This window comes from Rhizobium sp. C1 (genome assembly GCF_021026335.1).
Classification (GTDB): Bacteria; Pseudomonadota; Alphaproteobacteria; order Rhizobiales; family Rhizobiaceae; genus Ensifer_A.
In genome coordinates this window covers 57672-114356 of sequence record NZ_JAJNCY010000008.1, presented here as the reverse complement: position 1 = coordinate 114356, position 56685 = coordinate 57672, and the positions used below count along the sequence as shown (strand labels likewise).

General features: G+C 62.7%; 52 protein-coding genes, 1 pseudogene and 2 riboswitches (2 of these 55 running past the window's edge). Of the genes and pseudogenes, 26 read left to right on the top strand and 27 right to left on the bottom strand.

Features of this window, described 5'->3' with window-relative positions:
• The 4 genes in view from LQK83_RS16800 to benD are tightly spaced (at most 37 nt apart) and all read left to right on the top strand, a layout consistent with a single transcriptional unit that may run on beyond the window.
• A protein-coding gene (locus LQK83_RS16800) for a Rieske 2Fe-2S domain-containing protein (RefSeq protein ID WP_230838551.1) crosses the window boundary here: on the top strand, positions 1-770 show its 3' portion. Its footprint begins 589 nt before the window's first position; only the last 770 of its 1359 coding nucleotides appear in the window; its start codon lies off the left edge, out of view; the stop codon is at positions 768-770.
• On the top strand, positions 767-1255 hold the full coding sequence (gene benB / locus LQK83_RS16795; RefSeq protein ID WP_230838550.1) for a benzoate 1,2-dioxygenase small subunit: 489 nt from the start codon (positions 767-769) through the stop codon (positions 1253-1255). Before LQK83_RS16800 ends, benB begins: the two co-directional genes overlap by 4 nt.
• A gap of 37 nt (positions 1256-1292) precedes the next feature.
• Positions 1293-2324 (top strand): benzoate 1,2-dioxygenase electron transfer component BenC, encoded by a 1032-nt coding sequence (gene benC, locus LQK83_RS16790; protein ID WP_230838549.1) that lies wholly within the window; start codon positions 1293-1295, stop codon positions 2322-2324.
• The gene (gene benD / locus LQK83_RS16785; protein ID WP_230838548.1) at positions 2324-3106 is read left to right on the top strand and encodes a benzoate diol dehydrogenase BenD; all 783 of its coding nucleotides are present in this window, start codon (positions 2324-2326) and stop codon (positions 3104-3106) included. Before benC ends, benD begins: the two co-directional genes overlap by 1 nt.
• Before the next feature lie 332 nt (positions 3107-3438).
• Here benD and LQK83_RS16780 read toward each other — a convergent pair whose 3' ends face one another.
• From LQK83_RS16780 to LQK83_RS16765, 4 genes are all read right to left on the bottom strand, one after another.
• A complete protein-coding gene (locus LQK83_RS16780) occupies positions 3439-4734 on the bottom strand; it encodes an NAD(P)/FAD-dependent oxidoreductase (RefSeq protein WP_230838547.1) in 1296 nt (431 codons plus the stop codon).
• Positions 4735-4777: 43 nt separating this feature from the next.
• Positions 4778-5200, bottom strand: a complete 423-nt coding sequence (locus LQK83_RS16775) for a RidA family protein (RefSeq protein ID WP_230838546.1) — start codon at positions 5198-5200, stop codon at positions 4778-4780.
• An 83-nt stretch (positions 5201-5283) separates the two neighbouring features.
• The gene (locus tag LQK83_RS16770; protein WP_230838545.1) at positions 5284-6423 is read right to left on the bottom strand and encodes a tyramine oxidase subunit B; all 1140 of its coding nucleotides are present in this window, start codon (positions 6421-6423) and stop codon (positions 5284-5286) included.
• Positions 6424-6555: 132 nt separating this feature from the next.
• Positions 6556-8001: an APC family permease gene (locus LQK83_RS16765; RefSeq protein WP_230838544.1), complete on the bottom strand. Its 1446-nt coding sequence runs from the start codon at positions 7999-8001 to the stop codon at positions 6556-6558.
• A gap of 140 nt (positions 8002-8141) precedes the next feature.
• On the opposite strand from LQK83_RS16765, the gene LQK83_RS16760 reads away from it, so the two are divergent.
• On the top strand, positions 8142-9167 hold the full coding sequence (locus tag LQK83_RS16760) for an AraC family transcriptional regulator (protein ID WP_230838543.1): 1026 nt from the start codon (positions 8142-8144) through the stop codon (positions 9165-9167).
• A gap of 3 nt (positions 9168-9170) precedes the next feature.
• Here LQK83_RS16760 and LQK83_RS16755 read toward each other — a convergent pair whose 3' ends face one another.
• Both LQK83_RS16755 and LQK83_RS16750 read right to left on the bottom strand, forming a co-directional pair.
• Entirely contained in the window at positions 9171-9554 is a 384-nt protein-coding gene (locus tag LQK83_RS16755; RefSeq protein WP_230838542.1) for a VOC family protein, read from the bottom strand.
• Between the two features lie 47 nt (positions 9555-9601).
• A complete protein-coding gene (locus LQK83_RS16750; protein ID WP_230838541.1) occupies positions 9602-10546 on the bottom strand; it encodes a LysR family transcriptional regulator in 945 nt (314 codons plus the stop codon).
• Between the two features lie 236 nt (positions 10547-10782).
• Between LQK83_RS16750 and LQK83_RS16745 the strand changes: the two genes are divergently transcribed.
• Positions 10783-12291, top strand: coding sequence for an aldehyde dehydrogenase family protein (locus LQK83_RS16745; RefSeq protein ID WP_230838540.1), 1509 nt, complete (start codon positions 10783-10785; stop codon positions 12289-12291).
• A gap of 197 nt (positions 12292-12488) precedes the next feature.
• On the opposite strand, the gene LQK83_RS16740 is transcribed toward LQK83_RS16745, so the two are convergent.
• Complete coding sequence (locus tag LQK83_RS16740; protein ID WP_230838539.1) at positions 12489-13055, bottom strand: nuclear transport factor 2 family protein; 567 nt, start codon at positions 13053-13055, stop codon at positions 12489-12491.
• Positions 13056-13450: 395 nt separating this feature from the next.
• Between LQK83_RS16740 and LQK83_RS16735 the strand changes: the two genes are divergently transcribed.
• The 8 genes from LQK83_RS16735 to LQK83_RS16700 are packed head-to-tail and all read left to right on the top strand — an operon-like array spanning position 13451 to position 20218.
• The gene (locus LQK83_RS16735; RefSeq protein WP_230838538.1) at positions 13451-14632 is read left to right on the top strand and encodes an amidase; all 1182 of its coding nucleotides are present in this window, start codon (positions 13451-13453) and stop codon (positions 14630-14632) included.
• Positions 14633-14636: 4 nt separating this feature from the next.
• A complete protein-coding gene (locus tag LQK83_RS16730) occupies positions 14637-15776 on the top strand; it encodes an acyl-CoA dehydrogenase family protein (RefSeq protein WP_230838537.1) in 1140 nt (379 codons plus the stop codon).
• A gap of 24 nt (positions 15777-15800) precedes the next feature.
• The gene (locus LQK83_RS16725; RefSeq protein ID WP_230838536.1) at positions 15801-16163 is read left to right on the top strand and encodes a hypothetical protein; all 363 of its coding nucleotides are present in this window, start codon (positions 15801-15803) and stop codon (positions 16161-16163) included.
• 18 nt (positions 16164-16181) lie between these two features.
• Positions 16182-17456: an aromatic ring-hydroxylating oxygenase subunit alpha gene (locus LQK83_RS16720; protein ID WP_230838535.1), complete on the top strand. Its 1275-nt coding sequence runs from the start codon at positions 16182-16184 to the stop codon at positions 17454-17456.
• A 2-nt stretch (positions 17457-17458) separates the two neighbouring features.
• Complete coding sequence (locus tag LQK83_RS16715; protein ID WP_230838534.1) at positions 17459-17947, top strand: aromatic-ring-hydroxylating dioxygenase subunit beta; 489 nt, start codon at positions 17459-17461, stop codon at positions 17945-17947.
• Positions 17947-18708 (top strand): SDR family NAD(P)-dependent oxidoreductase, encoded by a 762-nt coding sequence (locus LQK83_RS16710; RefSeq protein WP_230838533.1) that lies wholly within the window; start codon positions 17947-17949, stop codon positions 18706-18708. The genes LQK83_RS16715 and LQK83_RS16710 overlap by 1 nt, the downstream gene beginning before the upstream one ends.
• Before the next feature lie 11 nt (positions 18709-18719).
• Positions 18720-19688 (top strand): PDR/VanB family oxidoreductase, encoded by a 969-nt coding sequence (locus tag LQK83_RS16705; RefSeq protein ID WP_230838532.1) that lies wholly within the window; start codon positions 18720-18722, stop codon positions 19686-19688.
• Positions 19689-19690: 2 nt separating this feature from the next.
• Positions 19691-20218, top strand: a complete 528-nt coding sequence (locus LQK83_RS16700) for a flavin reductase (protein WP_230838531.1) — start codon at positions 19691-19693, stop codon at positions 20216-20218.
• Positions 20219-20236: 18 nt separating this feature from the next.
• Here LQK83_RS16700 and LQK83_RS16695 read toward each other — a convergent pair whose 3' ends face one another.
• Positions 20237-20731: a MarR family winged helix-turn-helix transcriptional regulator gene (locus LQK83_RS16695; protein ID WP_230838530.1), complete on the bottom strand. Its 495-nt coding sequence runs from the start codon at positions 20729-20731 to the stop codon at positions 20237-20239.
• A 105-nt stretch (positions 20732-20836) separates the two neighbouring features.
• Here LQK83_RS16695 and LQK83_RS16690 point away from each other — a divergent pair.
• The 5 genes and pseudogenes from LQK83_RS16690 to LQK83_RS16670 all read left to right on the top strand — a co-directional run.
• Positions 20837-21187 (top strand): annotated as a pseudogene (locus tag LQK83_RS16690) (IS6 family transposase); the annotation flags it as partial.
• Between the two features lie 306 nt (positions 21188-21493).
• Complete coding sequence (locus LQK83_RS16685; RefSeq protein ID WP_230838529.1) at positions 21494-22474, top strand: ABC transporter substrate-binding protein; 981 nt, start codon at positions 21494-21496, stop codon at positions 22472-22474.
• Complete coding sequence (locus LQK83_RS16680) at positions 22471-23505, top strand: FecCD family ABC transporter permease (protein WP_230838528.1); 1035 nt, start codon at positions 22471-22473, stop codon at positions 23503-23505. The genes LQK83_RS16685 and LQK83_RS16680 overlap by 4 nt, the downstream gene beginning before the upstream one ends.
• A 50-nt stretch (positions 23506-23555) precedes the next feature.
• Positions 23556-24545 (top strand): FecCD family ABC transporter permease, encoded by a 990-nt coding sequence (locus LQK83_RS16675; RefSeq protein ID WP_442966787.1) that lies wholly within the window; start codon positions 23556-23558, stop codon positions 24543-24545.
• Positions 24546-24553: 8 nt separating this feature from the next.
• Positions 24554-25378, top strand: coding sequence for an ABC transporter ATP-binding protein (locus LQK83_RS16670; protein WP_230838526.1), 825 nt, complete (start codon positions 24554-24556; stop codon positions 25376-25378).
• A gap of 34 nt (positions 25379-25412) precedes the next feature.
• Here LQK83_RS16670 and LQK83_RS16665 read toward each other — a convergent pair whose 3' ends face one another.
• From LQK83_RS16665 to LQK83_RS16635, 6 genes are all read right to left on the bottom strand, one after another.
• A complete protein-coding gene (locus tag LQK83_RS16665; RefSeq protein ID WP_230838525.1) occupies positions 25413-26105 on the bottom strand; it encodes a class I SAM-dependent methyltransferase in 693 nt (230 codons plus the stop codon).
• A 604-nt stretch (positions 26106-26709) separates the two neighbouring features.
• Positions 26710-27699 carry a class 1b ribonucleoside-diphosphate reductase subunit beta gene (nrdF, locus tag LQK83_RS16655; protein ID WP_230838524.1) on the bottom strand — a complete coding sequence of 330 codons (990 nt, stop codon included), beginning with the start codon at positions 27697-27699 and terminating at the stop codon, positions 26710-26712.
• A 17-nt stretch (positions 27700-27716) separates the two neighbouring features.
• On the bottom strand, positions 27717-29870 hold the full coding sequence (nrdE, locus tag LQK83_RS16650; RefSeq protein ID WP_269065680.1) for a class 1b ribonucleoside-diphosphate reductase subunit alpha: 2154 nt from the start codon (positions 29868-29870) through the stop codon (positions 27717-27719).
• On the bottom strand, positions 29858-30256 hold the full coding sequence (gene nrdI, locus LQK83_RS16645; protein ID WP_230838523.1) for a class Ib ribonucleoside-diphosphate reductase assembly flavoprotein NrdI: 399 nt from the start codon (positions 30254-30256) through the stop codon (positions 29858-29860). Before nrdI ends, nrdE begins: the two co-directional genes overlap by 13 nt.
• Before the next feature lie 11 nt (positions 30257-30267).
• Complete coding sequence (gene nrdH, locus LQK83_RS16640; RefSeq protein ID WP_230838522.1) at positions 30268-30489, bottom strand: glutaredoxin-like protein NrdH; 222 nt, start codon at positions 30487-30489, stop codon at positions 30268-30270.
• A gap of 241 nt (positions 30490-30730) precedes the next feature.
• A riboswitch (cobalamin riboswitch) is annotated at positions 30731-30946 on the bottom strand.
• Positions 30947-31010: 64 nt separating this feature from the next.
• Positions 31011-31811: an acyl-CoA thioesterase gene (locus tag LQK83_RS16635; protein ID WP_230838521.1), complete on the bottom strand. Its 801-nt coding sequence runs from the start codon at positions 31809-31811 to the stop codon at positions 31011-31013.
• A 108-nt stretch (positions 31812-31919) separates the two neighbouring features.
• Positions 31920-32131, bottom strand: a riboswitch (cobalamin riboswitch).
• 394 nt (positions 32132-32525) lie between these two features.
• Here LQK83_RS16635 and LQK83_RS16630 point away from each other — a divergent pair.
• From LQK83_RS16630 to LQK83_RS16620, 3 genes are all read left to right on the top strand, one after another.
• Positions 32526-33461: an AraC family transcriptional regulator gene (locus LQK83_RS16630; protein ID WP_230838520.1), complete on the top strand. Its 936-nt coding sequence runs from the start codon at positions 32526-32528 to the stop codon at positions 33459-33461.
• Positions 33462-33548: 87 nt separating this feature from the next.
• On the top strand, positions 33549-35042 hold the full coding sequence (locus LQK83_RS16625; RefSeq protein ID WP_230838519.1) for an aldehyde dehydrogenase family protein: 1494 nt from the start codon (positions 33549-33551) through the stop codon (positions 35040-35042).
• 69 nt (positions 35043-35111) lie between these two features.
• Entirely contained in the window at positions 35112-36848 is a 1737-nt protein-coding gene (locus tag LQK83_RS16620) for a GMC family oxidoreductase (protein ID WP_230838518.1), read from the top strand.
• A 267-nt stretch (positions 36849-37115) separates the two neighbouring features.
• Here LQK83_RS16620 and LQK83_RS16615 read toward each other — a convergent pair whose 3' ends face one another.
• From LQK83_RS16615 to LQK83_RS16580, 8 genes are read right to left on the bottom strand one after another with little or no spacing between them, the layout of a single operon-like run.
• Positions 37116-38561, bottom strand: a complete 1446-nt coding sequence (locus LQK83_RS16615) for an aldehyde dehydrogenase (protein WP_230838517.1) — start codon at positions 38559-38561, stop codon at positions 37116-37118.
• Positions 38562-38582: 21 nt separating this feature from the next.
• Positions 38583-39368 (bottom strand): coniferyl-alcohol dehydrogenase, encoded by a 786-nt coding sequence (locus LQK83_RS16610; RefSeq protein ID WP_230838516.1) that lies wholly within the window; start codon positions 39366-39368, stop codon positions 38583-38585.
• Positions 39369-39411: 43 nt separating this feature from the next.
• Positions 39412-40410: a branched-chain amino acid ABC transporter permease gene (locus LQK83_RS16605; RefSeq protein ID WP_230838515.1), complete on the bottom strand. Its 999-nt coding sequence runs from the start codon at positions 40408-40410 to the stop codon at positions 39412-39414.
• A complete protein-coding gene (locus LQK83_RS16600; protein WP_230838514.1) occupies positions 40407-41303 on the bottom strand; it encodes a branched-chain amino acid ABC transporter permease in 897 nt (298 codons plus the stop codon). Before LQK83_RS16600 ends, LQK83_RS16605 begins: the two co-directional genes overlap by 4 nt.
• On the bottom strand, positions 41303-42049 hold the full coding sequence (locus tag LQK83_RS16595; protein ID WP_230838513.1) for an ABC transporter ATP-binding protein: 747 nt from the start codon (positions 42047-42049) through the stop codon (positions 41303-41305). Before LQK83_RS16595 ends, LQK83_RS16600 begins: the two co-directional genes overlap by 1 nt.
• Positions 42046-42786 (bottom strand): ABC transporter ATP-binding protein, encoded by a 741-nt coding sequence (locus LQK83_RS16590; RefSeq protein WP_230838512.1) that lies wholly within the window; start codon positions 42784-42786, stop codon positions 42046-42048. Before LQK83_RS16590 ends, LQK83_RS16595 begins: the two co-directional genes overlap by 4 nt.
• A 16-nt stretch (positions 42787-42802) precedes the next feature.
• Positions 42803-44095, bottom strand: a complete 1293-nt coding sequence (locus LQK83_RS16585; RefSeq protein ID WP_230838511.1) for an ABC transporter substrate-binding protein — start codon at positions 44093-44095, stop codon at positions 42803-42805.
• Between the two features lie 43 nt (positions 44096-44138).
• The gene (locus LQK83_RS16580; RefSeq protein ID WP_230838510.1) at positions 44139-45590 is read right to left on the bottom strand and encodes an aldehyde dehydrogenase; all 1452 of its coding nucleotides are present in this window, start codon (positions 45588-45590) and stop codon (positions 44139-44141) included.
• A gap of 206 nt (positions 45591-45796) precedes the next feature.
• Here LQK83_RS16580 and LQK83_RS16575 point away from each other — a divergent pair, with 206 nt between their 5' ends.
• A complete protein-coding gene (locus LQK83_RS16575; protein ID WP_230838509.1) occupies positions 45797-46702 on the top strand; it encodes a helix-turn-helix domain-containing protein in 906 nt (301 codons plus the stop codon).
• A gap of 226 nt (positions 46703-46928) precedes the next feature.
• On the opposite strand, the gene LQK83_RS16570 is transcribed toward LQK83_RS16575, so the two are convergent.
• From LQK83_RS16570 to LQK83_RS16550, 5 genes are read right to left on the bottom strand one after another with little or no spacing between them, the layout of a single operon-like run.
• Positions 46929-48824, bottom strand: coding sequence for an AMP-binding protein (locus tag LQK83_RS16570; RefSeq protein ID WP_230838508.1), 1896 nt, complete (start codon positions 48822-48824; stop codon positions 46929-46931).
• Between the two features lie 51 nt (positions 48825-48875).
• Positions 48876-49757 (bottom strand): 3-keto-5-aminohexanoate cleavage protein, encoded by an 882-nt coding sequence (locus tag LQK83_RS16565; RefSeq protein WP_230838507.1) that lies wholly within the window; start codon positions 49755-49757, stop codon positions 48876-48878.
• A gap of 14 nt (positions 49758-49771) precedes the next feature.
• A complete protein-coding gene (locus tag LQK83_RS16560; protein WP_230838506.1) occupies positions 49772-50572 on the bottom strand; it encodes a TIGR03084 family metal-binding protein in 801 nt (266 codons plus the stop codon).
• Entirely contained in the window at positions 50569-52575 is a 2007-nt protein-coding gene (locus tag LQK83_RS16555) for an acetyl/propionyl/methylcrotonyl-CoA carboxylase subunit alpha (protein ID WP_330166292.1), read from the bottom strand. Before LQK83_RS16555 ends, LQK83_RS16560 begins: the two co-directional genes overlap by 4 nt.
• On the bottom strand, positions 52572-54128 hold the full coding sequence (locus LQK83_RS16550; RefSeq protein WP_269065700.1) for a carboxyl transferase domain-containing protein: 1557 nt from the start codon (positions 54126-54128) through the stop codon (positions 52572-52574). The genes LQK83_RS16555 and LQK83_RS16550 overlap by 4 nt, the downstream gene beginning before the upstream one ends.
• Before the next feature lie 303 nt (positions 54129-54431).
• Here LQK83_RS16550 and LQK83_RS16545 point away from each other — a divergent pair, with 303 nt between their 5' ends.
• The 3 genes in view from LQK83_RS16545 to LQK83_RS16535 are tightly spaced (at most 43 nt apart) and all read left to right on the top strand, a layout consistent with a single transcriptional unit that may run on beyond the window.
• On the top strand, positions 54432-55070 hold the full coding sequence (locus LQK83_RS16545) for a TetR/AcrR family transcriptional regulator (RefSeq protein ID WP_230838504.1): 639 nt from the start codon (positions 54432-54434) through the stop codon (positions 55068-55070).
• 2 nt (positions 55071-55072) lie between these two features.
• Entirely contained in the window at positions 55073-55903 is an 831-nt protein-coding gene (locus LQK83_RS16540) for an SDR family oxidoreductase (RefSeq protein ID WP_230838503.1), read from the top strand.
• 43 nt (positions 55904-55946) lie between these two features.
• On the top strand, positions 55947-56685 hold the start of the coding sequence (locus tag LQK83_RS16535; RefSeq protein ID WP_230838502.1) for a long-chain-fatty-acid--CoA ligase. 842 nt of this gene lie beyond the right edge of the window; 739 of the gene's 1581 nt are visible here — the first part of the coding sequence; the start codon lies at positions 55947-55949; its stop codon lies off the right edge, out of view.

The window sequence follows — 56685 nt, the reverse complement described above, 5'->3', positions numbered from 1 at the left end:
TGGAAGTTCTGCGCGGCAACTCGTCCTACATCTATGACGGGAACTGGAAGCTCCAGATGGAGAACGGCTGCGACGGATATCACGTCAGCTCCGTGCACTGGAACTATGCCGCCACGATGGGCCGCCGCAAGGAAGAGGGTACCAAGGCTGTCGATGCCAACGGCTGGAGCCGGTCCGTCGCCGGCGTCTATGGCTTCGACAACGGGCACATCCTGTTATGGACCACCACAATGAACCCCGAGGTTCGTCCGGTCTACGGTCAGCGGGAACTGCTCAAACAGCGCCTCGGCCAGGAGAAGGCCGACTTCATCGTCAACCAGACGCGCAACCTTTGCCTCTATCCGAATGTCTTCCTGATGGACCAGTTCTCGACGCAGATCCGTGTGACCCGGCCCATCAGCGTCGACAAGACCGAGATCAACATTTTCTGCTTTGCGCCGAAGGGTGAAAGCGCCTCCGACCGGGCCTTGCGCATTCGCCAGTACGAGGATTTCTTCAACGTGTCCGGCATGGGCACGGCCGACGATCTGGAAGAATTCCGCGCCTGCCAGCAAGGCTATGCCGGCATTTCCGCGCTGTGGAACGATCTGTCCCGCGGAGCTCCGCTGTGGATCGACGGACCGGACGAAAATGCGCAGAAAATGGGGATCAATCCTCTCCTGTCCGGCGAGCGTAGCGAGGACGAAGGCCTGTTCGTACGCCAGCACGAATATTGGGCGAGGACCATGCGGCAGGCCCTTGCCTCGGAAAAGAACGGAGCAGCGCAATGACGATTTCGTATGAAGCCATCTGCGCTTTCCTCTACCGCGAGGCGCGCCTTCTGGACGACCGCTGCTGGGACGAGTGGCTGACCTGCTATAGCCCGGATGCAAGCTACTGGATGCCGTCCTGGGATGACAACGACCTTCCGACCGAAGATCCTCAGTCGGAAATATCGCTCATCTATTATCCCAATCGAGACGGGCTGGAAGACCGCGTCTTCCGCATCAAGACCGAACGGTCCGGCGCATCCACGCCGGAACCGCGCACCAGCCACAATGTTACCAACGTGGAGATCATCGAGCAGCGCGGCGAGGAGGTGGATGTCCGCTATAACTTCCACACACTGAACCACCGCTACAAGGTCACGGACCAGTTCTTCGGCACCATTTTTGTAACGATCCGCAAGGAAGCGGACGGTCTCTTGATCGTCCGAAAGAAGATCGTCCTGAAGAACGATTACATCCGTCAGGTCATCGACATCTATCACATCTGACGATGACCGCACCGATCGGGAGAATGGAGGATTATCCATGGTCAGCTACAAGATTGCCCTGAACTTCGAGGATGGCGTCACCCGGTTTGTCGAATGCGGCGAGAACGAGAAGGTCCTCGACGCCGCCTTCCGCAACCGCGTCAACCTGCCGATGGACTGTTCCGACGGTGTCTGCGGCACCTGTAAATGCCGCGCCGAAAGCGGCACCTACGACCTCGGCGACGATTTCATTGACGATGCGCTGACGGCCGACGAGGCAAGACAGGGCCTTGTGCTGACCTGCCAGATGAAGCCTTCTTCGGATTGCGTAATCGCGGTTCCGGCCACCTCTGCAGCCTGCAAGACAGGGCACCAGACGTTTGAAGCAACGGTCACGCGCATCGTTCCCCATAACGATGCCGCGTATGTCGTCGAGCTGGACGTCGACGATCCGGCATCTGCGGCGGCCTTCCTGCCGGGGCAATATGTCAATATCGCGGTGCCCCAGAGCGGACAGACGCGCTCGTATTCCTTCAGTTCTGCGCCCGGCGACGCCCGCGTCAGCTTTCTGATCAAGACGATCCCCGGCGGTCTGATGAGTTCCTGGCTCGCAAAAGCGTCCGCCGGAGAACGCTTGCAACTGACCGGTCCCCTTGGCAGCTTCTATCTCCGCGAAGTGCAGCGGCCTCTGCTGCTTCTGGCCGGCGGCACCGGGCTTGCGCCTTTTCTTTCCATGCTTGAGGAACTCGCCAGAGCGGCCTGCAAGGAGAAGATCCACCTCGTCTATGGCGTCACGCGCGATCTCGATCTGGTTCTGATCGACCAGATTGCCGCATTCCGCGAGCGCCTGCCGTCATTCTCCTTCACGACGGTTGTCGCAGACGCTGCATCCGGTCATCCGCGCAAGGGCTGGGTTACCCAGCATATGCCGCAGGACGGTCTTTTGGATGGCGAATTCGACACCTATCTTTGCGGCCCTCCGCCAATGGTCGAGGCCGTGCGCCGTTATTTCGACGAGAAAGGCCTGAAACCGCGCAGTTTCCACTATGAGAAGTTCACACCGAACGCTTCCGCGAGGGAGGCGGCGTGATGACGGATTTCTTTCCGGGCCGGTTTGACGGCAAGGTCATGGTGATCACCGGCGCAGCGCAGGGGATCGGCCGTGCTGTAGCCCTTCGCGCTGCAAAAGAGGGCGCACGCGTGCTCCTCGTCGATCGGGCGGATTTCGTCGCGGATGTCGCGGCGGAGGCCGGTGAGGCGGCTTCGTTCTTCATCGCCGATCTGGAAACCTATGAGGGTGCGGCAGCAGCCCTTGCGCATGCTGACGCGACCTTCGGCGGCGTTGACATTCTCATCAACAATGTCGGTGGCGCAATCCGCATGCGCCCCTTCCAGGAGTTCGAGCCACAGCAGATCGACGCCGAAATTCGCCGGTCGCTGATGCCGACGCTCTATGCCACGCATGCCGCCGTGCCGCATCTGTTGAAACGCGGCGGCGGGACGATCGTCAACGTCTCGTCCAACGCAACCCGCGGCATCCATCGCGTTCCCTATTCTGCGGCCAAGGGCGGCATCAATGCACTGACGCAATCGCTCGCCATGGAACTCGCGGAGAAAAACATCCGCGTGGTCGCAACCGCACCGGGCGGCACCAACGCACCCCCACGCCGCATCCCGCGCAATGGGGAAGGAGATAGCGATGCGGAGAAAGCCTGGATGTCGCAAGCCGTCCGGCAGGTCACGGACAGCGCATTGATGAAACGCTACGGGACAATCGAAGAACAGGTCGCACCGATCCTTTTCCTGGCGTCCGACGAAGCCTCCTACATCACCGGCGACGTCTTGCCGGTCGCTGGCGGCGATCTTGGCTGAGACGGCCTACTGGGATAGGTCCTTTGGCTTGGCAGCCGGGATGAGACGCTAGCCAAGTCGGGACTGCCGACCGAAACTCGAGAGCAAATGAGCTTGAGAGCTTGTCAAGACATCGGCCACGCTTTGACAGCATCGCATCCATAGAAACCGGATTGGATCTTCGCCAGCTTCGCGACCTGCCTTACCGCCTCGTTGCCGAGGAACATGCGACGTCCCCGGTTATCCTAAGCGACCGAGCCCTCTACATCGAACTGATCGAGCAAGTGATCTCGGGGATAGATCGTGAGAACTTGCATTGAGGGACGGAACCGGCGGCACATTGCCTGGGTGCGCTAGCCGAAGCGTTTCAGCTTGTAGGGCGCCGGATCAAGGATCGGCGGGGCATTGGTGACCAGATCGGCGGCGAGCTGGCCGGCCGCCGGCCCTGTGCCGAAACCGTGGCCGGAAAAGCCGGTGGCGATGGTGAAGCCTGGAATGCTGTCGACACGCTCGATGGCGGGCAGCGAGTCCGGCGTAATATCCATCATGCCGGCCCAGACGTCCTGAACCACCATGTCCTTGAAGATCGGCCATGCCGCCACAAGATTGCGGATCGCCTCGGCATTGATCCCCTCATCCGCCTGCGGGTCCATTGTACGGATGCGCTCGAAGGGGGAGACGCTCTTCGGGCCCCAGCGCCGAGGCAGCCTGATATCGTCGAGGAAATCCTTGCCCAGGTTGATGCGCAGCAGGCTCCGCTGATGGCGCAGCATGTGCAGGTAGCGCATGCCGATCAGGAGATGGTCGATCATGAGCGGCGCGCCAAGTGCGCCGCGCTGCGTCACGGTATAGCCGCCATCGCTGCGCTTACGGAAGGAGAAGTCGGGACCGCCGACCGCAATCTCCGTCGGGCCATCCATCGGCGCGGTGCGCATGACGGAGGAGACGAGCGGCAACGTCGGCAAGGAGATACCAAGATTGGCGAGGAACTTGCGCGACCACAGGCCCGCAGCGAGCAAGACCTGATCGCAGCGGATTTCGCCGCGCTCGGTGACGACGCCGGTCACCTTCCCGCCCGTGCGCGACAGCGTGCGGACCGCGCAGTTCTCGACGATCTTGACGCCGAGACGCGCAGCGGCATTGGCAATGGCGCTCGGCGCCAGCGTCGGTTCGGCACGACCATCAGAGGCGGTGAAGATGCCACCGGCCCATTGACCCTTGCCACCGGGAACGAGGCCGTCGATTTCGCGGGCGCTGAGCAATTTCGAATCCAGCGTCAGGTCGCTGACCGATTTCATCCAGCCGCGATGCATTTCCATCTCGGCCTCGGTGCGGGCGAGATACATGATGCCGGCCTGGCGATAGCCGACATCGACGCCGACGCGCTGCGGCATCTCGGCCCAGAGCTGGTCGGCGGCAACTGCCATCGGCACGTCAGGCGCCGAGCGACCCATCTTGCGGCACCAGCCGAGATTGCGCGACGACTGTTCGCCAGCCACCCTGCCCTTTTCGAGAACCACGACCGGAATTCCCCGCTCTGCCAGCGTCAGCGCCGCCGTGAGGCCGACGATCCCCGCGCCGATAACGACGACGGTCGTCTCCTTCGGAAAATCGGGCGAGGTCTGAACCGGTGTAATTGCGGGAGCCATGGCAATCGTCCTTGAAAAATGGGCAGGCGGGCAAAGCCTGCCGTCAGAGGGAAATGGTGCGCTTTTCGATCTCGGCGCTGGAGGCGCCGCGATAGGCCGTCACTTCGATCTCGACCTTGTAGACGGTCGAGCCGAGCGGCGGGCAGGTCACGGTCGAGGCCGGATCGGTGCCGCGGAACTTCTCGCCGACAATGGTCATCACCGTTTCGGTATCCTTCGGCTCCTGGATAAAGACGCGGGACATGACGACATCGGCAAGGCTCGCACCCACGGCTGCCAGCGCCCGTTCGATATTGGCGAAGACCTGATGCGTCTGCGCACCGACATCTTCGGGAATCTCCTTCGTCTCCGGATTGCGGCCGGCGGTGTTCGACACGAAAATCCAGTTGTCGACCGCAACGAGGCGGGAATAGCTGCCATGGTCCTCGAATTTCGAACCGGTCTTGATCTTCACGACCTTGGTCATGATCGCTCCTTGCTGCTGAGATGGAAAAGAGAGGGGCCGGGCGCGACAGGGTTCGCGGCTCGACCAAGTTGGCGCAGGGGAAATCAGCGCAGAACGGGAACGTCCCAGAGGTTGAGCTTGACACCGATGCCGCGTTCGATCGCGTTGCGGTAGACGATCGTGCCCCAGGCCACGTCTTCCACCGGCATGCCGCCGACCGACATGATGATGATCTCGTCGTCGTTCTTGCGGCCGGGCGCATCGCCGGCGACGATCTTGCCGATGTCCTCGAGCTGGTCGCGGCTCATCCGGCCTTCGGCGATCATGTCGAGGAATTTGACGCCGATGATCGGAACATGCACATGCGCTGGCTTCGGCAGTTCGTGGAACCAGGCGTCGTAGAGGCCGGTATTGTCGACGACCTTGCGGACATCCGGGCTCTCCATGCCCTCATCGATGTTGCAGAGTGCCGGCATGGCGAGGAACGTGCCGGGGCTGACCCATTCGCGCTTGACCATCGGATAGGTGGACGGATCGCCGACCGCACCGGAATTGCAATAGGTGACGAGATCGGAATTGCGGACCACGTCCTCGATCGTGTCGACCAGTTCGACCTTGGTGACCTGCGGATAGGTTTCCTTCAGCCAGGACAGGAAGCTGTCGAGGCTCTTCTGGCCGCGGCCCTTGACCTTGACCGTATCGATATTCGGGCAGGCGGCGATGAAGGCGGCAAGCGTCGTCTTCGCCATCACACCCGGGCCAAGAATGCCGACCACGCGGGAATCCTTGCGCGCCAGATGGCGGGCGCCGACACCCGGGATCGCACCGGTGCGATAGGCCGAAAGCAGGTTCGCCGACATGAAGGCGAGCGGCGCGCCGGTATCGGCATCGTTCAGGCAGAACATGAGGATCGAGCGCGGCAGGCCCTTTTCGCGGTTCTCGATGTTGGAGCCATACCATTTCATGCCGGCGGTGCGGAAACGGCCGCCGAGATAGGCGGGCATGGCCATGAAGCGGCGGTCGGCCGTCGGCTTCGGCATGTCCGGAAAGGGCGAGTTTTCCGGGAAGCTGATGGCGGCGCCATGGCTGTCGCTGTTGGGACCGGCCATTCGGTAGTCGCCGTGATAGAGCAGGCCGAACATTTCTTCCATGGCATCGACGCAGGCCGGCATTTCGGTGACGCCGGCGCGGATCATGTCCTGCTCGGAGAGATAGATGAAGTCGATCTTGGTATTCTCGGTCATGGATTTTACTCTCGTTCGGGTAAGGCTTCGCTGGCCTGCCTCTCAGCAACTGCGGCTGCGGGCGGGTTGGCGTGTGAAGGCTTGTTTCCAGGGGGTGAAGGGCATGGCTATGCGCCATGCCCGATATTGTTCTCAGTCGGCGAAGACCCGGCCGAGAGCGGCATAGCGCTCGGGGCTCGCCTTCTTGATCGAAAGGGCGAAGGCCGCGCCGATCAGGCCGATCAGGACCACGAGGACGGGGAAGGAGTCGACCACGATGTTCGATGCACCCGCCAGCAGGCCGAGATTGGAAATGACGAGGACGATTGCACCGGCAAGGCCAATGAGCGCCAAGATCGGCGCGATCGTGGTCCGCCACGGGCCGTAGCCCTTGTTGTCCTTGCGGAAGAACATGACGATGGCGATAGAGACCAGCGCCTGCACCGACAGGATGCCCAGCACCGCAAGCGCCGACATGTAGGAGAAGACGACCGCGAACGGGTCCTGTCCGGTGATGGCGAAGGCGGCCAGGAAGAAGGCGGCGATACCCGACTGCAGCATGCCGGCGACATGCGGCGAGCCATGCACTTCATGCACCTTGCCCAGGACCTTGAAAGCCAGCCCTTCCCGGCCGAGCGCGAAGAAATAGCGGTTCAGCGTGTTGTGGAAGGACAGGATGCAGGCAAACAGGCTGGTGATCAGCAGGATGTTCATCGCATGCGCGGCCCAGGGACCAATGACGGTCGCGGCGGCATCGAAATAGAGCGTGTTGAGCGCGCCATTCGCCGTCGCCTGGATCTTGGACGGGCCATAGTACTGCACGATCGCCCAGGTCGAGAAGGCATAGAAGACTGCGATCAGCAGAACCGAGAGATAGGTGGCGCGCGGAATTGTGATTTCCGGACGATGAGCTTCCTCGCCGAAAATGGCGGTTGCCTCGAAGCCGATGAAGGAGCCGACGACGAAGACGAGCGAGACACCCAAGCCCGGCGTGAACACGGTCGACGGCATGAAGGCGGATGCGCTCATGCCTTCCGGACCCCCGCCATGCAGGATGATGCCGATGTCGAGCAGCAACAGGATCAGCATTTCGGCGAACATGCATACGCCAAGGATCGCACCCGAAAAGGCGATGTTGCGCTGTCCGGCGAGATGCGTGATGACGAGGACAACGAAGGACCAGACCCACCAGGGCAGATCGAGCCCAAGGGCCGCGAAGGCGCCATTGGTGAAGACGCCGATGAGACCGTAGACAGCGATCTGCACAGCACTGTAGGTCAGGAGCGCGATGAAGGCGCCGGCCACGCCGGCCGGCTTGCCGATGCCGTTGGCGATATAGGTATAGAACGCGCCGGCACCGCTGATGTGACGGCTCATGGCCGTGAAGCCGACGGAAAAGATCAGATAGAGAAGGCCCGCGAGAACGAAGGCGCCGGGAACGCCGGCCCCGTTTCCGAAGGCGAATGCCGGCGGCGTGGCGCCGACAACGGCCGTGAGCGGCGCGGCAGCCGCTACGACGAAGAAGACGATGTGCGCAATGCCGACAGAATTGCCGGCCAGCTTTCCACTGGGCGCAGTGAGACTCTCACCAGTTTTCATGTTGAACCCCTTTTATGTGATTAATTGTTATTTGCGAAATCTAGGGAAGATTTTTGCGCTGCAATATTGCAATCCATGCCGCAAATTTGATAATTTACGTCACCATTCACGCAATTTTCACACTGTCGCGGAGTCGTGGCATGAAGGAAGTGCATCGCCGGACCGGGAATGTCGCCTTCATCCGCGTGGCCGCGATCACGCCGCTGATCCATCAGTTCGACAGGCGGCAGGAAAAGGCGCGCGTGCTTCTCGCCCGCCACCGGCTCCCGCAATCCCTGCTGGAAGATCCTTACGCAGTGATCCCGCTGCAAAGGTTCATCGCCTTTTTCGAAGATGCGGCGGAAGCTCTCGAAGACCCCTTCTTTGGCGCGAAGCTTGGCTCGGTCTTCAAGCCGGCCGACATCGGCCCGCTCGGCATGCTGTTTTCGCTATCTCCCACGATCAAGGATGCATTCGAGCGGATATCCAAGTTCGTCAATTCGCTGCAGAACTCCACCAGTTCGCAGTTCGTCGAGGACGGTGACAGCTTCGTCTGGACCTACCGCATCGCAGACCAGTCGATCTGGCCACGGCGGCAGGATGCCGAATATTCGCTTGCGGCCAGCTGCCAGCTGGTGCGCTCGAACTTCTCCTCAACCTGGAAACCGGACGAGGTGCATTTCGAGCATGACGCGCCGGCGGATCCGGATGTCCTGCGCCGGATCTTCCGCGCGCCGGTTCTCTTCCGCCAGTCGAGCAACCGCATGATCATGCGCACACAAGAGATCACGCGCGTCTATCGCAGCGATAACAAGGAACTGGCGGCGATCCTCGAACGCCATATCGCCGACCTGATCGAGGAAACGGAAGTGGGCCAGAGCATGGCCTCAAAGGTGACGGCGCTGATTGAGCACTATGTCGGCCGCAGGCCGGTGACGATCGGCTTCCTTGCGGAGGAATTGGGCATGAACGCACGCACGCTGCAACGCCAGCTCGAGCGCGAAGGCACGAGCGTGCGCAGTCTCATGCAGACCCACCGGCAACAGCTTGCCGCGAACCTGCTTGCCGCGGGCAAAAAGAGCTCAATTTCGGAAATCGCCGAGACGCTGGGCTATGCCGACAGCGCCGTGTTCGGCCGGGCCTTCAAGACCTGGACCGGGCACGCACCATCACGGACAGGAAAATAGGCCTCAGATTCTGGGATCAAGGCTACGGATCACCGCCACTGCGTTGCCCTTCTCCGGCAGGAATTCCAGCAGGATGCCATTTTCCAGAAGAAGCCAATTGTCGCCCTTTGCAGTGGAGACTGCACCGCGGGCTCGGGAAGCCTCGATAGCGGCCGGCACGTCCTTGCAGACAATGCCGAGATGACCGAAGCGGCCCTCAGGTCCAGTAAAATTCGGATCGGCAATCAACTGAATACCACCCTGCAGCCAGACCTGCGTTGGGGCCTCCTGGGTCCCGTCCCGCTTGGTCACGCCCATGCCCAGCACCTCAGCGAAAAAATCGATCATCGGTACGATGTCCCGGACGAAGAAGGCCGTGTGTTCGACATAAGCAGTGGTAGCGGACATGAGAGAGACCTTTGTCTGTGAAGTGTCAATGAAGGTATGGGAAACGTTCAGGCGGAGAAGCGAGCCGGAACATCCGCTTCGGCGCCCCAGGCCCGTTCGAGATCATTGTCGCGGACGTAGCGCACCAGGGCATCGATGAAAAGCCGGGTGCGGGCCGGAAGATGCGTACGCGTCGGGAAAGCGACGTTCATCGTCAGCGGCTGCAGCCGCCAATCGGGAAGAACCTGCACCAGACGCCCGGCCTCGATGTCGTCGCGCACGACATAGGCCGGCTGGACGAGAATGCCCATGCCATCAAGCGCTGCCCGTTTAAGAGCCATGCCGTCGTTGCAGGTCATCTCTCCGTAGACCGGCAGACGCTTGACCAAACCCTGACGGTGAAAGGTGAGATGATCCCAATCGTCGGAAAGGGTGTAGAGCAGCAGCGCATGACGCTCCAGATCTTCCGGAACCGCCGGCGCGCCTCGCGCCGCGAGATAAGAGGGCGAAACGGTCAGGATGCGCGGCACTTCGGCCAGCTTGCGCATGGTCACCGAACTGTCCGCCTCAACGCGGCGGGTGCGGATGGCGAGATCGAGGCCGCTTTCGACGAGGTCGCAATAGCGGTTGGAAATCTGCAGATCGACCTGCACGGCCGGATGATCAATCTTGAATTGCCGGATCACCGGCAAAAGATGCAGCAGCGAGAAGGCCAGCGACGCACCCACCCGCAGCATGCCGAGCGGTTCGGCCTTGACCGCGCTGACGCTCTCTTCCGCCGCGTTGAGAGTGCCGAGGATTTCGCGGGCCTTTCCTGCAAAGCGCTCGCCCTCGAGCGTCAGCGACAATTGCCGTGTCGTGCGCTGGACGAGGCGCACGCCGAGGCGGTTTTCAAGGCTGGCCAGACAGCGGCTGACGCCGGATACGGACAGGCCGAGAAGATCGGCCGCGCGCGTCAGGCTCGCCTCGTCTGCGATACGGGTAAACACTTCCAGTTCGGTAAAACGATCCATGGCATTACGAGCTCCCCTTTTTATTTACGGTAATATTCATCTAATATTGATGAAGCGCAAGAGCCGTTTGCCTCCGCTCTCCAAATTTTTGCGAACCGCGCAAGAGAGTTTTCCAGCTTACATGATTTATCACGCTTCAAGAGAGTGACAGGCTGCGTGCGAGCATCGGGAGGGCTCACGGCTTCCCAGATACACGAGAAAATATCATTAAAACAATAACCTACAGAGGGATTACCATGCATATCGCCCGACCTGACAGCGCCGTCGAAACGGTGTCCGCCGCCGTCGACACCTTCCTGAAATCGCCAAATGTCTTGATTGGCGGCCAGTCTTCCGGGGCCCAATCCGGGGCTACCTACCCCGTGAACAACCCCGCAACAGGCGATGTCCTCGCCCATGTTCCGGCCTGCGACGCGGCTGATGTCGATCGCGCGGTGAAGGCAGCCGCAGCAGCTTTCGAGGGGCCGTGGTCAACGATGCTGCCGGTTCAGCGACAGGCGCTGATGCTGAAGCTTGCCGATCTGATCGAGGCCAATGGCGAGGAACTGGCGCAACTCGAAACGCTGAACCAGGGCAAGTCGATCATGCTTTCGCGCCTGATCGAGGTACAGTCCTCGGCCGAATATTTCCGCTACATGGCGGGTGCCGCCACCAAGATCGAGGGCTCGACACTTGATGTCTCGATCGCCATTCCGCCCGGCATGCGCTATCAGGCGCAGACGCGCAAGGAACCGGTCGGCGTCGTGGCCGCGATCACGCCGTGGAATTTTCCGCTCAACATGGCCTCCTGGAAGATCGCGCCGGCGCTGGCCGCCGGCTGCACCGTCGTGCTGAAGCCGGCCGAGGAAACGCCGCTCACATCGATCCGGCTGGTTGAACTCTGCCGCGAAGCCGGTTTCCCGGAGGGCGTCGTGAACGTCGTCACCGGCATGGGCGAGACGGCGGGCGCAGCACTCGTCGCCCATCCGGGCGTCGCCAAGATCACCTTCACAGGCTCGACCGAGACCGGCAAGCTGATCGGCGTTCAGGCCATGAAGGACATGAAGCGCGTCACGCTCGAACTCGGCGGCAAGGCCCCGATGGTCATGTTCGACGACATGGATCTCGATCTTCTCGGTGCCGCCGCCGGCATCGGCGTCTTCTTCAACACCGGGCAGACCTGCTGCGCCGCCACCCGCATCTATGCCCAGAAGGGCATCTATGAGAAGGCGCTGGAGGTGATCGCCAATGTGTCGCGCAGCCTTGCGATCGGCTCGGGCCTCAATCCGATGAACCAGATCAATCCGCTGGTTTCCGCCAAACATCAGAAGCACGTGAAAGCCTGCATCGCCCGTGGCATCGAGCAGGGCGCGACACCGGTCATCAACGGCAGCGCACCGGACAAGGGCTTCTTCGTCGCACCGGAACTCTTCACCGATGTCCGCCAGGACATGTCCCTCATGCAGGACGAGGTCTTCGGCCCGGTCGTCACGATCACGCCCTTCGAGGACGCGGACGAGGCGATCGCCAAGGCCAACGACACCCGCTACGGCCTCGGCGCATCCATCTGGACCAACGATCTCAACAAGGTCATGCGCTATGTGCCGAGAATCCAGGCTGGCACGGTCTGGGTCAACAGCCACAACATCCCCGACCAGAACATGCCCTTCGGCGGCTTCAAACAATCCGGCATCGGCCGCGAACACGGCAGCCGCGCGCTGGAGAATTATCTGGAGACGAAATCGGTCTGCATCGCCTATCGGTGATGGACTGCAATCTCTCGAAACACGAAGGGCCGGTCAAAACCGGCCCTTTTCCTTTATTCCGTCATGCCGGACTTGAGCCGGCATCCAGTGCGATCACGTCCGTGATCGCGAGAGACTCTTTTCACGGCGCATACGCGCCGTGGCTGGATACCGGTTCAAGGCCGGTATGACGGAGAATTGGGCGCTAAGCTGAGCCTTCAAGGCTTCATCAGCACCGACTTCGACGGATAATCCGAGGCCCAGGTGGCGGGAAGCGGAGCGACAAAGACGTTTTCGGTGCGGGTGCGGGTGATCTTCCACACGCCGTCCGGCTCCTTGCGGAACGTGTTGTTGAGGCGAGAGGAACGAAGGAGCGCCTTGCCGTCGGAGAAGAGCCAGGGCTGCATGTGGACCCACTGGCCGTCAGCCGTCGTGCCGTTCGCATGGACGTGGATCTGTTCCGATGTCAGGTAATGACAGTTGAGGATCAGCGCCGGATCGGTCTTCCCGCCCCAGAAACCCTGGAAGTGCTTGCGGATGGCGGCGGCACCCACGGCGCGGCCGAACTGGTTATCGTAATATTCGCCGACGCCTTCCCAGACCGCGTCTTCCGTATAGAGCTGCATGATCAGTTCGATCCGCTCGGCATCGTCGGCCACGCCGAATTCCGGGTTGGGCGTATCGCAGAGGAACATGTAGCGCGCCTGGATGCGGCGGATGTCGGCTTCTGCTTCCAAAGTCTCGATACGACGCACCAGCGCCGCGATGTCTGTCTGATTGGTCATGATGGTATCCCGTTCGCGGGCGCTTCAAGCCCGTCAGCGGGCGCGCCTTCCCCAGAAATCCTAGTCTCGACCTGACAAGCGTCAAGCGGTAATATTCACGTAATTTGCGGTCATGGGAGAAAACACTTTCCCGGATTCTGCAAGAATGATCGGCCGGGACTCGTGCTATAGATGTCGCTGCGCTCTACCCTTGCTGAAGTGGTGGGGCCGAAAATTGAGCATGATCGAGACCTGTTCGAAACGGCCCGTCCCAGCGGCGGCGCCGCTTTTGGCGTTTCAAGTTATTGATATAAAAGATTATTTTTCACATTTCTCAAAATCGCCAATTGACAGTCCTCAGATTTACGGTAACATTCACGTAATAACTGGGGAACGGGCAGAAGCCCGACTGTTCAATGTCGCACGCAGCAAGCCATCACGACGCCTATGGCGTCTTCGCATCGCAATTTGCGCTTGGGCCGCAGGACGGCGCCACGCAGGTCCTGACGGCTGCGATCAAAGATTGCCTCGATATCGAAGGCCTGGTGACGCGCTGTGGTTCTCAGGCGCTGGCCGATGCCGCGCCTGCAAAATCCCATGCCGATGTGGTTGCGAGCCTGCTGTCCGCCGGCTGCCGCATCGTCGGCAAGACGAAGATGCATGAGCTTGCCTATGGCATGACCGGCATCAACGCGTTCGAGGGAACGCCCATCAATCCGCGCTATCCCGACCGTATTCCGGGCGGATCGTCGTCTGGTTCGGCGGCAGCCGTGGCTGCCGGCCTCGTCGATTTCGCCGTCGGCACGGATACGGGCGGCTCCATCCGCCAGCCGGCCATCTGCTGCGGCGTCATCGGGTTCAAGCCGACCTTTGGCCGCGTCAGCCGCAAGGGTGCGCTGCCCGCGCAGTCCTCGCTCGACTGTATCGGCCCGTTTGCGCGCAGCCTCTCCATGATCGAGCGCGCCATGTCCGCCATCGACCCGACGTTTCAGGCCGAGGGCTTCGATCGCCCGCTCCGCATCGGCCGGCTCGGGCTGGACGACGGTATCGAGCCCCGCATGGCCGCGGCGATGCAGGCCGTGGAGGCCGGTGAAAACGGCGTGATCGAAGACATCGAACTGCCGCTGCTCGATGCCGCCTTCAAGGCCGGCATGACGATCATCGCCCGCGAGACGCTTCTGGCCAATGCCGCCCTGATGGAGCGCCCTGAACTGTTGGGCGACGATGTGCGCAAGCGTCTGGAAGGTGCCCGCAGCGTGAGCGACGCCGAAATCGCGGAGGCCGAAGACATTCGGACCCATTTCACGGCCGAAGTCGATGCGCTGTTCGAGCGGTTCGACATACTGCTGACCCCTGCCCTGCCGGTGCCGCCGCCGCTTTTGTCGGAGGCAAACGAACCGGCAAAGGTGCTGACGCTGACGCGCTATCTGCGGCCCTTCAATCTTTCGGGTCACCCGGCCCTCGTGCTCCCAGCCGAAACGTCCGACAGCCTGCCCTCGGGCATCCAGCTTGTGGCCCCCAAGGGCGCGGACGCCCGGCTGATCGCGATGGCCCGCCGGCTCATCGAAACCAATTCGACTTTCCAGATGGAGGAATAAGACGATGAATTATCATGCCCCTCCGGCTTCGGCCGCAGCGCTTGAGGCGTTGAAGAGCGAAATCAGCGCCCGGTCGGAAGAGTTCCAGGCGCTGCGCCATATCCCGAAGGACATTGTCGCCAAGTTTCAGGCCGTCGGCGTCTACCGCGCCTTCGTGCCGAAGCGTTTCGGCGGCGATGAACTGGCCCCGCAGGATTTCTGTCGCCTCATCGAGGATATTTCGGCCGCCGACGCCTCCGCAGGTTGGGTAGCAAGCTTCGGCGTCTCGGCCACCTATCTGGCCGCGCTGCCGCCGGAAACCTATGCCGCGATCTATGGCGCGAACCCGAACACGGTTTTTGCCGGCGCCATGTTCCCGCCACAGCCCGCCAAACGCGTCGAAGGCGGTCTGGAAGTCTCCGGCCGCTGGCCCTGGGGCTCGGGCGTCATGGGTGCGGACATTGTCGGCGCCGGCATCAAGATCGAGGGCGAGGACAGCCCCCTGCCCCGCACCGCCGTCCTGCCGCGCGCCAAGGCGCGTGTCGACGAGGACTGGGACACGGTCGGCCTTCGCGCCACCGGCAGCCACGACATCGTCATCGACAAGGCCATCGTGCCGGAGGAATGGACCTTCATTCGCGGCGGCAAGCCGCAGCAGGACGACCTGATCTTCCGCTATCCGGCCATGGCGCTTGCCGCGCAGGTTCTCGCCGTCGTGGCGCTCGGCGCGGCCCGCTCAGCACTCGACTGGGTGCACAGCAATGCGCTCGCCCGCGCCTCCGTCACCGGTGCACCGAGCCCGGCCGCGCGGGCCTATATCCAGATCGATTTCGCCAAGGCAGAGGGCATTTTGATGGGCGCGCGCTCGGCCTTCTACGACGCGATCGAGGAAGGCTGGCGGCAGATGCAGGCGAACGGCGAAGTCGATCGCCCGACGCTCATCCGCCTGCGCCACGCAGCGTCGAAGGCCGCGCAGGATGGCGCGGAAGCGGCCCGTCTCGCCTTTGTCATGGGCGGCTCGGAAGCCATGGCAACCGGCCATCCGCTCGGCCGCAAGATGATCGACGCGGCCTGCGTCGCCCAACACGCCTTTATCAATTCGGGCAGCTGGCAGGCGGCGGGCGCCGCGCTCTTCGGCCAGCCAACCCCGCCCGGTTATCCGTGATCACGGCACGAGAGGAACAATAGTATGTCTGAACCGACACCCATCCGCACGCTTCTTTGCCTCGCCGTTCAGCCGGCCTTTTTCGATCTGCCCTTCAGCGAGATCGGCGCGGTCTGGAAGGCGACGCAGGCCTTCATGTCCGGCGTCGCGAAACTCGAAGGCGTGACCGTCCTCGGCACGCTCGACGATGACCAGACCCAGGTCGGCACGTCGCCGTCCTTCCCCTGGACCTGGTACATGCTGTGCGATTTCCCCGACCGCCAGTCGGTGATTGCCGCCTGCAACCTGCTGCGCACGATCGTCGTCGATGATGCCGATCACCGCCTGTGGAAATACATGCGCGTCGAGGCCCGCATGGGCCGGGCGCTCACCATTCCCGAACTTTGAACCCTGAAAGGAGCAGCCATGTTGCAGGCTCAAGAGAAATTCAGTGATCTCGACGCGCTCTATTCGCCGGACGCCAAGGTCGCGACCTCCATGTACGAGAATTCCGACCTCTTCAACGAAGAGATGGAACGCATCTTCAAGCGCACCTGGGTCTGGGTCGCCCATGACAGCGAACTCGCCGACAAGGGCTCGTTCAAGCTGTCGAATGTGGGCTTGGAACCGGTCATTGTCGTCCGCGACCGCAAGGGCGATGTAAATGTGCTGGTCAACCGGTGTCGCCACCGCGCCGCCACCGTCTGCGAGGTGAAGAAGGGCAAGACGTCGTCCTTCCAGTGCCCCTATCACGGCTGGGGCTATGGCCTTGACGGCTCGCTGCGCGGCCTGCCCTATCCCGAACAGTATGGCGAGGATTTCGACAAGGGCGCGCATGGCCTGAAGAAGCTGCGCACCGAGAGCTATAACGGCATGATCTTCGCGACTTTCAACGACGAGGTCGAGCCGCTTGTCGACTTCCTCGGGCCGGAAGTGTGCCGCTATATCGACCTCTTCATGAAGCAGGGCGGCGGCTTCCCGATCAAGGTTCTCGGCGAACATCAGTTCACTGTGCCCATGAACTGGAAGGTGCAGCTCGAGAACACGACCGACGCCTATCACTTCCCTGTCGTGCACAAGAGCTTCATGCAGTCGCTCGACGGCGATGCGGAAGAGGCCTTCAAGTTCCTCGACACCGGCAAGGGCTATGTCGAAGACCTCGGCAACGGCCATTCCGTCATGGTCATGATCCCCGAGCGCATCGATCTCGATGAAAATCTCGACGATCCTATCGAGGAGCGCTTCCAGCCGCTCGTGCAGGAATTGCGTGACGAGGGCTATCCGGAGGACCAGGTCAAGAAGATCGTCCGCGCCGTCGGCGGGGCGGGCTTCAACCTCAACCTCTTCCCGAATGTCTCCTTCTCGCTCGCCTTCTTCCGTGTGCTGACCCCGGTCAACGTGGAACGGACCGACATCCGCCACATCGCGCTCGGCATGGACGGCGGGCCGGCCGCGGCCAACCGCATGCGGATGCGGCTGCATGAGCATTTCCAGGGCCCGATGGGCTTCGGCTCGCCGGACGATGCGGAAGTGTGGGAACGCGTGCAGCGCGGCACCAAGGGCGGTGAGGACCTGCCCATCCTCGTCAATCGCGGTCTGGTCGACGAACAGCCCGGCGCGCTCGGCCCCCGGGGCCATATCAGCGCCGAAACCGGCATGCGCGCCGCCTACAAGATGTGGAAGAGGATGATGTCGCTATGAACATGATGACGAAAACCAACGATCTGGCGCTCCTGCAGAAGGTCAGTGCCTTCCTCTGGGAGGAAGCTGCCCTTCTCGACGCCAAGGACTACGGCACCTGGCTTTCGCTCTGGCTGACCGAAGGCTTCTACACGCTGCCGATCGGCGAAGGCGACGACTTCGACAATCAGCTCAACCTCTGCCACGACAATGACCGGATGCGGCGCGACCGCATACAGCGTTTCCAGCAGGGCTTCTCGATCTCCTCGGCCCCGCCGGCCCGCACCGTGCGCACGGTCTCCCGCTTCGTCATCGAAAGCGTCGAGGGCGACACGGTGACGGTTTCCAGCGCCGAACATGTGATCGAGGACAAGTTCGGCCGCCAGCGCGTCTGGGCCGGCAATATGCGCCACACGCTCGTTGCCTCCGGCGATGGCTTCAAGATCCGCGCCAAGGTCGTGCGGCTGCTCAACTCGGATGGGATGCTGAATTCGTTCAGCTATCTGTTCTGATGGCGGCCCCCCTGCCTGAGAAGATCCAGACCGCCGTGGTGACGGGCGGCGCACGCGGCCTCGGGGCCGAGATCGTGCGCGCGCTCCACCGCGAAGGGTTCCGGGTCGTGATCACCGATATCGAGGCGGATGCAGGCGCAGCGCTCGCCTCCGAACTCGATCTCGCCGGCGAAACAGCGGTGACGGCAACGCTCGACGTGAACAAGCCTGCCGATTTCCAGGAGGTTCTCGACAAGAGCGTCGAGCGCTGGGGGTCGGTGGAAGTGCTGGTCAACAATGCGGCGCGCACGGCGGTCAAGCCGCTGCTCGACATCGATCCGGCGGACTTCAACGCGATCCTGACGACCAATGCCGGCGGCACCTTTGCCGGCAGCCAGATCTTCGGTCGGCATTTCAAGGACCGCGGCTATGGTCGCATCGTCAATCTCGCCTCGCTGGCGGGACAGAATGGCGGCACGGCGACGGGCGCGCATTACGCCGCCTCCAAGGGCGCGATCCTGACGCTGACCAAGGTGTTCGCCCGCGATCTCGCCTCCTTCGGCGTGACCTGCAACGCAATCGCCCCCGGTCCCATGGATACGCCCATGGTCCGCTCGGTGATCACACCGGACAAGATGGCGGCGGCGCTGGCCAATATCCCGGTAGGCCAACTGGGTGACCCGGTCTTCGTCGCCGAACTGGTGGCACTGCTGGCCGGGCCGAAAGCATCCTTCGTCAATGGCGCCTGCTGGGACGTCAATGGCGGCATCTACATGCGATAACGGAGGAGAACATGGGCGCGAACACGCTGAAACTGAAAGTCGCCGAGCGCATCGAGGAGCCCGGCAACATCCTGCGCCTGCGGCTCGTTGAAGCTTCCGGCGCGCCGCTCCCGGCCTTCGAGGCCGGCGCACATCTCGATCTGCATCTCAAGGATGGTTCGACGGATCTGTGGCGGCAATATTCGCTCTGCTCCGATCCCTCGAAATCAGACGCTTACGAGATCGGCGTGCTGCGCGATCCGAAATCGCGCGGCGGCTCCGTCGCCGTCCACAAGCTGGCGCAGGCTGGAAGCACCTTCGAGGTCGATGGCCCGCGCAATCATTTCCCGCTGGAAGAGAACGCGGAGGTCTCCGTTCTGCTCGGCGGTGGCATCGGGATTACGCCCATGCTGGCCATGGCGCAGCGTCTCCACGCGCTGAACCGCGATTTCGTGCTGCATTACTGCACGCGCTCGGAAAGCGTGACGGCCTTCAAGAGCCTGATCGAATCCGCATCCTGGGCCGACAAGGTGGTCTTCCACTTTGACGACCAGCCGGCAGAACAGCGACTCGATCTCGCCCGCGATCTGCCGAAGCCGGCCCCCGGCACGCATCTCTATGTCTGCGGCCCGCAGGGCTTCATGGATTGGGTGATCAACACGGCGGAAGGGGCCGGCCACGCCAGGGCGAATGTCCACCGCGAGTATTTCTCGGCCGATGTCGACCAGTCCGGCGGCGGGTTCGAGGTGGTCGCGAACCGCTCCGGTGTGACCGTCCGCGTCGAGGCCGGCAACACGATCGCCAAGGCGCTGGCCGCCGCCGGCATCAAGATCGAAGTGAAATGCGAGGAAGGCGTGTGCGGCACCTGCGTCACGGACGTGCTGGACGGCATACCCGACCATCGCGACAAATTCCTCACCGATGAGGAACGCGAGGAATGCTCGATGATCTGCGCCTGCTGCTCGCGCGCAGCCACCCCCACCCTGGTACTGGATGTTTGATCATGACCCAAGATGCCACCCCCCAAGTCACCAATCCGCAAGTCCCCTCGCCGGAAGCGCTTGCCTTCCGCAACGGCATGAGCCGCCTGGGCGCGGCCGTGAACATCGTGACCACCGACGGCCCGGCGGGTCGCCACGGGCTGACCGTCTCGGCCGTCTGCTCCGTCACCGACCAGCCGCCGACGCTGCTCGTCTGCATCAACCGCAAGGCCTTCTCGCATGATGCCTTCGTGGAAAACGGCGCGATCTGCGTCAACGTTTTGAGCCCGACGCATCAGGACCTGTCGCGCGCCTTTGCCCGCTGGACCGGCGAGGACCGCTTTGCCACGACCGAATGGCACACGCGGGCAACCGGCGCGCCGGTTCTGGCGGATGCCGCTGTCGCCTTCGACTGCCGCATCGTCGATCAGCAGTCACGTGGCACGCACACGGTGTTCTTCTGCGAGGTTGTCACGACCGAGGTCGCCGAGGGAGAGGCCAATGGTCTCGTCTGGTTCGACCGCGCCTTCCACCCGCTCGAGCCACATTGATGGCCCGCGCGACCGACCTTACGCCCCTTCGAGCTGCAGGAAGACCTTCTCGAGAAGGCCGTTCAGCTGCGCCAGTTCGTCGGGCGTAATGTTTACGAAAGAGGAGGCAAAGACATGGTCGGCCTCCTTGCGGGCAAGACGGCGCAAGCGGTCACCCTCCGTTGTGAGGCAGACTTCCGTCACGCGCCCGTCGCTGGGCCGCACACGGGTCACGACCAGGCCGTCGGCAATCATGCGCTGGACGATCTTGGTGACAGTGTTGAGCTTGATGACCGCGTAATCGGCAATTTCCGAGACGCTCAGATGCTCGTCCTCGTAAAGCGACATCAGGACACGCCAGCGCGCGAGGTCGAGATCGAGTGGCTTCAGCCGGCGCTCCAGAACCTGCGCGTAGCGCGCGTTCACCCGCGACACCCAGTAAAATGGCCAGTCTTTCTTCATGCGCTTTTCCGCGGCGACGACGGGATAATCGCCGGCATGAACACTCGCATCGGAAGCTCTTGTGTCAGTCATGGATGTCTCGCGCCTACAAGGTCTTTTTGCTTTTCCTCACCGGTCGGGCAAAGACGCGTAAACGCGCCTTCCCGCCGGATCAGCCTCGAAGGCGATAGAGGAAAAATCCACCATTCGCAACTCTTGGAGGGGCATCGCTTCCCCGCTGAAATCATTGCCCATGCCGTGTGGCTGTATTTCCGGTTTCCCATCAGCCTGCGGATGGTCGAGGACATGCTGGCGGCGCGAGGGATCATCGTTTCGCATCAAACGGTCCGGCTTTGGGCAGAGACATTCGGACGCGCCTTCGCCAGCCAGATCCGTCAACGTTCGTGCGGCCGGCTCGGCGATAAATGGCATCTCGACGAGATCGTCATTTCGATCCGAGCCGAGAATCATTGGCCATGGCGCGCCGTTGATCAGGACGGATTTGTGCTCGAGGCGCTGGTGCAAAGCCGCCGCAATGCCAAGGCAGCCTCCGGAAAACCAGGCGCGGTTCAACGCGCTTGGGAATGTTCTCTGACTGGGTGGCGGATGCTGTCCGGCAGAATTTTCAATGACCGCTGTTCTGCCAGCTATCGTACGTCTGTGCCCCCTTAATGTTCAGAGGCCATATTGTAGACCCTTTCAATTTCGACGTTCTCGCCCCTTTCCAGGCTGTAATTGCAGATCCGCAAGTCAAATTCCGCGCAATCCCTCCAACGTCATTGTCAAATAAAGGTGATTGAAACACTCAAGTTAATTGGCTAAGCATCGCGCAACGACATCAACGGAGCGCTGCACATGCCTGGATTTTCGAAGATCGCCCTCGGCCTCTCCCTCACGCTTTGCCTGGCGGGCGCGGCAGTGGGCCATGCGCAGGAGGCCAAGACCCGACCCTTTACCGACGAGCGCGGCGTGACGGTTCAGGTGCCGGCGCATCCGCAGCGGATTGCCTCGATTTCCTACTTCGCCACGGACGTCGCGTTCGCGCTCGGCCTCAAGCCGGTCGCCACGACCTACATGGTCGCCAATCGTTATCCGGATTATCTGCTCGGGCTGACGAAGGACATCAAGCAGATCGGCCAGCGCGCCAAGCCCAATCTGGAGCTGCTTTCGGAAGCCAAGCCTGACCTCATCGTCGGCATGAAGCGTTACACGGTCGGCAATGCCGATGCGCTGCAGAAGATCGCGCCTTACATCGCCTACAACATGGAACTTTTGAGCGAGAGCTACACGGAAGTGGCACAGCTTTCCGACATATTGGGCAAGCCCGAGCGTGGCGCCGAGCTGAATGCCGATTTCAAGAAGCACCTCGCCGAATTCGCGGCCAAGGCGCCGAAGGACAAGCATCCGCGCTTCCAGATCATGTGGGGCGGCGACACGCCCTTCTCCTTCCACACGGAAAACACTGCAGCCTCGATCGTTGCGGCGCTGGGCGGCGACAACATTGCCGGGCCGATGACGCCGGGCGGCAATTTCGGGCTGGAAATCAGCCTCGAGACCATGCTTGCCAAGGACCCGGACGTCATCTTCGTCATGGATAGCGGCCCCGACCGCCCGCATGAAAACAACCCGATCTGGAGCCAGCTCTCGGCGGTCAAGAACAAGCGCGTCTTCTATGTCGGCGACGAATGGGTGGAAACCAACGGCCCGATCGCCCGCGAGCTCGTTCTGCGCGAGGCCGCGCATTATCTCTATCCGGACACCTTCCCGAAGGTGGACATCAAGGCCGAGGCGGCGAAATTCATTCCCGCCAGCCTGAAATCCAGTCTGAACCAATGACAACGGCGACCTTCGCCGGCCCCTTGCGGGCCGGCAATACCCGCGCCGTCCTCCTGGTCACCGCCCTGCTGGCCCTCTCCGCCGTCGTCATCGCCGGCGGCCTGACCGTCGGTACGAAAACGCTCTCCCCGGCGCAAGCGCTCAGCGCGCTCATCCACCCGGACGGGAAGCTCGATTCCATTCTCGTCTGGACCCTGCGCCTGCCGCGCAGCCTTGCTGCCTTCGCGGGCGGCGCGGGCCTTGCCGTCTCCGGCTATCTGCTGCAGACGCTGACCCGCAATCCGCTCGCCGGGCCGGGCCTCACGGGCGTCAGCGCCGGCGCGGTGGCGCCCATCGTCGCCTGTTTCGTCTTCCTGCCGGCGCTGTCCTCGATCTATTATCCCATAATTGGGCTCATCGGCGGGCTCGGTGCCGCCAGTGCCACCTTCTGGATTGCCCGCGGCGGCAATGCCCGGCCGTTGCATCTGGCGCTGGCCGGCATCAGCGTGTCGCTGTTTCTCGGCGCGATCACCACCTACATTCTTCTGCTCAGCGGCCCGCAGGTCCCCTCCCTGCTCTTCTGGCTCTCCGGCGGTTTTCAGGGCCGCAGCTGGCCGCAGCTTTTCCAGATGCTGCCCTGGGTCATCGGCGGTACGCTGCTGGCGCTTTTCAGTCACCGCATCCTGCAGATCCTGTCGCTCAGCGATCAGGCCGCCGCCGGCATGGGGCTCAACCTGGCGTTCTGGAAGCCGCTGCTGCTGCTCATCGCTGCGCTTCCCGTGGCGGGCGTCGCACCGGTGGCCGGTCCGGTCGCCTTCGTGGGGCTCGCCACGCCGCATATCGTGCGCCTCTTGCGCCCTGGCGGGCCGGCCGCAGCGATCGTCCTCAATGTTGCACTGGGCGGGCTGATGACCGTCAGCGCCGATCTGGTCGCCCGCACCGTCGCGCTGCCGAAGGAAATCCCGGTCGGCATCGTCACGGCGCTCATCGGCGGGCCGATCTTCGTCTATCTCGTGCAGCGCCGGAGCCTGCGATTTGCGGGGGAAGCATGACCAGCACCGCCTCCACCACGCCACACCGCGCCGCGCGCCCGGCCTATCTCATGACGCTGCTGTTTCTCCTCGCGCTAGCCTCGCTCGCCCTCGCCATCTTCCTCGGCGTCGTCGATCTCAACCCTTCCGATACGCTCGCCGCGCTGACGGGTCACGGCTCGCCGGAAGCGCGCGCCATCATCCTCGACATCCGCCTGCCGCGCATCCTCACGGGCATGCTGGCGGGCATTCATTTTGCACTGGCGGGGCTGCTCCTGCAGTCGATCACCCGCAATCCGCTCGCCGATCCCTCGCTCATGGGCGTCTCGCAGGGCGCGATGCTCGCCGTCAGCGGCTTTCTGGTTTTCACTGTCTACAGCCACGACACCGGCTCGACCACGCTACAGGAACTGCCCGTACACTGGCTGCCGCTGATCGGCACGCTCGGCGGTCTGGCGGCCGGCGGGTTTATCTATCTCATCGCCTTCCGCCGCGATCTCGGGCCGCTGCGCATCACGCTTTGCGGCATTGCGGTCGGCGCGGTCCTCCATGCCATCGGCATCGGCCTGATGGCCGGCTGGGGCTCCGGGCGGCTGGAAGTGCTGCTCGAATGGTTCTCCGGCAGCCTCTATGCGCGCGGCTGGCAGCATGCGCTGTTTCTCCTGCCCTTCACGGCGGCGGGGCTTGCCGTGCTCCCGATCATCCGCCGGCCGATGGAACTGCTCCGCTTCGATGCCACGGTCGCCAGGTCCTTCGGCCTGTCGTATCGGGCGCAATTCTCCGTCGTGCTGCTCGTCGCCTGTGCGCTCGCGGCAAGCGCGGTTGGCGTCGTCGGCCCGGTCGTCTTTGTCGGGCTCATCGTGCCGCATATGGCTCGGTTTCTGGCCGGGCGACAGACCCGCATCGTCCTGCCGCTCACCGTCGCGCTCGGCGCCATCGCGATGACGCTCGCCGATCTCGCCGGCCGGCTGGCCGGCGGGGCGGAAGAAATTCCCATCGGCGTCGTCACCGCGATCTGCGGCGTACCGCTTCTCGTCGCGCTGCTGCGCAAAACCCCGTGAGGTCGCCCATGCTCACCGCCACGAACCTGTCAATCTGCTACGGGCCGCGCAAGGCGCTCGACAACTTCAACATCGCGCTCGCTCCCGGCGAAATCCGCGCGCTGATCGGCCCTAACGGCTCCGGCAAAAGCACGGCCCTGCAAGGCATGGCCGGTCTCGTGAAGCCGGAGGCCGGAGCCGTGACCATTGACGGCGCGCAAATGTCAGGCATGACCCGACGCGAGATTGCGCACCGCCTCTCATTCCTGCCGCAACAGCCCACCGCACCCGATGAGATGACGGTGGAGCAGCTGGTTCGCCAAGGCCGTTTTGCCCATGTCGGTCTTTTCCGCCGCTATCGCCGGGAGGATGAGGACGCCATCGCCTGGGCACTGGAAAGCACGGGCCTGGCCCCGCTCGCCGAACGGCCCTTGAGCGCGCTTTCCGGCGGCGAACGCCAGCGCGCCTGGATCTCGGCGGCGCTGGCGCAGGAGGCAAAGGTCCTGCTGCTCGACGAGCCGACCACGTTTCTCGATATCGGCTATCAGATCGAGGTGCTCGATCTCGTCCATCGGCTGAGCCGCGAGCGCGGCGTGACCGTGGTCATGGCGATCCACGATCTCAACCAGGCCATGTCGATCGCCGACCGCATCACACTGATGGAAAAAGGCCGCGTCGTCTTTGACGGTACCTCTGACGCGCTGGCCGAAAGCGGGCTGATCGAACAGGTCTTCCGTGTCGAAGGCCGGTTCGTGCAGATTGCGTCAGATGGTCCGCCACATTTCGACGTGCATCTCAAGCGCTGGAGCGGCAAGCGTGGTTTCGAAAGCGCAAAACACGCTCCAGCCTCTTGAGTTGACGGGACCGGCCGCCTGAGAGGCCGCTCCTTTATGACTTCACCAGGCGGAAGACGATCTTCGTCTGCGTGTAGTAGTCGAGCGCGGTGGCGTAATCCGGCGTCCAGCCGCCCGGCGCATAAGGGACGAAGCCGTCGAATTCGAGCTTGCGGGCCGACACCTGGAAGCCGGTCTCCGCAAAGATGCGCGCATAATCCGTCACCGAACGATCCTGCACCACCGTATTCGTCCGCTCCGCCACCAGCTTGCGCCAGGCGGGCCAGAGCGGATTATCGGTATGGCAACCGGTCACCGCATAATAGACACCACCGGATTTCAGCACGCGTATCATGTCGGCCGCATGGCCGGCAATATCCTCGACGAGGTAGATGACCTCATGGCTGAAGGCGATGTCGAATTCGCCGTCCCAGCCGGCAAGCTTCGTGTCCGTCTGATACTGGATGGGCAGGTTGCCCTTCAGTGCATTCGCCTTGTCGACGGATTGCCGGGCAATATCGACGCCCAGTGCCTTGTGAAAGGGGCGCAGCGCATGGAGATGGCGCAGGAACCCGCCCTGATTGCAGCCGAAATCCAGCACCGCAGCGCGCGACAGGTCCTTTTCCGGCACCAGGCCGATCAGATGCCGCCAGATCGGCGCATGCCCATCCGCCATGGCATCCTCGGCGTCTGGATCGATATACCAGGTGGAAATCGTGGCCGCTTGCTTGATTGGTGGGGCGCTCATGAGGTGTTGCCTTTACTTGAATAAATTTGCCCAGTTTTACGATATAGAACAGAAGCTGAGGTTTTGCCACCACAGAGTGGCTCGCCGAACAGTCTTGCCTCCCCCGCGTGGTGACACACAGCGCGATTTCCTCGACGGTGCGTTAAGCCGCGCATAATCCCTCGATTTGCGAAGACGCCAGACGCCGCAGGTTGATCCCGCCGGGGCGCAAGCAGAGCCTGCCCGCTGGTTGCCACGTGGATTTGCATGGAGCGTTTGTGATGGCACTGCCACTTTAACCTGAATGTGGATGCATCGCAGACGTTCGGCCTTGGGATTAATCTCAGGCTGCTGATCGGCTTTGCGGCAGGCCTGCGTCGTTCCGAAATCGTGGCGCTCCACCGCCGGACGCGACAAGAGCGAGCATAGACGCGGCCGGATCGAGATCCTTGACCAGAGCATCGTCGTCATGCTGCGCGGCAACACCGGCTGGCGCGAGCTGGAGATCGGACGCGGGTTTTCCGATCTCACAGGTCCCGTCGCCGTCGTCGAGACCTGGCTGGTATGGGAATGTTCCTTCGATGAAGATTTCTATCGTGTTCCGTCGAGAGTTCGCGGTCGAGCCTCAGAAGTCCCAGTCCTCGTCTTCGGTCGCCACCGCCTTGCCGATGACATACGACGAGCCCGAGCCGGAGAAGAAGTCATGATTCTCGTCGGCATTGGGTGAAAGTGCGGAGAGGATCGCCGGGTTGACCTTGCAGGCCTCCGCCGGGAAGAGCGCCTCGTAACCGAGGTTCATCAGCGCCTTGTTGGCGTTGTAATGCAGGAACTTCTTCACATCCTCGGTGAGGCCGACGCCATCATAGAGGTCTTCGGTATACCGCGCCTCGTTGTCGTAGAGCTCGAGCATCAAGTCGAAAGCGAAATCCTTGATTTCTCGGGCGCGTGCTTCCGGCTCTCGGTCCAGCGCGCGCTGGAACTTGTAGCCGATATAATAGCCATGCACCGCCTCGTCGCGGATGATGAGGCGAATGAGATCGGCGGTGTTGGTGAGCTTGGCGCGGCTCGACCAGTACATCGGCAGATAGAAGCCGGAATAGAAGAGAAAGCTCTCCAGGAAGACCGAGGCGACCTTCTTCTTGAGCGGATCGGCCCCGTCATATTGCTCCATGATCAGCGCGGACTTCCTTTGCAGGAACTCGTTTTCCTCGGACCAGCGATAGGCATCGTCGACATCCGGCGTCAGGCAGAGCGTCGAGAAGATCGAGGAGTAGGAGCGGGCATGCACCGCCTCCATGAAGGAAATGTTGGATAGTACGGCCTCTTCGTGCGCCGTCTGCACATCAGCCATCAGCCGGACCGCGCCGACCCCGTTCTGTATCGTGTCGAGCAGCGTAAGACCGGTGAAGACGCGGATGGTCAGGGTCTGCTCTTCGGGACGCAAAGTGGCCCAGGAGGGAATATCATTCGACAGCGGCACCTTTTCGGGCAGCCAGAAATTCGACGTGAGGCGGTTCCAGACTTCGAGATCCTTGTCGTCTTCGATGCGGTTCCAGTTGATCGCGCGAATGGCGCTGGCAGGACGGCCGGCGCGCGGCTTCATTTGCATGTTCATGGATTGGGTCCTTGCGGTCAAAGCGTGCAGGAAACGCAGCCCTGCACTTCCGTGCCGGTCAGCGCCATCTGGCGAAGGCGAATATAGTAGATGGTCTTGATGCCCTTCTTCCAGGCGTAGATCTGCGCCCGGTTGATGTCGCGGGTGGTGGCCGTGTCGCGGAAGAACAGCGTCAGCGACAGGCCCTGGTCGACATGCTGGGTGGCCGCCGCATAGGTGTCGATGATCTTCTCCGGGCCGACCTCATAGGCGTCCTGATAGTAGTCGACATTGTCGTTGGTGAGATAGGCAGCCGGGTAATAGACGCGGCCGATCTTGCCTTCCTTGCGGATCTCGATCTTGGAGACGATCGGATGGATCGAGGACGTCGAATGGTTGATATAGGAGATCGATCCAGTGGGCGGCACGGCCTGAAGGTTCTGGTTATAGAGCCCGTCCTTCATGACGGCGGCTTTGAGCTGCAGCCAGTCGGCCTGTGTCGGAATCGCGATGCCGGCATTGTCGAAGAGAGCCGCAACCGTGTCCGTTGCCGGCGTCCAGGCGCGTTCGGTATATTTGTCGAAATATTCCCCGGACGCATATTTCGAATTTTCGAAGCCCTTGAAGCTCCGACCCTTTTCCGCGGCCAGCCGGTTCGAGGCTTTCAGCGCATGATAGGTGACGGTGTAGAAGTAGATATTGGTGAAGTCGACGCCCTCCTCCGAGCCGTAGAAGATGCGCTCGCGGGCGAGATAGCCATGCAGGTTCATCTGGCCAAGGCCGATCGCGTGGCTGTCGTCATTGCCCCTGGCGACGGAGGGAACGGACGCGATATTGCTCATTTCGGAGACCGCCGTCAGCGCGCGGATCGATGTTTCGATCGTCTTGCCGAAATCGGCCGAATCCATCGCGGCGGCAATGTTCAGGGAGCCGAGATTGCAGGAGATGTCCTTACCCATCTCAGCATAGGACAGATCCTCGTTATACTCGCTTTTCTCGCTCACCTGGAGGATTTCCGAGCAGAGGTTGCTCATCGAAATGCGCCCCGCAATCGGGTTCGCGCGGTTCACCGTGTCCTCGAACATGATATAGGGATAGCCGCTTTCGAACTGGATTTCGGCGATCACCTGAAAGAAGTCGCGCGCCTTGATCTTCTTCTTGCGGATGCGGGCATCCTCGACCATTTCGCGATATTTCTCCGTCACCGAAATCTCGGTAAAGGCGACGCCATAGACGCGCTCCACGTCATGTGGAGAGAAGAGATACATATCCTCGTTGTTCTTTGCGAGTTCGAAGGTGATGTCGGGGATGACCACGCCAAGCGAGAGCGTCTTGATGCGAATCTTCTCGTCCGCATTCTCCCGTTTCGTATCGAGAAAACGCATGATGTCCGGGTGATGCGCATGCAGATAGACCGCCCCCGCCCCCTGCCGCGCGCCGAGCTGGTTTGCATAGGAGAAGGCGTCTTCCAGCAGCTTCATCACCGGTATGACGCCGGAGGACTGGTTCTCGATCTGCTTGATCGGCGCACCCATCTCGCGGATGTTGGTGAGCGAAAGCGCCACGCCGCCGCCGCGCTTGGAAAGCTGAAGCGCCGAATTGATCGAGCGGCCGATGCTTTCCATATTGTCCTCGACGCGCAGCAGGAAGCAGGAAACAAGCTCGCCGCGCTGTTTCTTGCCAGCATTGAGGAAGGTCGGCGTCGCGGGCTGGAAACGGCCGGAAATGATCTCGTCCATGAGATCGCGGGCAAGCTGCTCGTTGCCGCGCGCCAGCGTCAGAGCAACCATGCACACCCGATCTTCATAACGCTCCAGATAGCGCTTTCCGTCGAAAGTCTTCAGCGTATAGGACGTGTAATATTTGAATGCGCCGAGAAAGGTCGGAAAACGGAATTTCCGCGCATAGGCCGCGTCGAACAGATCGCGCACGAAGTTGAAGGAATACTGATCCAGAACCTCGCGCTCGTAATAGCCTTCGCTCACCAGATAATCGAGCTTCTCCCGAAGGTTATGGAAGAAGACGGTGTTCTGGTTGACGTGCTGGAGGAAATATTGCTTTGCCGCCTGCCGGTCCCTGTCGAACTGGATCTTGCCGTCCTCGTCGTAGAGGTTCAGCATGGCGTTGAGCGCATGGTAATCCAGCGCCGGGGCTTGCGCCTTAGTGGGCCGTTCGAGTTCTAGCGTTTCCAAAATCGTTCCAGTCCTGATTTGACACGGTCCACATCCTCGTCCGTGCCGAGAAGTTCGAACCGGTAGAGAAGCGGCACGCCGCATTTGTCTGCGATGATCTTGCCGGCGCGCCCATAGGCCGCGCCGAAATTGGTGTTGCCCGCCGCGATCACGCCACGAATGAGCGCTCGATGATGCGGGTCGTTCAGAAAGCGGATGACCGGTTTCGGCACTGCGCCCTTGTCCTCGCCACCGCCATAGGTGGGTGTCACGAGAACATAGGGCCGCGTCACGGCCGGCAGGTCATCGCCCGGCGTGACCGGCAGGCGCAGCGCCTCGATCCCCAGCTTCTCGACGAAGCGGCGGGTATTTTCCGATGTGCTGGAAAAATAGACGAGACCGCCCATGGGGCCGGATCTCAGGCGAGAGCGCTGATCATGTCCGGACGGAAGCCTGCCCAATGCTGCTCCCCGGCAATCACCACGGGCACCTGGCGGTAGCCTAGCCCCTGGACCAGCGCGAAAGCCTGGGCATCCTCGGAGACATCGACGACGGTGTAGTCGATACCCTGCCGGTCAAGGGCGCGGGTGGTGGCGTTGCACTGAACGCAGGCGGGCTTGGAATAAACGGTAATGGACATGAGTTCCTCGTAACAGAAGGTCGCAGAAAAGCGTTCCGGACTGAGCACAGACCGGAGCAGAAGGGGTTATGGCGAGACAATTCCGATGACCGCAGTCGAAATGACTACGGAATGGAAGCGATCTTGAATGGCATGTTCATGGCCTTCACCCCGAAGCAGACAGAAAAGAGGGGAAGACAGGACGGAACCGGCCCGGTGAAATCCGGACACAATCAACCGCACCCTGCCGGACACCCCGCCGGCGGACGTTTTGTTCCAGGCAGGTCTCCTGGCTCACAGCTCCATGCACCCGCGCCGCCTTCCCGGGAAATCCCAGTGGCATGTTGGCGCGGACACTCGCCGTTCACAGTTGCGGGGGCAGCCTCGGCATCACGAACATCATGTCCGCTACCGAATTCCCGTCTTAGCTCATCGAACCGATGCCGAATCGATGAGAACCTCGAACACTAGATATAGTAGTAATCCTTGCGTTTCCGTCAACATGTAAACGGATTTTGACTGTGGAAACTGAAGGAGACCTTTCAAAGCGCCAAGGATTCCGGGGCATCTCCGACCTTCGTTGCCACCATGGTGAACCGGCTTTCGGCCGCCATCGAGCGCTTTCCGGACAGAACACCCTCTTCCCAAAGCTGGACCGCAACGACCATCGAGCGGTTCCCCCTTCTGGAAATATGCGCGACAAGTTCGATGATGGAGCCCACTTTCACGGGATGATGAAAATGCACCTCGTCGGATGCGGCAACCACCGTCGGCATTCGGCAATGGCGCGTGGCACAGACGAAGGCCGCCTTTGTCATCGCCGCAATCGCCTCTCCACCGAACATGTTGCCCGATGCATTGGACTGATCGGCAAAGACAATTTCGGTCATGACGGTTTCGCCTTCACGGGCCTGATAACCACCGCGCCGCGGCAAAGTCGCCAATGCCCAATCCGATGGAACGTCCTGTCCAATTGCAGCAACCATGTTGAAGAGGCCCCGCGTACAGGTTCGCCGTTCGCCACCCAGCAGGTTTTCGGCGATCAGCTCCACCTCGATCGTGAGTGTCTTCCGCCCCGCCCAAAGAGGTCGCGCCGTCGCTTCGACAATTTGGCCGATCCGCACTGGCCACTTGAAATCTATCCGTTCACATGAGGCGGTGACGAAAGGAACCCGGCCGAACCGCGTCGCCGAAATGAAGGCAACCCGATCCATGAGCGCGAAGGCTGCGCCTCCGAAAAGGGTTCCATGATGGTTCGAATGGCCGGGGAAAACCACATCAATAAGGCTGGTGGAGACCGGTTGCGCAATTGGTTCTCGTTCGATGGGTTTCTGCGTCTTCATGCTCATTTCCTTGTACCCCGAAGGTGATGGGCAAAGGCTGGCACGACGATCCGCGAGACGGACAAAGGCGTACCGTTCGCAAAGCGGCACACCGGGACACCCCGCCCGTGGACGATATGTATCGCGGCAGGTCTCCTGGCTTGCGAGTCATCACCGTCGTCCGTCTTCCCGAGGTATCCGCCTCAGTGACATCAATGGACGACGGCTCTCCGCCTACAGTTGCGGGGGCAGCTTCGGCATGGGCGCATCGAGCACCTTCACCGTATTCCCTCTTAGCTACGGGTCGCATCACCCGTAGAACCACGATGGAAGTTACAATTGCCGCATTGGTCTCAAGGGTCAATCACCGAAAGAGATTTTATGTGATTGAACCAGTCTACCCATTCCAGGGTAGCGAACGCGACCGGTTCGGATCTCCTTCATGCATACCTTCCGAACGCCGTAGACGCGGAAGTTCTGCTTCGCGATCCAGCACCATGCGGATGGCACGCTCACGCATTTCAGCTGAGAACTCGTTCGTTGTCCTGCGCATGTCAGCTCCACTTTCTCAGAAGTTGAAGCCTCCGGAAAACCAGGCGCGGCTCAATGTCGGCAATGAAGTACGATCGCTATTTTGCCTCAGCCTTCATACCCATCAGGTATAGAACGCCACTTTTATAGTTGTGGACTGGGTTTTTGCGGACCGTTAGCCTTCCTCGAGGCAGGGAGGAGAGAATGGAAGCATATTCCAATCACGCGCATGAGCGGTCATCCGGTCATGTCGAGAAACTGATCGAGTACCGGACTGCCCATTACGCGGCCTTTTCCGAAGCGGCAAGCTATTTCACCAACACGCCGGCCCAGGTCAAATTCCGGTTTTCCAATCCCATCATCTGTGACCTGAGAGGCGGCACCAAGGTCATGCGCGTCGGCGGCAGCGATGCCTTCGAGTTTTTCACCGGCGATGTCATGTTCGTGCCGCCTGGGCTCGAAATCGATGTCGATCTGGGTATGGCGAGCCAGGCGACACCCATCGAATGCAACTGTTTCGAGATTGAAACGGACCGACTTGAAGGGATCATCAGCCGGCTGAACGAGAGGATGACACGAGCCGGCAACCGCACGGTTGCCGCATTGGACTGGTCGGCTTTTGCGGTCCTGCGCGGAGAAGAAGCCCGACATCTGCAACTGACAAGTCTCATGGAACTCTTTTGCTGTGAGCGCGACGTCTTTGCCGATTTGAGGATCGACATCAGGCTCGATGATGCCATCTTGAGACTGATGCAGAGCCGCAGCAGCGAGCTTCTGGTGCTCGATCATGCAATCGAAGACACGGGCATTCGCGCAGCAGCCCATCTGATCAGGGAAAACCTCGGTCGGCATGTTCCGACGACCGAACTCGCCCGCGTTGCCGTCACGTCGGAAGCGACGCTGCATCGCCAGTTCCGGAAGTTCTTCGGCACCACACCGGCTCGCTTCGCCAATCGGCTGCGGATCATGGAAGCCAAACGCCGGCTGCGTCAGTCACGCGACCCGATCGAGGTGCTGGCCTTCGAGCTTGGTTTTTCGGATGCCAGCCATTTCAGCCGTGAATTTCGGAAAGCGACGGGCGATAGCCCGGCGGAATACCGCAAGCTGCGTCAGCAACCGACCAGCATGCTCGATTGGTAATCTCGTGCCGAAATCTGCGAGTCCTGTTCATGGTTGGCGCTGACGCGATCCGCTTTGATGAAGTCCAGAGCTTCTGGGAGGAAATCAATGCTGGAGCGTATCAAGTCATCTGAAAACGAGGCTGGTCTCGTTTATGAAATGCATATCGGTGGCAATTGGCGTGCTGCGGAGGGTGGGGCGACGTTTGCCACCATCAATCCGAGCCATGGCGGCGTCATCGCCCATGTGCCCGACGCTCGTCAGTCGGATATCGATGCGGCCATCACTGCGGCCGCTGCGGCACAGCCGGGCTGGGCCGCCCTTCCGCCGGCCGCGCGCGCCGGTGTCTTCCACCGTGCTGCATCCCTGTTCGTCGAGCGGCAGCAGGAGTTTGTCGACATGCTGATCGCCGAGACCGGCTCCGGTTTCGGCAAGGCCATGTTCGAATGCTCTCTCGTGCCCCTGGCGCTCGCCGAGGCTGCAGGCCTCACCACCCGCGAAATTGGCGAGATCTATCCGAGCCAGGTGCCCGGCAAGATCAATCGTACCATGCGTGCGCCGGCCGGCGTGGTGGGTGTCGTCAGCCCGTGGAATTTCCCGCTTTATCTTTCGCTGCGCGGCTTCATCTATGCGCTGGCGCTGGGCAACACGGCGGTTCTGAAGCCGTCGGAAGACAGTCCCATCGTCGGAGGCCTGATGCTGGCGAAGCTCTTTGAAGATGCCGGCTTCCCGGCCGGCGTATTCAACGTGATCACCACCTCGCGCGACGGCGCTTCCATGGTCGGGGACAGCTTCGTGAAGGACAACCGCATTGCTGTCATCAGCTTCACGGGATCGACCCGCGTCGGGCAGTCGCTGGCGACCGCCTGTGCCCAGGCCTTCAAGCCGATCATTCTGGAACTCGGCGGCAAGAACCCGATGGTGATTCTGGATGACGCGGATCTGGATCGCGCCGTCGATCTCGCCTTCTTCGGGTCCTTCCTGCATCAGGGCCAGATCTGCATGTCCTGCGACAAGATCCTGGTGAGCCGCGGCCTTTATGACCGCTTCGTCGAGAAGCTGGTGGCCAAGACCGTTCATTTCGTGCCCACCAATCCCGAGGAGCAAACCTGCGTCATCGGACCGATCATCAACGAGCGCCAGCTTCGCCGGATCGAAGCCCTCGTCGATCAGGCTGTCAAGGATGGTGCAAAGCTTCACTGCGGCGGCAAGGCCGAAGGGCGCTTCTATACGGCCACCGTGCTCACGGATGTGACGCGATCCATGGGCGTCTGGAACGAAGAAATCTTCGGGCCCGTGACGACGGTCACGCCGTTCGACAGTGAGGACGAGGCGATCGCGCTGGCCAACGACACGGTCTACGGGCTTTCGGCCTCGGTGATTACGGGCGACGTGCTGCGCGGCGAACTGCTGGCGGAGCGCATCCACGCCGGCATGGTCCATGTCAATGATTCCACCGTGCATGACGAGCCGCATTGCCCGTTCTCGGGGCTCGGCGCCTCGGGCGGTGGCGGCAAATGGGGCTCAAAAGGCGCCATCGAAGCCTTCACGACCCAGCGCTGGATTTCGACGCAGCGTCAGGCGCATCGCCTGCCATTCTGATGATGAGCATATGGGGCCCGTGGGGTTGGAGCCGCGGACCCAAACCAACACCGCTCTGGGAGGAGCATCATGCACTTCAATTCAAACGCGCTCGAACAGGGCGATAAACTTATGGCGTTGCAAGCCGGTCTCGTTCATGGCCGGATCGGGCGACGCGCCTTCATCACGATGGCGGTCGCCGCCGGCGCAACGGTTGCCACGGCGCAAGCTTGGGCAGAGGGCCTCGGCGATGCCGCGATCACCCAGCGCTATAACGCCAAAAAACTGGCTTCCAGCTACGATTACATCGTGATCGGGTCGGGCTCGGGCGGCGCTGTGGTCGCCGGCCGGCTGGCGGCCGAAACAGATGCTACCGTTCTCGTTCTGGAAGCCGGCGGAACCGACCAGCTGGACGCCGTCCTGAACCCGCTCCTGTGGCCGACCAACATTCGCTCCGAGCGGGACTGGGGATATAGCGCTGCCCCTTCGGACAAGGTCAACGGGCGTTCGATCATCCTGCCGATGGGTAAGGTGGTCGGCGGTGGCTCGTCGATCAATGTCATGATCTGGGCGCGCGGCCACAAGAACGACTTCGATTTCTGGGCCTCCGAAACCGGTGACAAGGCCTGGGGCTATGAGAATGTGCTGAAGATCTACAAGCGGATCGAGGACTGGCATGGCCCGCAGGATGCCAGCCGTCGCGGCACGGGCGGACGTCTCTATGTGACCGAAGTTCAGGATCCCAATCCGATTGCGCCGGCTTTCCTCAAGGCATGCGAAAGCGTCGGTATTCCCGCCCATGCCGATATGAACGGCGCGATGATGGAAGGAAAGGGCGGCGCCGCACTCGCCAATGTCCGCATCAAGGACGGCATGCGGCGCAACGTACCCTCGGACTACCTGTGGGAGACGCTGAAGCGGCCGAACATCACGCTTCTGACCGGTGCCGTCGTGCATCGTCTGAACCTGAACGGCACCCGCTTGACCGGTCTGACCTTCGAGAAGGATGGTGTCCTCCATACGGTCACCGCGAACCAGCGCGTCGTGTTGTCGGCGGGCGCCATCAACACGCCGAAGATCCTCATGCAGTCCGGCATCGGTCCTGCTGCGCATCTGAAAGAAGCGGGCGTTGCGGTTGTCCATGATCTTCCCGGTGTCGGGCAGAACTTTCAGGATCACATTCTGGCTGCCGGCTGCATCTGGGAGTATAATACCCCGCTGCCTCCGAAGAATTCGGCCGCCGAGGCGACCTTCTTCTGGAAGTCGGATTCCAGCCTCGAGACGCCCGATCTCCAGCCCTTCCAGATCGAGGTGCCGTTTGCATCCGAAGTGACTGGACCCGCCTTCAATCCGCCGGCAGGCGCCTGGACGATCGCTCCGGGCCTGGTACGACCGAAATCGCGCGGTGAGGTTCGCCTGACGGGTGCTGGCCCCAAGGACCCGGTCAAGATCGACGGCGGCTTCCTCAAGGAAGAATCCGACATGAAGGCGCTCGTGACTTGCATCGAACTCTGTCGGGAGATCGGCAACTCGGCGGTGATGAAGGAGTTCGTGAAGCGCGAAGTCATGCCCGGTCCGTTGCGCGGTGAGGATCTTCGCAACTTCGCTCGCAATGCAGCCGGCACGTATTTCCATGAAAGCTGCACCTGCAAAATGGGCAAGGATGCACTGTCGGTCGTCGATGGCCGCCTGTCGGTCCATGGGATTGAAGGGCTTTCGATTGCCGATGCCTCGGTCATGCCGCGGGTGTCGACAGGCAATACCATGGCCTCGACCGTCATCATCGGCGAGCGCATGGCTGACATTCTTCTCGGCAAGACGGGTTGATGGCCGCAGCCGGCTGTTGAGCAGAGACCCGCAATGTCCGGTCCGCCTTGGAGGCGGACCGGATTTCATGCGTTTCCCGGCCGGGTCAGCAAAATGTCTTCACCGCGCGTTCGCCGAACAGCGATGCTGAAGGCTCCAACCGGCGAGGAGCACCTTTCGTTCTCGTGCCCGCGATTTCGCTTCTTGGGGTGCGCACGCATATCTGTTTTGTTTGCTGGCGAAAGATGGAACACTTCCGCCAGCATGTTTTGAGATCCCTCAAAGAACTCAGAACGGGTAATGCTGCTGTGAATCTTCGATGGTGATCCAGCGCAGGTCGGTGAATTCCGCAATCGCCGCCTTGCCGCCGAAACGGCCGTAGCCAGAGGCCTTGACGCCGCCGAAGGGCATTTGCGGCTCGTCGTTCAGCGTCGGACCGTTGATGTGGCAGATGCCGCTCTGAATGCGGTCGGCCACGCGCATGGCGCGCTGGACGTCGCGGCTGAAAACCGCGGCCGAGAGACCGTATTCGGTGTCGTTGGCGACGCGGATGGCCTCTTCTTCGCCTTGCACGCGGATGACCGGCTTGACCGGGCCGAAGGACTCTTCCTCGTAGATGGTCATGCCGGGCTTCACATGGTCGACCACGGTGGCCTCGACGATCGCCCCGGTGCGCTTGCCGCCGGCGACGATTTTTCCGCCCTTTGCGGTGGCGTCCGCCATGATCCGATCCATCTTCTCGGCCGCCTGCGGGGTGACGAGCGCACCGAGCACCACATGTTCGCGCGGATTGCCGGCCGGCAGCGCTGCAGCGCGCGCGGACAGCTTCGCCACGAACTCGTCGGCGATCTTCTCGTCGACGATGATACGCTCGGTCGACATGCAGATCTGGCCCTGGTTCATGAAGGCGCCGAAAATGGCGGCATTCACCGCGCCGTCGATATCGGCGTCGTCCAGCACGATGAGCGGCGCCTTGCCGCCGAGTTCGAGCAGCGCCGGCTTCAGGTTTTCGCCTGCGAGACGGCCGATGATGCGGCCGACGCGCGAGGAGCCGGTGAAATTGACATGCTTCACCGCCGGGTTGGAAATCAGCGCCTCGACGATCGCGGCGGCATCTTCGGGCGCATTGGTCACGACGTTGAGAACGCCCTTCGGCAGGCCCGCCTCGTTGAAGCACTCGCCGATGAGGCGATGCACCGCCGGGCAAAGTTCCGACGCCTTCAGGACGACGGTGTTGCCGCAGGCAATCGGCATCGCGACCGCGCGGGTGCCCAGAATGACCGGTGCGTTCCACGGCGCGATGCCGAGGCAGACGCCCTTGGGCTTGTAGACACCCATAGCCAGCGTGTTCGGCTTGTTCGACGGAATGATCTCGCCGCCGATCTGCGTCGTCATCGCAGCAGCCTCGCGGATGATGCCGGCGGCAAGCATGACGTTAAAGCCGGCCCATCCGCCGGTCGCGCCGGTTTCGGCGATCATCGCGGCGATAAAGTCGCCCGCCTTGGCATCCATGATGTCGGCAGCCTTCATCAGGAGTGCGCGGCGCTCGCCAGGGCCGGTCTTCGACCAGCTTTCGAAGGCGGCAGCGGCAGACGCAACGGCGGCATTGGCATCCTCGATGCCGGCAGCGGCCGAGGTCGAGGCAACCGCGCCGGTCACCGGATCAAGCCGTTCGAAGGTCCGTCCGCTGGCCGCAGCCTTTGCCTCGCCGTCGATGAGAAGATGGATGTTCATGGGAGTCTCCGTTCAGATAATTCAGAAGCCGAGAACTTCGGCGTTGATGGATGCTTCAAGCCCGCCGTCGCAGGGAATGTTGGCGCCGTTGATCCAGCGTGCGGCGTCCGAGCAGAGGAAGAGCACGGGCGGTGCGATGTCTTCTGCGGTGCCGGCGCGGCCAACGCGTTCGATATCGCTGTCGACGCGGGGATTGCCGAGCACTTCGCGGAACTGGGTGAGGATCGGCGTTTCGACAGGACCGGGGCTGACCGCATTCACGCGGATTCCGCGATCCTTGAAGACCGGCTCGTGTGCGGCCTGCATGTTCCAAAGAAGCAGCAGTTCCTTGGACAGCGGATAGCCGAATTCGTTATGCAGGCCCTCGGCCCTGAGCACGGCGTCGACATCCGGGAAGCCCTTGACGGCAACCAGTTTCTTCGCCCGCTCCAGATTGGCCCGCCAGCCATAGCCGGCAATGGAGGCAACGTTCACGATGGAGCCGCCCTCGCGGATCTTGGCCGAAACGGCATAGGAAAGCTCGCGCAGCCCGTAGAAATTGATCGCCAGCGTCGGCACGATTCCCGCCTTGCCGGAAATGCCGGCAACATTGCAAAGCGCATCGATGCCGCGCGGCAGCGCTGCGGCAATCGCTTGCACGCCTGCCGCCGAGCCGATATCGCCCTCGACGAAGTGGCCGACCTTGACGTCAGGCTTCCTGACATCAATGCCGATGACATCTGCACCCAGTTGCGCGGCGAGCTCCGCCGTGCGCTTGCCGATCCCGGACGCAACCCCGGTGATGACGATCTTCTTGCCAAAAAGCATGGTTCAATCCTCCTTGATTTTGTTGTGTTCACAGTCGGCGCGATCACTCGCGCACGACATAGCCGACCGGCAGAAGCCGAAGCCCCGTGCGGTCCGCGAAATAGCCCCAGAGCCCCTTGGGCAGGACGAGGGAGAAGATGAGCGCGACGGCGCCAAGGCCGATGAGGTACCAGACGCCTGCGGCGGCAAACCATGTCTCGATCAGGAAGAAGAGGATGGCCCCCAGGATCGCGCCCTCGAACTTGCCGATCCCGCCGACCAGCACCATGAAGATCATGTAGGCCGTCCACTGCACCGAGAAATAGGTCTTCGGCTGGAAGGAAATGGCGGAGGCAAGCCACAGCGCACCTGCTGCGGCAATGCCGCCGGCCGCAATCACGAAGATCAGCCTCTTGGTGCGGATGGCGTCGACGCCAAGCGACGCGGCCGCCTCCTCGCTGTCGCGGATCGCCTGGATGGCGGCGCCCGTCCGGCTGCGCAGCAGGAAGAAGAGCGCCGAGAGAAGCCCGGCCATGGTGGCGAGCGCCAGCCAGTAGATCAGGTTGCGACGGAGCCCGATGTCATAGGCGTTGAGGGAGATCAGCGAGGTGCCGGTTTCGCCCTGGATGAGCGTATCGAGGTTCACCAGCAGGTGCGCGAGTTCGGCCAGAACCCACATGCCGATGGCAAATTCGCCACCCTTCAGCTTCAACATGAAACGGCCAACAGGATAGGCGATGACGGTCGTCACGATGGCGCCGAACGCCATGGCGATGAACGGATCTACACCCAGATTGGCGATGCGGATGGTAAAATAAGCCCCGAGCCCGAAGAAGAGCTGCTGGCCGATCGAAACAAGGCCGCCATAGCCGGCGAGCGCATTCCACATCGCGGCGAGCACGATATAAATGAAGAGCGCGGTGAGGCGATCGACGGCCCCTGCACCGAGCACGGCCGGCGCGATGGCGAGCGCCACGATGGCGGCAACGCAAAGGCAGACGGCAACGACCGAGGCCGTCGTCCAGCGTTCAATGCGGAAGGAAGTGAGGTTGGTCGTGGTCATTTCGCGAGCCCCGCAATGCGTCTCAGCCGATAGGTGAATTCGCCCGGAAGGAAGAGGAAGCGGGCAAAAAGGACCAGGATGAAGGCCAGGTGCCCGCCGATCAGGAAGCCCTGCGGGTGGATCGCCGCCCCCGCCGTCTGCGCCAGCGCCAGCACGATGCCGCCAATGAGCGTGCCCCAGAGCGAGCCCGCGCCGCCGATGATCGTCGCCTCGAAGGCGAAGAGCAGTTGCGCGCCGCCCGCATAGGCGTCGAACGTGGCGCGCATGCCGAGTGCGGCACTGGCAACGCCGATGGAGCCGACGGCAATCGCTGAAGCAATCGCGCTTGCCTTGCGCGCGTCGATCCCGACAATGCCCGCCGTATCCGGATCTTCCGCCGTCGCGCGGATTGCCTTGCCCGTGCCGGTGCGGCTTAGGAAGAGCTGAAGACCGCCGAGAAGCACGATGGCAGCGACGAGCGTCAAGACGCCGATCTGGCCGACAAATATGCCACCGGGAAGTTCAAAGCTGTCCCAGGCGAGATCGCCGATATAGGGTGCAAGCGAGCGGGTATCGGCGCCGAACTGCTCGAAGAGAAGATTGTCGAGCACGATGGACAGGCCGAACGTGGTCAGGATCGGCAGAAGCTCGCCGCCGCGGGCACTGCGTTCCAGCAGGAAGCGCTGAAGCGCCCAGCCGGCGAGCGCCAGAAGCGGTACGAGGGCGAGAAGCCCGACAAACGGCGAAACCTGATAATTCTCGCCGAGATACCAGAGAAAATAGCCGCCGAGGACGAGAAGGCTGCCATGCGCCAGATTGATGACGCGCATCACCGACAGCATGAAGGACAGCCCGCAGGCGATCAGTGCATAATAGCCGCCGAGGACGATGGCTTGGGCGATCTGGTTCAGCATCAGTGTGCTCCCCCCATTCCATGTCCATGGTCATTTCTCTGGCCGCGCTTGAGCCCGAAATAGGCCTCGGTGATCTCGTCGCGGGAGGTCTCTGCCATGGTGCGATCCAGCACGACCTGCCCTTCGAGCATGCAGATCGCGCGGCCGGCAACCGCCATGGCGCGCTTCAGATCCTGCTCGACAAGCACGACGGTCACGCCGGATTTCAGAAGCTCAGCAAGCGAGGCATAGACCTGATCGACCACCAGCGGCGACAGGCCGAGCGAGATTTCGTCGAAGAAGATGACGTCGGGGTTGGTCATCAGCGCGCGGCCGATGGCGGTCGCCTGCTGCTCACCGCCCGACAGTGTGCCGGTCTTGGCATGACGGCGCTTCACGAGGTTCGGGAAGATCGAGAAAATGCGATCGACGGACCAGTCGCCGCCGCGTTTGACGAGGCCGCCGAGCTGCAGGTTTTCCTCAACCGTCATGCGGGCAAAAAGACGTCGCCCTTCGGGAACAAGAACCATGCCGGATTTCACGCGCTCATGTGCCGACAGCGCCGTCACATCCTTGTCCTTGAACAGGATGCGGCCGCTTGCGGGGCGGATCGCGCCGGCCAGCGTGCGCAGAAGCGTCGTCTTCCCTGCGCCGTTGGCCCCGATCATCGCCACGACCTCGCCCGCGCCGACCTTGAGGCTGACGGAGCGCACGGCCTTGAACTGCCCATAGCGGACATCGAGATTTTCAATCGACAGAAGCGTCATTCCGGCGATCCTCCGAGATAGGCCTTGACCACCTCCGGATGGCTCATCACCGCCTGCGGGTCGCCATCGGCAATGATGCGGCCCGCATCCATGCAGATAAGCCGCCGGGCAATCTTCAGAAGCACATGGACGATATGCTCGATCCAGATGACGGAGATGCCGCGCGCCGTGAGTTTCGAAATGGTCTGCACAAGCTCTTCCGCCTCGCTTTCCGTCAGGCCGCCCCCGATTTCGTCGAGAAGCAGCAGCTTGGGGTCAGCAGCCAGCGCGCGGGCCAGCTCCAGACGCTTACGATCGAGCAGGCCGATCGTGTCGGCTTGCCGGTTGGCGATGGCAAGCATGCCGCAGAGGTCGAGCGCTTCAAGCGTCGCCTGATACGCGGCTTCTCGGCCGCGGCCGCCGTTATGCACGGCCGCGACATGGACGTTTTCAAAGACAGTCATCCCGGAAAACGGGCGCGGGACCTGGTGCGTGCGCACCAGTCCCATATGGCAGCGTTGCATGGCGGGGATGGCAGTGATGTCCTTCCCGAAGAAGGCGATGCGGCCTTCGCTTGCCGCATGCGCTCCAGACAGCACGCTGAGGAATGTCGTCTTGCCCGCCCCGTTGGGACCGACAATGCCGACCGCCTCACCCTGGCTCATCGTGAAGTTGACCCCGCTCAGCACCTGGAGCGCACCGAAGCGTTTGGCAACGCCCTTCGCCTCCAGAAGTATTGGTCCCGCCGTCTCTGCCATCGCCTTGTCCCGTTCCTTAAGCGTTATACGGCTGCAGCTTGGCTGCGACGGGTACATTCTTGTCGGTCGCGTTTTCAGTGACCACGAAGTCGTACTTGAACTTCGGGTTCTGCGACTTGACCCACTGACCGCCGATGATCGGGCCGGGCGAAACATTCGGGAACGGACCGCTGGTGAAATCGACCTTGCCGATCATGGTTTCGGTGTTCAGCCCGGCAAGCGACTTGGCGACGGAGGCCTTGTCCTTGGCGTCGCTGGCCTTGTTGAGCGCGGCAAAGCCGGCATCGAAGAGCGACATCGTGGCGCCGAGCTGTTGCGTCCATTCCTTGCCGGTCTTGGCTTCGTAGCCGTCCGCCAGATCGGTGCCGCTCAGACCCGTCAAAGGCGACTTGTACGGGAAGGCCTTGTGCCAGTAGCAGGCGCCGGCGATCTTGTTGCCGAGGCTGCCGAGCGCTTCCACGTCGGACGGGAAGAGACCTGTCTTGGCGACCTGCACGATCTTGACCTGCTTGTGCAGGCCCTGCTGCGCGGCCTGGCGCCAGAAGGCGGCAAAGTCCGGCGGAATCGGAAAGGTGTTGAAGATCTCGACCTTCTCCTTCTTGAACAGAGCGATCTGCGAGGAATAGTCGGTCGTGCCGTCTTCATACGGGCCCGGATCGATGATGGTGAAGCCAGCGGCGGCAAGCTTGGGTGCGAGTGCGGCGCGGATGGCGTTGCCGTCGGCGTCGTTCGGGTACATCACACCGACCTTCTTGTTCGTCTCGATCAGCGACCACTGCGATACATAGGCCTTGTAGAACTCGTCGACGCCGAAGCCGAAATGGTAGGTCCACTTGAAGGGCGACGGCTGGCCGGGCTTGGCGCCACGGCCGAAATACCAGGCTTCCCACGGCATGACGGTCGACAGGCAGGGCACGCCGGCGGCCTCGCAGGCGTCCGAGACCGGATTGATGACTTCCGGCGTGGAAATGACCAGCATCATGTCGATGCCGTCATTGTTGATCAGATCCTTGGCCAGCTGGCCAGCGCGCGAGGGATCCGACTGCGTGTCGCGGTCGAGGATTTCCACGGCATAGGCCTTGCCGCCGAGCGTCACGCCCTTGGCCAGCGTTTCGCGGACCTTTTCCAGCACATAGCCGTCGGTCTGGCCGAAGCCTGCGAGGGGGCCGGTGCGCGGGCTGATGAAGCCCACCTTGAGCTTGGGCGCATCGGCCGCAAGGCCGCGACCGCCGAGCGCAAGAGCCGCAGTGCCGGCGATCGACGCCGACACGAAGCCGCGGCGGCTGATGTTCAGGATGTTCGTCGTCATGGTTTCCTCCCAGTTTGATGACGCATGTTGCAGATAGCCGGGTTCAGATCGGATAGGCGGATGGCCCGGTTTCGATCGAAATCCAGCGAAGTTCGGTAAATTCATCGAGCGCGGAGCTGCCGCCAAACCGGCCGTAGCCGGAGGCCTTGACGCCGCCGAACGGCATTTGCGGTTCGTCTGCCACCGTCGCCCCGTTGATATGGCAGATGCCGCTCTCGATGCGCTTGGCGATCGAAAGGGCGCGGCCGATGTCTCGGCTGAAGACGGCCGATGACAGGCCGTATTCGGAGGCATTGGCGATCGTCACCGCCTCGTCGTCGGAACCGCAGCGCAAGAGGCTGACGATCGGCCCGAAGGATTCCTCCTCGTAGATCCGCATGGCGGGCGTGACGCGGTCCAGCACGGTTGCGTCCAGAAAATTGCCGTGCATGTCGCCGCCGCAGAGAACTTGCGCGCCCTTCGCGACGGCGTCGCTGATCAGCGCCCGGATGCGGGCGGCTGCGAACTCGTTGATGACCGGCCCGAGCGGAAATTGCTGGCTGCGCGTGTCCCCGGCGATGATCCCGCGCGCACGCTCCACGAACTTTGTGACGAAGCCGTCGGCAATCGCCTCATGCAGGATGATCCGCTCCGTCGACATGCAGATCTGGCCCTGGTTCATGAAGGCCCCGAAGGCGGCGGCCTTGACCGCCTCGTCGATGTCTGCATCGTCGAGCACGATCAGCGGCGCCTTGCCGCCCAGTTCCAGCAGGCAACGCTTGAGATGCCGCGCCGCCTTTTCCGCGATCTGGCGACCGACACGCGTCGAGCCGGTGAAATTGATGCGCCGCACCGCCGGATGCTCGATCAGCGCATGCACGATCCGCTCGGCCTCGGGCGGCGCATTGAGGATGACGTTGAGCACGCCGGCCGGAAGCCCCGCGTCCTGCAGGACCTCGCCGATAAGGCGATGGGTGCGCGGGCAGAGTTCGGAACCTTTCAGCAGAACCGTATTCCCGCAAGCAAGTGCCATGGCAATGGCCCGAACACCCAGAATGACCGGTGCATTCCAGGGCGCAATGCCGAGACAAACGCCGACCGGCTGCCGGTAGGCCATGGAAAACGAACCTGGCCTTGACGAGGGCACCACTTCGCCCGTGACCGCGTTCGTCATCGAGGCCGCCTCGATGAAGATGTTCTGGGCGACGGTCACGTTGAACTCGGCCCATTCCCGCGTGGCGCCGAGCTCGTCATACATCGCCTCGCAGAACGCGGACTGCATGTCCAGGAGCTTTTCGGCCGCCTTCATGAGAATGTCGCGGCGAAAGGACGGGCTGGCTTCAGACCACGCCGGAAAGGCAGAGGCCGCGACATTTGCGGCATGGCGCGCATCCGCGACGGTCGCGGCAGAGGCGACGGTAACCACGTGGTCGGAAATGGGGCTTCGGCGCTCGAACACGGCGGAGCCCGTCGCATCGACATCCTTGGCATTGATCAGCAATTTTGCATCAAGCATCGCCAGCCTCCCAGCCCGGGAGAAAGGTCTGCGCATCAGCGCCTGAACCTTTATCTGCCGCCGCGCTTGATTTCGCGCATGTCAGGCAGATCCGCCTCCTCCCATAAGGCACGATAACCTTAGGCGCGGCTTTCAATTTCAGGAATGTTGTTTATTGGCATTAATTTGATATTTTTTGGGTAATTGCAGTTCATTTGGAGCAGACCATGAACAGTCAGGCTGGCATTAGCGTCGAGCAGTTTCGCGGCGAGACGTTCACTCCGACGCTTTTTCGGCGGATCGTCAAACCCGGCCGCCCGCCCTACGGCCAGTTTTTCCATGTCTTCGTGTTGATCGACGGTCATGCACAGGCGGAGTTCTCGCAGGAATCGCATGCGCTCTCGGAACAGGCAGCCTTCACATTCCCGGCCTCCGTAGCGCCGACGCTTTCGATCGATCCGGGCGCGGAAGCGCTCCTCGTTGGCCTGTCGCAGGAGCTTCTGATCGATGCGATCGGCAACAAGGCGGAGTCGGTGCTGCTGCGCACCTTTACCGAACGGCCGGCCATCGTGACGCTGGATGCTGCGTCAACAGAGACATTTGGCGACCTGATCAACCTCGCCAGGGGATTCATCAAGGAGGTGATGGTTCCGGGCCGCGGTTCGGATCTGGCGATTGCCGGCTATGCCCGGCTCCTGATGATGACGCTATGGCGGACCGGTGAATGGGAAAAGCCGACTGCGACCGGGCACGGTCTGGACGTCGCGATCCTGCAGCGTTTCCGCCAGTTGGTCGAACTGCACTTCCGCGAGCGCCGTCCCATGGCTTTCTACGCCAAGTCTCTCGGGCTCAGCCACGACAGGCTGCATGCCATCTGCACGCGCACGCTGGAGCGGACACCGAAGGCCCTGATCCAGCAGCGGATCATGCAGGAGGCGAACCTTCGGCTGGAGCGCTCGGCGAGCTCCATCCAGGAGATTGCCGCGCAACTCGGCTTTCCGGACCAGACCTATTTCAGCCACGCCTATAAGCGGGTAACCGGAATATCGCCTCATGACTACCGGCGCCGGATCACGGGACCGGAGGGGCGCGCAGCACACGCCGTTTCCCCGGAATATTTCGACTGGCCTTAAGGCGGAAAAGTCTGAGGAAACCCCGCCCATCTGGGTGCAACTTTGCAGACCAATCGACGGACATCGCCATAGGCTCTTTGGAGCAAGAGGGTCCATTGCCGATATCTGCAAAATTCGAGGTACCGAAGGGAAAGGTCGAACGCAATGCACAAGTCCGCCGGCACTTTCGATCTGACGCGGCCGGCGGAAGGAGGCTCAGGATCGCATTCCGGCAAGCAACCGGTCTTCAGTATGACTCAAGACCGATGATCTCGCTTGCAAAATGGTAGACAGCCAACCGGTGCTTGAGGGCGTCCAGCGTAGCGATGGGCGTGACGGGTGGTGGCTCAATGATGACAAGCAGACCGTGGCGCGGGTCATGTCGGGCCGTTATTACCACGGTGTCACCGAGCATACCGTTTGCCCATGAGCGCACCTCCTCCACCGCGGCCCGCTCCCGGAGCGCTGGCTTGAAGATCTTGCCGACGGCCGTCAGCGGCATGGCCGGAACAATGGAGACCGCGACCGGCACGGCCGCGCGTTCAGCGATCAATTCAGCGCTGAAGGCACGCAACACATCTGCTTCGGCTTCGTGGCCGGCGCGCAGCTGGACGAAGGCAACGGGCAATTCGCCGGCATAGGCATCCGGCCGGCCGACGGCCGCAGCCAGTTCCACCGCAGGATGACGATAAAGCGCCTCCTCGATCACCAGCGGATCGATATTGTGACCGCCGCGAATGATGACGTCCTTCGAGCGGCCGGTGAGCCAGAGATAGCCTTGCGCATCCTTGCGCCCCAGATCGCCCGTGTCGAACCAGCGGCCACCCTTGCTCCAGTTTGGCCTCGCCTCCCCCGGCAAGGGGTCATACCAGGCGCTCTCGTTATGCGCCGCATCGAGATAGCCGCCGAAGACCTGCTCGCCGCGCACGAGGACATGGCCGGCTTCGTCGGCTTCGCAGACATGCGCGATGCGGCCGGCCTCGACTCTCGCGACAATGATCTCCGTGAAAGGCAGGCGAAAGCCGACGGAGCCGATGCGGCATTCGCCCGTCGCCGGGTTCATCGCGCCGAAGCCATGAAGCTCGGTCATGCCCCAGCCTTCGACAATCTGCCGGCCGAGCCGCTGCTCCACCTGACGCGCCGTTTCCAGAGGCATCGCCGCGCCGCCCGCATGGCAGAGGCGAACGGAGGAGATATCGGCGTTCTCGACCGGAACATTCATCACCGCGCTCCAGCTCGTCGGCACCATGGCGACCACGGTCGGTCGGAAACGTTCGACATGCCGCCAGAAATTCGCAATCACATCGCGATTTCGAAAGCCCGTCGCCGTCATCAGCACGATTTCGGCGCCGAGCGAGAGCGGCATCAGACCCGCCGCATAGCCGCCACCGACATGAAAGGGCGGCAGGCCGTTGAACACGATCTCGTCTTCGCCCTTGCACCAGGCCGATCCCAGCGCCCAGCAATGGTGCGCGATGCCGCCATGGTTGTGCACCGCGAGCTTCGGCGTGCTGGTCGTTCCGCCCGTGTGGAAGAGGGCCGCGATATCATCGGGCGCCGGCGCGCGCCAGAAATCCGGCCGGGTCTGCGGCTGGCCCGACAGGGCGTCATCGATGGAGCGAACGGCATCATCTGCCCCGCCAGGCTGCCCCCCCACGCGGAAGACATGCAAGGGCGTGTCCAGCGCCGCGAGAATGGCCGGCAGCTTGTCGATGATGCCCGGAAGAACGCTTGCGTCCGGCACCAGCAGGACTTTTGCCTTGGCGGCTTTCAGCAAGGCGGCGATATGCGCGGGCTCGAGCAGGAAATTGACCGGATTGGCCCGGCCCACCAGATGCGCGCCGATCATCGCCGCGAAGGCATCCGGCACGGTAGCAAGCAGCATCGAGACGGCGTCCCCCGGCCCCACTCCGCATTGGCGGAAGAGATGCGCCATCGCATGAATGCGCCGCAGCAGTGCACCATAGGTGACGGTTTCGACGGGCGTGTCCGCCGCCCCGCTCTGCAGCGCCCGGATCGCGACCCTTTCCGGACTACGCTCCGCGACACGGGCGATCTGCTCATAGACCGAGCCTCTGGCCCAGACGGCCTCGGCCGTCGTTTCTTCAAGCGTTTCGATATCGCGCAGCGATGCAATCGGCATGTCACGTCCTCCTCGTGAAATCCTTTCGTTTCTATGGTCTGTTCTGGCGCGTCAGCCCTGGCGGGCGCCTGTCCCGAACAGCATCGCGCGCGCCTCCTGAGGCGTCGCGATATCGCGGCCTTGCCCGCGGGCGGTCGAGACGAGCGCTTCGATGAGATCGCCATTGCCGCGTGCCCGCGAGCCGTCTGGCAGGTAGAACGTGTCCTCCAGCCCGGTGCGCAGCATGCCGCCAAGCCGGGCGGCGGCGGCATGGACCGGCCATATCTCCTCCCGACCGATCAGCGTCGCCTGCCAGCGCGACCCTTCCTGCAGATAGTCCTTCAGGATTGGCAGCAGGCGCGCATCGACCGGCATGCCCGAGGCCACGCCCATCACGAGATTGTATTGTGCCCGCTTGAGCATGCCGTTGGCGATATACATGGCCACCGAGCGGACGATGCCGGTGTCGAAGCACTCCATTTCCGGCAGCGTGCCGGTCTCGCCCATCACGTCGAGAAAATCCTGCACCTTGGAGGGCGGATTGTCGAAGACCATGGGCGGCCAGGCCCATTCGCCATTGGAGCGGATCTTCAGATAGTTCAGCGTGCCCGCATTGCAGGCCGCGATTTCCGGCTTCAGTGCGCGCACGACATCGAGCGGCCCCTGATAATCCGGGCCGACGACGCCGGTCGTGGCATTGATGATGATGCCCGGACAGGCGGCGCGGATCGCCTCGACGATCTCGCCGGCCACGGCCGGCTCCCAGGAGGGAAGATGGCCTTTGCCCGGCTCCTGCCGGCGGAAGTGGATATGGATGATCGCCGCGCCTGCATCATAGGCCTCGCGCGCAGACGCCGCGCATTGCGCCGGCGTCACCGCGATATTGTGCAGGCTCGGGTCGGTCAGAACGCCATTCAGCGCGCAGGTGACGATGGCTTTTTCGGGTGCAGTCATCTGAATATCCAATCCTACTTCTCAACCGCGCGGTGCCGCGAACCGGCAACGGGCGGCTTTTCCGGCGGCCCGGCAAAGCATTGCGCATGGTCCATCCATGTCCGCGCCACATCGCCTTCGATCACGAGGGCGGTATCGGCGACCGCCCTCGTCTGCGTGACCACGGCGGCGAAATCCACAGCCGGGCCGGAAATGCGCCCCGCACCTGCCTCGCCAAAGGTCCAGACCTCACCGGACGGCGCCGTCAGCGTCAGTTCCGGCATGGTGTCCGGAACCGCCAGGCGATGAACCTGGTGCGACCAGCCGAATGTGTTGACGCCGAGCACGACGAGATTGCGGATGCGGTCGCTTTCCGGCCGCACCCGGCCGAGCAGATCGAACACCTCGAAGCCATGCGCCCAGGTCTCCATCTGCCTCGCCGTGATCGCCGAGCGTGCCGACATGCTGGGGCCGACCCAGGAAATGCGCTGCCTGGGATCGATCCCGGCAAAGCGCGCGGCGATGTCCTCCGCCGTGTCCTTCCAGAGCGTGAAGAGCGCATGGCCGCGCTCCGCGATCGTCCCGTTTTCGTAAGAGCGAAGCCCGCCCTTGGTCAGCGCCGCCATCAGCGGATCGAGCATCGCCTTGAAGCCCGCCTCGTCGGTGGCGGCGAGATCGACGGCCTTGTTCCAGAAATGCAGGTGGACGAGCACGTCATTGATCGTCCAGCCCTTGAACTGGGTAGGCTTGGAGAAAGTGGCCTCGCTCTCCCCTTCGAGAAGGGCGGCGAGCGTGCGGCTTTCCTCCAGGAAATCAGCGGCTTCCTTCAGGCTCATGCGGCGTCCTCCTCGATTGCAACCATCAGCGTCCCGGCCGCGAGCTGCTGGCCCTTGGCGATGCGGATTTCCGCGATCGTGCCGCGCACGGTCGCTTTCAGCGTATGCTGCATCTTCATCGCCTCCAGCACCGCCAGCGGCTGACCGGCCTCGACCGTCTGGCCCGGCTCGACCAGGACGGAGACGACAAGTCCCGGCATGGGGGCAACGACGCGGCCGGAGCCTGCCGCCGCGGCTGCGTCCTCCCACGGGCGATGCGGCTTCAGCGAAAAGCGGCGCGGACCGATGGCCAGCAGCAGTTCGCCATCGCGGCGCTCGCTCCAGAGCACGGTCTGGCGCTTGCCACCGGCCAGAAGCACCGCCTCATGCCCCTCGATGCGGACAATCTCGATCGCATGTTGCCAAGCGCCGCCCTCGGCCATCGTCCAGACCTTTCCGGCGCAGAGGCCGGTGAGGCGGCGAAGTTGGCCGGCAAGCGTCAAGTCGAGACGCGAGGCGAGAGGTGCTGCGGACTGAAAGCCGATCAGGCTCTCATCCGGCAGGGTCGAGGCCGCGAGCGCCTTGCGGCTTTCGAGATGAACCTTCAGGGCCGCCCCCATGGCGAGGCTGAGAGTGTCGATCCCGGTCTCCTTCACGCCATCGGGATAGTTCTCGCCGATGAAGGCGGTCGTGGCGCGCCCGTCGGCAAAGTCTGGGCGCTCCAGAATGTCGATCAGGAATTCGGCATTGGTGGAAAGCCCCAGCACCGCCGTTTCCTTCAGCGCCCCGATCAGCCGCCGCCGGGCAACATCGCGCGTCGGGCCATGGGCGATCACCTTGGCGAGCATCGGATCGTAGAAGGGCGACACCGTCTGCCCGGTCACGATGCCCGCATCGATGCGAACGCCGGGACCGCTCGCCGGCTGCCAGAGCGCGATATCGCCCGTCACCGGCAGGAAGCCCCCCGCCGGGTCTTCGGCATAAAGCCGCACCTCGATGGCGTGGCCGTCGAGCCGCAGCTCGCCCTGGCTCAGCGGCAGCGGCTCGCCTTGCGCCACGGCGATCTGCATGGCGACGAGATCGAGCCCCGTCACCATTTCCGTCACCGGATGCTCGACCTGAAGCCGCGTGTTCATTTCGAGGAAATAGAATTCGCCGCGCTCATCCAGCAGGAATTCGACCGTGCCCGCGCCGCGATAATCCACCGCGCGCGCCGCCTCGACCGCCGCCTTGCCCATGCGGGCGCGGAGCTCCGGCGAAACGACCGGCGACGGGGCCTCCTCGACCACTTTCTGATGCCGGCGCTGCACCGAGCAGTCGCGTTCGCCGAGATGGATGACATGGCCATGCGCATCGGCAAAGACCTGGATTTCGACATGGCGCGGCCGGCGCACGGCCTTTTCGAGAATGAGATCGCCGGAGCCGAAGGCGCTCAGCGCTTCCGCCCGCGCCCGCGTCAACGCATCCGCCAACTCGACAGGCTCTTCGACCAGCCGCATGCCGCGCCCGCCGCCACCGGCAGAGGCCTTGACCATGACCGGGAAGCCGATGCGATCCGCCTCCGCGATGAATGTCGCGTCGCTCTGGTCGAGCCCTTCATAGCCCGGAACGCAGGGCACGCCGGCGGCGATCATGGCGCGCTTGGCACCCGCCTTGTCGCCCATGACCCGGATCGCCTCGACCGGCGGCCCGATGAAGACGAGACCGGCCGCCGCGACGGCTTGAGCAAAACCGGCATTTTCCGAGAGGAACCCATAACCCGGATGGATCGCCTCGGCGCCGCTCAATCGCGCGGCCTCGATGATCTTTTCCGGCCGGAGATAGCTTTCGCCCACCGGACCGGGACCGATCAGGACCGCCTCGTCGGCCAGCGCCACATGCGGCGCGCCGCGATCGGCTTCGGAATAGACGGCGATCGTGCGCAGGCCGAGCGTCCGCGCCGATCGGATGACGCGGCAGGCGATTTCGCCGCGATTGGCAATGAGGATCGAGGAAAAGCGGGACGTAATCATGGGCATACTCATGGGCGGGCGACCCCGAAGCTGTTGGGACGGAGGGCGCGCTGGCGCGCCTCAAGGCAGGTCAGCAGGCAGAAGGCGATGACGCTGCGGCTGTCGCGCGGATCGATCAGCCCATGGTCGAGCACCCGGCCGGATGTGTAGAAGGGCGAGGACTGCCGGTCGAACAGCGACTTGATCGCCGCTTCCTGCGCCGCAAGCTTCTCCTCGTCCAGCGCATCGCCGCGGCGGGCGGCACCGGCACGCGCGACGGTGGACATGGTGCGCGCCGCCTGCTCGCCACCCATGACGCCGCTCTGGCTGCTCGGCCAGGCGAAGAGGAAGTCGGGCTCGAAGGCAATGCCGGCCATGCCGTAATTGCCCGCCCCGAAGCTCGCGCCGACATAGAGCGTGATCTTCGGCACCTTGGCATTCGCAACCGCCTGGATCATCTTCGATCCATGCTTGATCATGCCGGCCTGCTCATAAGCCGTGCCGACCATGTAGCCGGTCGTGTTGTTGAGGAAGACGAGCGCCGTACCCGCTTGCTCGCAAGCCTGGATGAAATGCGTGGCCTTGGTCGCACCGGCCGGATCGATCGGCCCGTTATTGCCGAGAATGCCGACGGCAACGCCGTGAATGGAGGCCTGGAGGCAGACCGTCTGCGGGCCATAGCCGGGCTTGAACTCGGTGAATTCCGAACCGTCCACCAGCCGCGCGGCAAGCTCCCGCACGTCATACGGCACCTTCATGTCGAGCGGCACGAGCCCGGCGATCTCGTCGCTGGAGAGACGTGGTGGCGCAAACATACGGGCGACCGGCTGCATGTCGCGGTTCCAGTCGAGCCGCGCCATGACGTCCCGGGCCATGGCGATGGCGTGAATGTCATCCTCGGCGAGATATTCGACGAGGCCGGAGACGGTGGCATGCATTTCGGCCCCGCCCAGATCCTCCTCCTTCGCCTTCTCGCCGGTGGCGGCATAGACGAGGGCGGCACCGGCCAGCGCTGCCATGCCGTTCTTGCGCACGCCGATCACATAGTCGGACATGCCGGGCATATAGGCCCCGCCGGCGGTGGACGGGCCGTGCAGAACGGCAATGGTCGGCAGGCCCGCGGCCGAAAGCCGGGCGAGATTGCGGAACACCGCCCCGCCCCGCGCCCAGTCGTCGACGACATAATTCATCAGGTTGGCGCCGGCACTTTCCACCAGATGGATGAAGGGCAGCTTCTGGCGCAGTGCGATCTCCTGCATGGAAAGCATGGCCTGCAATGCAAACGGGCTGAGCGCACCGGCATTGATGCCGCTGTCGTCCACGACGATCATCGCCCGCACACCGGACACGAAGCCGATGCCGCCGATGAAGGTTGAGCCCGGAACGGAAGCCGCCTCATCCTTCGTATCCGCCATGTAGCCTGCGAGGCTGTGCAGTCTGAGATACGGCAGACCGGGATCGAGCAGGCGTGCCAGCCGCTCACGTGGCGTGATCTGACCACGCTCTTCAAAACGGGCTCGGCGCTTTTCCGAAGCCGTTTCGGCCCGTGCCTCGAGGGCGCGAAGCTGCTTCACGGTCTCAAGCATGCCAGCCCTGTTTGCGATGAATTCCGGCGCCCCGGCATCGACCTGCGTTTGAAATGCCACGTCTTTCCTCCCTGTCCGGTCTGCGCAACTTACCCGGCCCGCAAAACTGTCCGGCTTGCTGGCGAAGCACTCCTCAGGCTTCGCCGGCCCGGCTCCAGAACCGGCCTCAACCGAACTCTTTTTCATTCGCTCTGTCGAGCACTTGAAAACAAACCGTTCGTACGGTATGTCTGCCATAACATGATCAAGGCCGTCAAGCCGGCTCGCGAAAATGACGCAGCAGACGAACACAAGAGGGGAGCCATGACGACAGTCGATGAAACAGAGAAGGGCCCACGCAAGCAGGCGGACCGGGTGCGCGACATGCAGGACCGGCTGATCGCCGCGACCGTAATATGCCTCGACCGCTACGGCTATTCCGGCACCTCCATTTCGGCGATCCAGGATGCGGCAGGCGTCTCGCGCGGCGCGATCCTGCATCATTACCCGTCGCGGCAGGAGCTGATTGCCGCGACCGCCGCCCGGCTTCTCGACGCGGCGCTGCGGCCGACGCAGGAAGGACGGCCGGGGCGCGGCGACGGGGCGAAGAATCTCGAAGAACTGCTGCTGTTCTATTGGCGGCAGGTGATGAACGTGCCGGAAGGCCGCGCCTTCATCGAAATCCTTGTCGCCTGCCGCACCGACGAGGCGCTGGAATCGGCGCTTTCCGATCTCTTCACCACCTGGGATGCGAAGGTCGCCGAAACTGCCCGCCACCGCTTTGCCGCCTTCACCGAAGACCCGGACGATGCCGCCCTTCTCTGGTCGGTCGCCCGCACCTTCCTGCGCGGCCTGATCATCCATTCCCGCTTCGTCGACAATCCGGCGCACCTGGAAAACATGGTCCGCCGTTTCGCCGCGCTGATCTCGCCGCAAATTTCCCTCAAGACCCGGGCGCATTGACCATGACAGAAACACTCAAGGGCAAGACCCTCTTCATCACCGGCGGCAGCCGGGGCATCGGCCGCGAGATTGCGCTGCGCGCCGCGCGCGAGGGCGCCCATGTCGTCATCGCCGCCAAGACGTCCGAGCCGCATCCGAAACTGCCCGGCACGATCCATTCCACCGTCGCCGAGATCGAGGCGGCCGGCGGGCGCGGTCTGGCGCTGATGCTGGATGTGCGCGATGCCGATGCAGTCGAGGCAGCGGTCGCGCAGGCAGCCGGTCACTTTGGCGGCATCGACGCGCTGATCAACAATGCCGGGGCGATCGGCCTGACGCCGCTTGCCGAGACCGGTGTCAAGCGCTTCGACCTGATGATGCAGATCAACGCCCGCGCTGTCTTCGTTACGGCGAAAGCCGCCCTGCCCTTTCTGAAGCAATCGGCCAATCCGCATATTCTGAGCCTCTCGCCGCCCCTCAATTTCGAGCCCCACTGGCTGAAGCCCTATATCCCCTACACGGTCACCAAATATGCCATGACGATCCTGTCGCTCGGTCTTGCCGAGGAGCTGCGCGCCGATGGCATTGCCGTCAACACGCTGTGGCCGAAGACGACGATCGCCACGGCCGCCGTCGAACACGAGGTGGATGCGAGCCTGCTCGCCCGCTCGCGCCATCCTGCCATCATGGCGGATGCGGCCCATGCCATCCTGACCTCGCCGGCCAACACTTACACCGGCCAGACGACGATCGACGAGGACGTCTTGCGCGCCCGCGGCGTCACCGATTTTTCCGCCTACAGTGTCGACGCGCAAGTGGAGGACCTTGCGCTCGACCTCTACGTGGACCCCTGACGGACATCGACATCTGAGCACATCACACCATGGGAGGAGAGACATGCTCAATTACAGCGTCATTCTGGAGGACGCAGCGCGCACGCTGCCCGGCAAGACCGCTTTCATCTTCGGCGAAAACCGCTGGAGCTTTCAGGAACTGGATCAGGCAGCCGCCCGCATAGCAACGGGCCTGAAGGCGATCGGCGTCGAACCAGGAGACCGGGTCGCCGTCAGCTGCCCCAACGTGCCCTATATCCCGATGATCATGTTCGGCGTGCTGAAGGCCGGCGCGGTCTATGTGCCGCTCAACATTCTTTTGAAAACGGAGGAGATCGCCTATCACCTGCGGGACTGCCAGGCGAAGGCCTTCCTCTGCTTCGAAGGCAACGAGGCATTGCCGATGGGCGTCTGGGGCCATGCGGCCTTCGAGATGGTGCCCGGCTGCGGCATGCTGATTGCCATCACCGCCGACCCCGCCGCCACCTCCCCCTTCGAGGGCTGCCCGACGCTCGGCCAGATCATGGCCGCCTCTGCGCCGCTCAACGAACCCGCGCCGACCAACCCGGACGACACCGCGATCATCATCTACACCTCCGGCACGACCGGCGACCCGAAGGGTGCGGAACTCACCCATTCCAACGTGATGATGAACACCTTCCTGCTGCGCGATCTGATGCAATACCAGCCGACCGACGTGTCGCTGCTGGTCCTGCCGCTCTTCCATGTCTTCGGGCTGATCGTGCAGATGTCGTCCGGGATTCTGGCCGGCATCACGCATGTCATCCAGCCGCGTTTCGATC

Excerpts from the sequence above, each read along its gene's own strand:
- benB (WP_230838550.1), top strand. The coding sequence starts at position 767 with ATGACGATTTCGTATGAAGCCATCTGCGCTTTCCTCTACCGCGAGGCG.
- benC (WP_230838549.1), top strand. The coding sequence starts at position 1,293 with ATGGTCAGCTACAAGATTGCCCTGAACTTCGAGGATGGCGTCACCCGG.
- benD (WP_230838548.1), top strand. The coding sequence starts at position 2,324 with ATGACGGATTTCTTTCCGGGCCGGTTTGACGGCAAGGTCATGGTGATC.
- LQK83_RS16780 (WP_230838547.1), bottom strand. The coding sequence starts at position 4,734 with ATGGCTCCCGCAATTACACCGGTTCAGACCTCGCCCGATTTTCCGAAG.
- LQK83_RS16775 (WP_230838546.1), bottom strand. The coding sequence starts at position 5,200 with ATGACCAAGGTCGTGAAGATCAAGACCGGTTCGAAATTCGAGGACCAT.
- LQK83_RS16770 (WP_230838545.1), bottom strand. The coding sequence starts at position 6,423 with ATGACCGAGAATACCAAGATCGACTTCATCTATCTCTCCGAGCAGGAC.
- LQK83_RS16765 (WP_230838544.1), bottom strand. The coding sequence starts at position 8,001 with ATGAAAACTGGTGAGAGTCTCACTGCGCCCAGTGGAAAGCTGGCCGGC.
- LQK83_RS16760 (WP_230838543.1), top strand. The coding sequence starts at position 8,142 with ATGAAGGAAGTGCATCGCCGGACCGGGAATGTCGCCTTCATCCGCGTG.
- LQK83_RS16755 (WP_230838542.1), bottom strand. The coding sequence starts at position 9,554 with ATGTCCGCTACCACTGCTTATGTCGAACACACGGCCTTCTTCGTCCGG.
- LQK83_RS16750 (WP_230838541.1), bottom strand. The coding sequence starts at position 10,546 with ATGGATCGTTTTACCGAACTGGAAGTGTTTACCCGTATCGCAGACGAG.
- LQK83_RS16745 (WP_230838540.1), top strand. The coding sequence starts at position 10,783 with ATGCATATCGCCCGACCTGACAGCGCCGTCGAAACGGTGTCCGCCGCC.
- LQK83_RS16740 (WP_230838539.1), bottom strand. The coding sequence starts at position 13,055 with ATGACCAATCAGACAGACATCGCGGCGCTGGTGCGTCGTATCGAGACT.
- LQK83_RS16735 (WP_230838538.1), top strand. The coding sequence starts at position 13,451 with ATGTCGCACGCAGCAAGCCATCACGACGCCTATGGCGTCTTCGCATCG.
- LQK83_RS16730 (WP_230838537.1), top strand. The coding sequence starts at position 14,637 with ATGAATTATCATGCCCCTCCGGCTTCGGCCGCAGCGCTTGAGGCGTTG.
- LQK83_RS16725 (WP_230838536.1), top strand. The coding sequence starts at position 15,801 with ATGTCTGAACCGACACCCATCCGCACGCTTCTTTGCCTCGCCGTTCAG.
- LQK83_RS16720 (WP_230838535.1), top strand. The coding sequence starts at position 16,182 with ATGTTGCAGGCTCAAGAGAAATTCAGTGATCTCGACGCGCTCTATTCG.
- LQK83_RS16715 (WP_230838534.1), top strand. The coding sequence starts at position 17,459 with ATGATGACGAAAACCAACGATCTGGCGCTCCTGCAGAAGGTCAGTGCC.
- LQK83_RS16710 (WP_230838533.1), top strand. The coding sequence starts at position 17,947 with ATGGCGGCCCCCCTGCCTGAGAAGATCCAGACCGCCGTGGTGACGGGC.
- LQK83_RS16705 (WP_230838532.1), top strand. The coding sequence starts at position 18,720 with ATGGGCGCGAACACGCTGAAACTGAAAGTCGCCGAGCGCATCGAGGAG.
- LQK83_RS16700 (WP_230838531.1), top strand. The coding sequence starts at position 19,691 with ATGACCCAAGATGCCACCCCCCAAGTCACCAATCCGCAAGTCCCCTCG.
- LQK83_RS16695 (WP_230838530.1), bottom strand. The coding sequence starts at position 20,731 with ATGACTGACACAAGAGCTTCCGATGCGAGTGTTCATGCCGGCGATTAT.
- LQK83_RS16685 (WP_230838529.1), top strand. The coding sequence starts at position 21,494 with ATGCCTGGATTTTCGAAGATCGCCCTCGGCCTCTCCCTCACGCTTTGC.
- LQK83_RS16680 (WP_230838528.1), top strand. The coding sequence starts at position 22,471 with ATGACAACGGCGACCTTCGCCGGCCCCTTGCGGGCCGGCAATACCCGC.
- LQK83_RS16675 (WP_442966787.1), top strand. The coding sequence starts at position 23,556 with ATGACGCTGCTGTTTCTCCTCGCGCTAGCCTCGCTCGCCCTCGCCATC.
- LQK83_RS16670 (WP_230838526.1), top strand. The coding sequence starts at position 24,554 with ATGCTCACCGCCACGAACCTGTCAATCTGCTACGGGCCGCGCAAGGCG.
- LQK83_RS16665 (WP_230838525.1), bottom strand. The coding sequence starts at position 26,105 with ATGAGCGCCCCACCAATCAAGCAAGCGGCCACGATTTCCACCTGGTAT.
- nrdF (WP_230838524.1), bottom strand. The coding sequence starts at position 27,699 with ATGAACATGCAAATGAAGCCGCGCGCCGGCCGTCCTGCCAGCGCCATT.
- nrdI (WP_230838523.1), bottom strand. The coding sequence starts at position 30,256 with ATGGGCGGTCTCGTCTATTTTTCCAGCACATCGGAAAATACCCGCCGC.
- nrdH (WP_230838522.1), bottom strand. The coding sequence starts at position 30,489 with ATGTCCATTACCGTTTATTCCAAGCCCGCCTGCGTTCAGTGCAACGCC.
- LQK83_RS16635 (WP_230838521.1), bottom strand. The coding sequence starts at position 31,811 with ATGAAGACGCAGAAACCCATCGAACGAGAACCAATTGCGCAACCGGTC.
- LQK83_RS16630 (WP_230838520.1), top strand. The coding sequence starts at position 32,526 with ATGGAAGCATATTCCAATCACGCGCATGAGCGGTCATCCGGTCATGTC.
- LQK83_RS16625 (WP_230838519.1), top strand. The coding sequence starts at position 33,549 with ATGCTGGAGCGTATCAAGTCATCTGAAAACGAGGCTGGTCTCGTTTAT.
- LQK83_RS16620 (WP_230838518.1), top strand. The coding sequence starts at position 35,112 with ATGCACTTCAATTCAAACGCGCTCGAACAGGGCGATAAACTTATGGCG.
- LQK83_RS16615 (WP_230838517.1), bottom strand. The coding sequence starts at position 38,561 with ATGAACATCCATCTTCTCATCGACGGCGAGGCAAAGGCTGCGGCCAGC.
- LQK83_RS16610 (WP_230838516.1), bottom strand. The coding sequence starts at position 39,368 with ATGCTTTTTGGCAAGAAGATCGTCATCACCGGGGTTGCGTCCGGGATC.
- LQK83_RS16605 (WP_230838515.1), bottom strand. The coding sequence starts at position 40,410 with ATGACCACGACCAACCTCACTTCCTTCCGCATTGAACGCTGGACGACG.
- LQK83_RS16600 (WP_230838514.1), bottom strand. The coding sequence starts at position 41,303 with ATGCTGAACCAGATCGCCCAAGCCATCGTCCTCGGCGGCTATTATGCA.
- LQK83_RS16595 (WP_230838513.1), bottom strand. The coding sequence starts at position 42,049 with ATGACGCTTCTGTCGATTGAAAATCTCGATGTCCGCTATGGGCAGTTC.
- LQK83_RS16590 (WP_230838512.1), bottom strand. The coding sequence starts at position 42,786 with ATGGCAGAGACGGCGGGACCAATACTTCTGGAGGCGAAGGGCGTTGCC.
- LQK83_RS16585 (WP_230838511.1), bottom strand. The coding sequence starts at position 44,095 with ATGACGACGAACATCCTGAACATCAGCCGCCGCGGCTTCGTGTCGGCG.
- LQK83_RS16580 (WP_230838510.1), bottom strand. The coding sequence starts at position 45,590 with ATGCTTGATGCAAAATTGCTGATCAATGCCAAGGATGTCGATGCGACG.
- LQK83_RS16575 (WP_230838509.1), top strand. The coding sequence starts at position 45,797 with ATGAACAGTCAGGCTGGCATTAGCGTCGAGCAGTTTCGCGGCGAGACG.
- LQK83_RS16570 (WP_230838508.1), bottom strand. The coding sequence starts at position 48,824 with ATGCCGATTGCATCGCTGCGCGATATCGAAACGCTTGAAGAAACGACG.
- LQK83_RS16565 (WP_230838507.1), bottom strand. The coding sequence starts at position 49,757 with ATGACTGCACCCGAAAAAGCCATCGTCACCTGCGCGCTGAATGGCGTT.
- LQK83_RS16560 (WP_230838506.1), bottom strand. The coding sequence starts at position 50,572 with ATGAGCCTGAAGGAAGCCGCTGATTTCCTGGAGGAAAGCCGCACGCTC.
- LQK83_RS16555 (WP_330166292.1), bottom strand. The coding sequence starts at position 52,575 with ATGAGTATGCCCATGATTACGTCCCGCTTTTCCTCGATCCTCATTGCC.
- LQK83_RS16550 (WP_269065700.1), bottom strand. The coding sequence starts at position 54,128 with ATGCTTGAGACCGTGAAGCAGCTTCGCGCCCTCGAGGCACGGGCCGAA.
- LQK83_RS16545 (WP_230838504.1), top strand. The coding sequence starts at position 54,432 with ATGACGACAGTCGATGAAACAGAGAAGGGCCCACGCAAGCAGGCGGAC.
- LQK83_RS16540 (WP_230838503.1), top strand. The coding sequence starts at position 55,073 with ATGACAGAAACACTCAAGGGCAAGACCCTCTTCATCACCGGCGGCAGC.